This is a genomic window from Pseudomonas cannabina (genome assembly GCF_900100365.1).
Lineage (GTDB): Bacteria > Pseudomonadota > Gammaproteobacteria > Pseudomonadales > Pseudomonadaceae > Aquipseudomonas > Aquipseudomonas cannabina.
Window position 1 is genome coordinate 2987716 of the sequence record NZ_FNKU01000001.1, and the last position, 55000, is coordinate 3042715.

The window sequence follows — 55000 nt, forward strand, 5'->3', positions numbered from 1 at the left end:
CTTTTCCATTGCGAGTTGATCGCGTAGTCGCGCACTTCCTGTGCTCGCAACCCCAGGCGACCGAGGAAAAAGCCCTGCCGATTACCCGCGCGCACTTCCTGAATCGCATCCAGCGTTTCGCTCAACGCCTGGGTGAAGCGCGATGCGCTGTCGTTCTCCAGCTTCTTCAGGTGCTTGACCCGCTTGCCGAGCTTCACAGTGAGTAGAATCACCAGCGGGTTGAACAGCATGATCAGCAGCGCCAGCTTCCAGTGCATCCACATCAGAATGCCCGCAGTGCCGGCCAGGGTCAGCGTGGCGACCAGCAGGCGGCTGAGGGTTTCGCCGACAAACTTGTCCAGTGTGTCGAGGTCGGTGACCAGATGGGTGGTCACCGTGCCGCTGCCCAGGCTTTCATATTCGCGCAGAGAAATGCGCTTGAGGCGCTCGATCAAGCGCAGCCGGATACGATAAACGATGTCCTTGGCCAGACCGGCGAATAACCTCGCCTGCAACACATTGAACACCAGCGCCCCGACACGCAGCAGCAGGGTCAGCACCAGCATCAGGCCGATGTAACCGACAGCCTTTTGCAGGCTGTCGGGCAGCAGGTGATCCATGACTTTCAGCGCCGCATCGCCGCGCCCCAGCAGCACTTCGTCGACCAGCAGCGGCAGCAGCAACGGAATCGGCACGCTGCACAGCGTCGCCAGAACCGCCACACCGTTGGCCAGCCACAGCGACTTTTTGTGGCGCAACGCCAGGCGCCGGATCTCGGCCCAGCTCAGTGCGTCGGTGCGACTGGACGAGGCCCCGTCAGACGAAGTTTCACTCACTGGCAGCACGCTCGATCCAGCGCCCCAACAAGGGCGAAAGGTCGCCAAGCGGCTGATAACCGTTGGTCAGCAGTGCCAGTTGACCGTTGCGCTCGGCGAGCAGGGTCGGGAACCCGGCGATGCCCAGGTCCTGCGCCCAGGTGAAGTCAGCCGCGGTCGCCGCCTGCTGCTCACGACTTTCAAACGCATCGGCAAAGGCCTGCCGCGACAGGCCGGTCTGTTCGGCCAGTTCGGCCAGCAGCGAAGGCAGCGTCACGTCCCGCCCCTGGGTGTAGAACGCCTGCTGAATCAGCCCGACCAGTGCCCAGGCCCGGTCCGGGTCGAGATAGCGTGCAGCAGTGACCGCCAGGCAGGCCGGCGTGGTGTCGTAGATGAAACCTTCAGGCAAGGCGCCCTCATGCTGGAAAGGCTGGCCGGTCGCCTCTTCAACGGCCCGCCAGTGCTCAAGAATGTAACGCCGCTTGGCGGGCTCCAGCGCCACCGTGCCGGAGCGCAATCCGCCCATCACCAGATGCAGCGGCACGCCCGCCGCCCGAGCCTGCTGCACCAGCGCATCGGCCACCGGAGCGAAGCCCCAGCACCAGGAACACATGGGGTCCATGACATAGATCAGGCGGGCGGACATGGCTCAGGCCTCGGATGGCAGACGATAGTTGCGCCCGATAGGGTGGGGCTGATTGCGAGCCTTGGCCAGTTCGATCTGCTTTTGCCGGTCGATGGCGCTGCGGCGGGTCTTCTCGCTCAGCGAGTCCCAGCAATACGGGCAACTGATACCTGGCGAATAGTGCTCGCTGGCGCGGTCTTCGGCACTGATCGGCGTGCGGCATGCGTGACACTGATCGTAATCACCTTCGGTCAGATCGTGACGCACTGTCACCCGGTTGTCGAACACGAAACACTCGCCCCGCCATTGGCTTTCCTGCTCAGGCACTTCTTCCAGGTACTTGAGAATCCCGCCCTTGAGGTGGTAAACCTCTTCGAAGCCCTCGCCAAGCATGTAGCTCGAGGCTTTCTCGCAACGAATGCCACCGGTGCAGAACATGGCGACTTTCTTGTGCACCGCCGGGTCGAAATGCGTCTTGATGTAGTCCGGGAATTCACGGAACGACGTGGTCTTGGGATCGATTGCGCCTTCGAAGGTGCCGATGGACACTTCGTAATCGTTACGCGTGTCGATCAACAGCACTTCAGGGTCGGTGATCAGGTCGTTCCAGTCTTTCGGCTCGACGTAGGTTCCCACGTTCTTGTTCGGGTCAACGCCCTCGACGCCCAGGGTCACGATCTCTTTCTTGAGCTTGACCTTGGTGCGGTAGAACGGCTGCTCGTCGCAGTAGGATTCCTTGTGATCGATGTCGACCAGACGCGGATCGTTCTTCAGCCAGGCCATCAGGCCATCGATGCCTTCGCGGCTGCCGGACACTGTACCGTTGATGCCTTCTTCGGCAATCAACAACGTGCCCTTGATGCCGTTGTCGACCATCGCCTGCAACAGCGGCTCGCGCAGGGCAACGTAATCGCTGAGGGTGACGAACTTGTATAGCGCAGCTACGACGATCGGCTGAGTCATCGGCTCTTGAGTCATGCATCTCTCCAGTGGCGACCCTCGCAAAGGGCCTACCGGGCAAAAATTCCGAACAAAAAAAACGCACCGGCCAGGCGGCGCGGTGCGGATTCTAGCAAAAACCGACAGGGTACAGGCGAGTCAGCGAAGCAAATAATGCTCCTGCAAAAGGGGCAGGATCACCACCTGTGCCCGTCAGTGGCCACCGGCACAGGTGGGTGACGCCGGCGCTGCACCGGTCTTCGCCCACTCTTCCGGGGTGTAGGTGTGCAGTGCCAGAGCATGAAATTCGCCCATCAGACCGCCCAGCGTGGCATAAACCTTCTGGTGCCGTTTGACCGAATTGAGGCCCTGAAACTGGTCACTGACCAGAATCGCCTTGTAGTGCGTCTGTTCGCCACGGCTGTGCATGTGGCTCTCGTCGAGCACTTGCAGATGGTGCGGTTGCAGCAACGCAAGTGCCGACTCGATTCGTTTTTGCATGGTCATGGTATGACTCGCCGATCAGGGCTTCTTGGCAGGGGCGGCAGCGGGTGCGGCGGCCTTGGCAGGTTCAAGCTCGGCGGTCATGTCAGCCAGCAGCTTGTTGACGACAGGCACGGCGCTTTCCAGTTTGCTCTGGGTCAGTTGAGCAGACTGTTGAGCCAGTTCAGGCATCTTAGTCATCACTTTCTTGCCCAGTGGCGACTGATAGAACGCAACCAGGTCCTTCAGCTCGCTTTCGGTGAAATTGGCGGTGTAGAGCTTGACCATTTCAGGCTTGAGCTTGTTCCAGCCAATGGCTTGGTCCAGAGCAGTGTTGGCCTTGGCCTGATAGGTTTCAAGCAGAGCCTTTTTCGATGCAGGCGCCTTGGTTTCAGCGAAACGCTGAGCGAACATCTGCTGAACCTGCGCATAGACCGGAGCGCCCAGGCGATCGGCGTTGGCGAGTTTCAGGAACGTTTCGGCGCTCGCGTTGTGACTGGCGGTGTCGGCGAAGACCTGACCGCTGGCACAGACCAGGGCTACCGCGGTACAGATGGCACGAAGACGGGTCATCGAGTTTCCTTATCTAGCAAACGAGGCTTTACCCCAGGGCCGACCATTCTGCGCTTATGTGGGCTTTTGGCTCAACCCCCGGTTCACCGAGCGGTTAAAAAGCACTGTTCGGGAACCCTGCCTGCTTATGGCTACCTAACCTGCAACGTACTTAAAGGAGTAAGACCTGTGAGCCGCACCGAAACCGACAGCATCGGCCCGATCGAAGTCCCCGAAGACGCTTATTGGGGGGCTCAGACCCAACGCTCACTGATCAACTTTGCGATTGGCGATCAGCGCATGCCGCTGCCCGTGCTGCACGCGCTGACCCTGATCAAGAAGGCTGCCGCGCGGGTCAACAACCGTAACGGCGACCTGCCTGCCGATATCGCCCGCCTGATCGAACAGGCTGCCGACGAGGTGCTCGACGGCCAGCACGACGCGCAGTTCCCGCTGGTCGTCTGGCAGACCGGTAGCGGCACGCAGAGCAACATGAACGTCAACGAAGTGATCGCCGGTCGCGCCAACGAACTTGCGGGTCAAGGCCGTGGCGGCAAGTCGCCGGTCCACCCCAACGACCACGTCAATCGCTCGCAAAGCTCCAACGACTGCTTCCCGACCGCCATGCACATCGCCACCGCTCAGGCAGTCAAGAACAGCCTGCTGCCAGCGATTGCCGAACTGTCCAACGGGCTGGCCGAACAGGCCGCCCGGCACATGAAACTGGTCAAGACCGGGCGCACGCACATGATGGACGCGACGCCGATCACCTTTGGCCAAGAGCTTTCAGGCTTCGTTGCCCAACTCGATTACGCAGAAAAAGCCATTCGTGCCGCCCTGCCCGCCGTCTATGAGCTGGCGCAAGGCGGTACCGCTGTCGGCACCGGGCTAAACTCGCCGAAAGGTTTTGCCGAGGCCATCGCGGCAGAACTGGCTGCGTTGTCAGGGCTGCCTTTCGTCACGGCGCCCAACAAATTCGCCGCGCTGGCCGGACATGAGCCGCTTGCGGCACTCTCCGGCGCACTGAAAACCCTGGCCGGGACGCTGATGAAGATCGCCAATGACCTGCGCCTGTTGGGCTCCGGTCCGCGTGCAGGGCTGGCAGAAGTCCGCTTGCCAGCCAACGAGCCGGGCAGTTCGATCATGCCTGGCAAGGTCAACCCGACCCAATGCGAAGCGCTGTCGATGCTCGCCTGTCAGGTCATGGGTAACGACGTGACCATCGGCTTTGCGGCCAGTCAGGGTCATCTACAGTTGAACGTGTACAAGCCGGTAATCATTCACAACATTCTGCAATCGATCCGCCTGCTGGCCGACGGCTGCAGCAATTTCAACGAACACTGCATCGCCGGCATGGAGCCGGATGCGGAAAAAATGGCCGAGCACCTGGAACGCGGCCTGATGCTGGTGACCGCGCTCAATCCGCACATCGGCTATGACAAGTCCGCGCAGATTGCCAAAAAGGCGTACACCGAAGGCCTGACGTTGCGCGAAGCCTCGCTGGCGCTGGGCTACCTCACCGATGAGGAGTTCGACGCCTGGGTCCGGCCGGAAAAAATGCTCGAGGCAGGCAGCAATGGCTGATGCCAAAAGCGGCGCCACGCCACTGGAAGGCAATGGCAAACGAATCCTGATGGTGTACGGCACGCCGAAAGCCATCAGTTTTTGTCACGCCCTGGGTGACGCCTACGCACAGGCGGCGCGAGGCGAAGGCCATGTGGTGCGGATCATCAAACTGGGCGAACTGGATTTCGACCCGATTCTGCACCACGGCTACGACCAGACGCAGACCCTGGAAGCCGACCTGCTCGACGCCCAGCGTCAGATTCACTGGGCGGAGCATCTGGTGTTCGTCTATCCAGTCTGGTGGGGCGGTCTGCCTGCCCTGCTGACAGGCTTCTTCGACCGGGTGCTGATGCCCGGTTTTGCGTTCAAGACTCACGGCCGCAAGCATGCATCCAATGAGCTGCTCAAGGGCCGCACCGCGGAATTGCTGGTTGCCATGGACACGCCCGTCCGCTACTTCCACTGGATATACGGCGCACCTGCGCACCGCCAGATGGTCCGCACCATTCTCGGGTTATGCGGGATCAAGACCAAACGCCTGACCGAGTTCGCTCCGGTGCACAGTGCTACCGAGCAACAGCGTCAGGAGTGGATCCTGCAAGCACAGAGGCTGGGCAAACGCTGACGCTCATTCAGCGTTGAACGCAAGCCGTCAGGCTTGGGCCAGCCTCGCCTTGCGCGCCCGCAGCCCGGCAATCAGCGAAGGCCCGAGCGCGGTCAGTGCCGACCCCATAACTACCAGCAGTGCCCCACCATAACCCAGTACATTCAGCTCTTCGGCCTGCACATAATCCGGCCACAACCAGGCGGCGCACGCGACAGCTGCCAGCGTGACCAGCGGCGTCAAGGCGAGCGTGGCACTGACCCTCGATGCTTCCCAGTGCGCCAGAGCCTCGGCGAACGCGCCATAAGCAACCAACGTATTCAGGCAGCAGGCCAGCAGCAGCCAGCCTTGCAACGGGCTCAGCGCCAAGGCCTCGGCAGGGTGCGCCCACGGCGTGAGCAGCAAGGCGCAGAACAGGTAGATCACCATCATGACCTGCAGCGAATTCCATACGGTCAGCAACTGTTTCTGGCTCAACCCGTAAAACGTCCAGATGGTCGACGCCAGCAGCACAACCAACACCCCGAGGGTGTAATCACCCAGCGAGGTGAACAGTTCGACCAGCCGCTGGTTGAAAAACAACCCGAAGCCGATCAACAGCACCAGCAAGCCGATACCCTGCCCCACGCTGAAGCGTTCCTTGAACAGAAAGATGCTGCCGATCAACAGAAAAATCGGCCCGACCTGGACCAGCAATTGCGTGGTGCCAGGGCTCAGCAGGCGCAAGCCGATCAGGCACAACACGTAATTCCCGACCAGCCCGAACACCGCCAGCAGCACCAGTATTTTGCCCTTGCGACCCAGCACCTTGAAGCTGGGCAGACGCTTGACCGAGGCCAGCCAGACGAATAACAACGCGCCGGAGACCAGCAGCCGGAACCAGGTAACAGTCACCGGATCCATCGCCTGCAAAACCTGCTTGAGCTTGATGGGCAGAATGCCCCAGAGCAGCGCAGTCAGCAGCGACAGACACAGCCCATAGGCCCGGCGACCAGAAGAAATATGCATCGGAAATCCCGTGAGAGGTGGAACGACAGCATCATTCTAGGTGCAGTGCAGGAAAACGACAGGGACAGCCGGGCGCGGTTAATGCCGCAAATTGTGTTATCGCCGCTCAACCGCCGTGATTACGTTGATACGTTTCGCTGCCCATCGCTTGAATCTGGCCCTCGATCAAAGCATCGAAGGGCTTCAGCAGGGCCTCATAGGAGGCAGGTGCTTCCAGCGCTTGCAAGGCATGCACGATCGCCTCCAGCGTCGACAACGCATCCGGGCCCGGCGCTTTACGCAGCCGATAGCGCGTCGCGGGCACGTCACGCAGGCTGACGCGCGGCAATGCCGCCAGCAACGGGTTGAGGTGCAGCATTTTTCGCACTTTGCGCCAGGTGCCATCCGGCACGACCAGCAGCATCGGCAGCGAATCACCGGCATAAGGCGTCAGTGTTTCGGCAGTTTCGCCTGGAAACAGCAGCCGCGCCCGGTAGCCGGGCGGGTTCAACAGCGTGTGCAGATCGTCGAATACCTCGCCAGTGCGCAACGCTGCATTGACCAGCCCCAACGCGGCCAGCCGCGCGGTGTTCAGCGCGTGATTGACCTCACCGGGATGTTGCAGGATCAACACGCGGGTGCGACTACCCAACTGCGGGATCAATGCGCACAGACAATAGGCAGTCGGGCGCAGACAGCGTTCACAACGGGCACGGGACATCGATTCTCTCTCGGGCAGCCCTGCGGCAAGGGTCAACAGCGCAGATCCGCATCAGCGGCAGGGATGGCGAGCGGCTCGTGCAGCCCACCGCCTGTCGAACAATCGCGCAGTTTAAACAACTTCACTCACTTGCGCCCCCGCAATCCCGGGTCGTGCCGCCTATTTGAACTAATCTGAACGGTCCAAGCTGGTGACGTGATGTACGCCTGCCTAATCCTGAAGATCACTATCAGGAGTACTCATGAATCGCGCGGCAATTAAACAGAGTGTGTTTGACACGCTGGGCATCATCCTGGTGGACAAATCCGAAATTCGCGAAGATGCCACGTTTGAGGACTTGGTTCTGGATAACGAAGACATCAAGGAGCTGCTCGATACACTGGGAAAAAAGTTCGGTTTCACGTTCCCTGACTTCATAACGACGCAAACCACCGCACTGACCATGGTGGTGGACATGATTCTGTTGCTGGGACGGGAATCGGGACGAGAGACGCCATCGAACGAGGGCAAGAAAAGTCGGACAAGAACAAAGCCGAGGCATCGGCATTGAGTCAATATCTACTGCCGGGACGCCCTTTACGCCCCGCTGCGATACTTGAGGTGACTAAGCATGCGCCCCGGTGGACCGGGTGAAGCGAAACGTTTAGCGGCGTGGGCGACGACGGTTATCGTCGGCACGAACCGGAATGGGCTGCAGTTTAGGTCTTTCGATAAGACCCAGCGCAACGCCCAGATCATGAAGCCACTCTTGCAACTTGCTATTCATAAAGCCCCCTTGAGGGAAAAACCCGGCAGTCAATCTTTACTCATTACTCACTAATAGATCATAGAAGCAAATGAACCGTTAGCCGAGTGACACGGAAAACAATTTTCCGATGCCGCCAATGTGACATTTGTGCAGGGCCGCTTCTAGTCTTTACGACGGACGGCCTGTTACCGGACATTACACCAACGCCTCGAAGGCGTCACTCCGGCTGGCGAATCAGCCCTTCTCCATCGGTCATCGCTCTTTCCAGCAAGTCCGCAGGCAGGCTCTTGCTGGCACGCGCACCCAGCAACTTGAGCTGTTCGCTGCGACTGATCAGATTGCCGCGCCCCTCGGTCAGCTTGTTACGCGCCGCCGAATAAGCTTTGTCCAGTTGCTGCAGGCGGTTACCCACCTCGTCCAGATCCTGAATGAACAGCACGAACTTGTCGTACAGCCAGCCTGCGCGCTCGGCGATTTCCCGGGCGTTCTGACTCTGTCGCTCCTGCTTCCAGAGGCTGTCGATGACGCGCAAGGTCGCCAGCAACGTGGTCGGGCTGACGATCACGATATTGCGGTCGAACGCCTCCTGAAACAGATTGGGTTCAGCCTGCAATGCCGCCGAAAAAGCGGCTTCGATGGGCACGAACAGCAAGACGAAATCCAGGCTGTACAGCCCTTCAAGACGCTTGTAATCCTTGCCGGAGAGACCTTTGACGTGATTGCGCAGCGACAACACGTGCTGCTTCAGCGCCGCCTGACCAATCACGTCATCGTCGGCCGACAAGTATTGCTGGTAAGCGGTCAGGCTGACCTTGGCATCGACGACCACCTGCTTGTCGCCCGGCAACATGATCAACACGTCTGGCTGAAAGCGCTCGCCGTCCGGTCCCTTGAGGTTGACCTGGGTCTGATATTCACGCCCTTTTTCCAACCCGGCATGCTCGAGCACCCGCTCCAGAATCAGCTCACCCCAATTGCCCTGAGTTTTCTGCCCTTTGAGCGCACGGGTCAGGTTGGTAGCCTCATCGCTCAGACGCAGGTTCAACTGCTGCAGACGCTCGAGTTCCTTGGCCAGCGAAAAACGCTCGCGCGCCTCGTTCTGATAGCTTTCTTCGACGCGCTTTTCGAACGACTGGATGCGCTCCTTGAGCGGCGTGAGCAATTGCCCCAATTGTTGCTGGCTGGTCTCGGCGAAACGTTGTTCCCGCTCGTCGAAAATCTTGCCTGCCAGTTCCGCAAACTGCGCACGCAATTCGTCCCGGGAGCCCTGCAAATCGTTCAGGCGTTGCTGATGGCTGTCCTGCTGCTCCCGCAACTCGGCGCTCAGCACGGCACATTGGGCATCCAGGCGACGCAGCTCGGCTTCTCTTCCGGCACGCTCGACCGTCCAGCTCTGGGCCATTTCGCGGGCATTGTAGCTTTCATCGCGCAGCAATTCGACTTCACGGCGCAGCGCGGCAAGATCAGCCTGCTTGGCGGAGTTGGCCTGCCCCAGATCGCTGACCTCATCACGGCAGGCATCCAGTTGCGCGTTAAGGCCTTCCTGAGCCATCTGCGCCATGCTCAGACGCTCGTCCAGCAAAGCGCTCTCGGCCTGACGCGACGCGAGGCGCCGCTGCATGTGCCAAAGCAGTGCCAACAATGGCAATCCTGCTGCGGCAAGCCCCAGTAACAGGCTGTTGAGGTCCAGTGCCATTAAAGACTCCATGCAGGCTGAATCGTCGCCAGCGGCAGTGTGATGAAAGCGTGGATAGTGCAGTAGAAACGGCCTCTCAGGCGAGGCGAGATCACAGGCGGGGGCAAATCGGGGGGTAGGATTCTACGCACTTTCGCTGCCACGCACAGCCCCCATTTTGGGGACATTTGATTCGGGACAATCCACAGAAGCTGTGGATAACTCAGTGGACAACCCCCCTTTAACCTCCGCAAACGTAGACGGGATGGGGCCTGCACTCAAACTGACGATTTTTTCACCAGCTAAAAAAAAACGATGTTTTTCATTGACTTAATAATTCACCATCATAAATCAAACCCTTAGCCACGCTTGTGACAGTGATGTGGCAGCTTGTGCAGCTAATGTGCACAATTCACCGCCATGGCCTTTTCCAGTCATTTCACACACGTACGCAAAAAGGCTCAATTGCGGCGAATTCTCAATGAATACGCGGCCCACAGCCCTGTTTTTGCGACAGGAAATTCCATTCTGCATTCGCCTGTTTCATACTCCGCGCCAGCCGTGGAAGCCGCCAGGGCGAAAAATTGCGCTTGTTGCAGTAAAAGGCCTGCCTGAAGGCTTTATCGCCAGTCACTATCGATTCAGTAAAGGGATCCATGAAGGAGATATCGAAGTTCTTCTTGCTGCTGATGGCCGTCTGCGTCATCGCCCTCGCAACCAGCATCGTTCTGCCCCCACCGGACGGCGGCGTTTTTGCCTATACCGTGCTGTTGTCTGCCATCGCTCTGATGCTGATCATCAGCAGCGGCCTGAGCAAAGGGCGTATCAACGAGTCCGGTGACATCATGCGCGCCATCAGAGATCGACACCCGCTGCGCCTGACCATCGCCGCCTACGTGCTCGGATGCTCGATGGTCGCGTCTGCAACGGTGCTTATCTACCGACTGGCCGGGCACTGGTAAATTTATTTCGACCGCCTCTTGCAATGATCGAACAGCGCAGATAGTATCGCCGCTGTTAGTACCAAGCTGAAAATCAATTCCGGTCGACACGTCCCCCGACAGACACTCCTCCATGCGACGAGAATGTTGGCAACAAGGGATCGACCACCTCGATGGTTTCCAGGCATGAACCTTTAGCACTCATTCGCCACATTAGACGACAGTGCAGAAACGGCGCTCATGGCCTGCTTCAACCAGCCTGCAATTGATCAGGATCTTCACCCGGAGCGTAGAACCTTTGCTCCTGTTGTGCTGCCTGCCCTCCTAAGTACCTACCGGTCAGCCAGAGCGCCATACGATAAAAGTGCGCTTAAACTGCCTGTCTTTGTTCCAGTCAGGTTCTCCGCCCAGCCAGGCTTTTATATCAAATGTCGGCCCGCGTTTACTGGAATCTTTATTTATGCACGGTATTGTTCCGTGTTGTTTCAGGAAACACCTTGATTATGAATACTCAAAGTCAACACGCTATTCACACGCTTACCCATGCGTTTGCCCCGATGAACTGCCTGATCATGGCCGCTCGCAAAGGCTGCTTCAGTTTCACCATTGTCAACGAACACGGCATCGCTCGTCACAGCGAACGCCTGTACCCCGATCAATATGCAAGCGCAGAGCCGCTGCAGGCCGTGATCGAGCGTACTCGTCAGGCGCTCGTTGCCTGACAGCGGTGATGTTCTGAGCGAACGCGTCTGAAAAGCCCCGCCCTGCAAGGCGGGGCTTTTTATTGTGCGTCCTTTAAGGAAGGTCTGAAAAAGCCTTTTCTTCAAAAGTCGAAGCCAGTAAATACAGGCGCTCCAGCCCGGTTCCTCTCCAAAAAAATGGGCTTTTTCAGAGGATACTTAATGATTGGATCGGCAGACGCATATACACCAGAGCTTCGCCAAAAATAAAATCCCTACTGCCCTATCACGATTGTCCTACAAGAATAGCTCTAAATCGGGCTCCTCAGCCTATAGCGCGCCGTCGAAAATGTTGGTAATTTTCCAGCGGTGAACAACAAGGAGTTCTAATAATGAAAATAATGACAAAAACACTTAACCGGACAACGCTTGGGCTCGCTCTGGGTCTCGCGTCTTCTCAACTGCTCGCTGCCGGCTTCGCCCTCAACGAACAAAGTATCAGCGGCATGGGCACCGGTTTCGCAGGTCGCTCCTCTTCAGCCGATGATGCCAGCACTGTGTTTGGCAACCCAGCCGGCATGTCCCGTCTCAAACGCGAACAAATCAGCGTAGGCGCCGCAGCGGTGATCGCCAAGACCGACATCGACAACGGTCGTGGCACTTTCGGCGGCAGCAACGACGGTGACATGGTTCCCGTGGTTGGCGTGCCGATGGGCTACTACGTAAAACCTATCGACGATCATTGGGCATTCGGCCTGGGCGTGTACGTACCGTTCGGCCTGGTCACTGATTATGAAAAAGGCTTCGCAGGTCGCTACTGGGGTGACAAGAGTCACGTCCAGGTGGTCACCTTCCAGCCGACTGTCAGCTACGCCTTCAATGACAAGGTTTCCATCGGATTCGGCCCGACCATCAACCGCATCGCTGGCGAGCTGACCTCGGCCACGCTGAACGCCCGAAGCCCTGGCCGCAATGACGGCAAGGTGAAGATCGAAGGCGATGACACCGCTATCGGCTTCAATGCGGGCATTCTGGTGCAGGCGACTGACACCACGCGCCTGGGCCTGACCTACCATTCCAAGGTCGATTACAAGCTTGACGGCAAGACCAAGATCGAGGGGTCGGGCTTTGGCGGTTTCTCCGGTCAGAAATACGACGCTTCGCTGGACATCTCGACACCTGAGTCGGTTGACCTCTCCGTCACCCAGAAAATCGATGAAAACTGGACCGTCTACGCAGGCAGTACCTGGACTCGCTGGAGTCGCCTGCAAGACATAACCGTCAACAACGACGGCGTCCCTGCCCTGTTGGGCGGTTCGAATGGCGCTATCGGCACTATCACCGAAGAACAGAACTGGCATAACACCTGGGCTCACGCCATCGGTGCTTCGTACAAGGTCAATAAAGAGTGGACCCTGCGTACCGGCTTCTCGGTCGATCAGTCGCCAACCAACAATAACAACCGTTCTCCACGCATCCCGACTGGCGATCGCAAGATCATCAGCTTCGGCGCTGGCTGGAGCCCGAGTGACGAGCTGACCATCGATGTGGCGTACTCGTACCTGCGTGAAGATGAAACCAAGATCCGCGACAGCAGCCCGACCAAACAGTCGTACAGTGCCGACTACCGCAACACGGCGCACGGCCTGGGTACTTCGGTTACCTATCGTTTCTGATAGGCAATTGCCAAGCTGAAAAAAAGCCCGCGACCGGTAATGGTTGCGGGCTTTTTGTTGCGCGCCTGGTGTACTCAGGCCTGCATTGCTTGACTATCGTGCCGACGCTCCGCGCTGCATGCAGTTCTGGACGCTCTGCGTCCTCTTTGTGGCGCTGCGCGTCACACAGCGGTTCTGCGAGGTCAGCTGGATATATTTACGGCCCGACTTCGCCCTGACACTGGTCCGAGGGTCGCACTCTGTGTCGTCAGCGCCAACGCGATAAAAAGCACCGCTAAGGGCAGGACATGACACCGTATTCATACCCCCACTCCCTAAGGCTTCGACGCAATCGCTTTTTCAATCGCTGCAATCAGCTCAGGATCGTCCGGTTTGGTAATGCTGGAAAAATTGGCCACTACTTTGCCTTGGCGATCCACGACGTATTTGTAGAAGTTCCAGCGTGGCGCGCTGCTTTGTTCGGCCAGCACTTTGAACAGGTGGGTGGCATCGTCACCGCGCACGGGCTGTGGCTCGGTCATAGTGAAGGTCACGCCGTAGTTGACGTAGCAAACCTTGGCGGTTTCTTCACCGTCTTTGGCTTCTTGTTTGAAGTCGTTGGACGGCACGCCGAGCACTTCGAGCCCCTGCCCTTTGTAGCGCTGGCTCAGTTCTTCAAGCCCTTTGAACTGCGGGGCGAAGCCACAGAAGCTGGCGGTATTGACCACCACCAGCGGCTTGCCGGCGAAGCGTTTGCACAGGTCGATGTTTTCCTTGGCGCGCAGCTTCGGCAGTTCGCCTTGCAGCAACGGCGGGCAGTCGGCGGCCATTGCCGCGCCGCTCATGGCCAGCAGCAGAAGAGGGATCGAAACAAAGCGAATTTTCATCATGGCGTCCCTGAAGAGTGTTGTCGTCTGCCGACACGCTACCCCAAGCCATGCCGTCTGCCTAGCAGGCACCCAGGCCCAATTGCAGTGCCGCCAACCCGACCTGTTGCCAGCCCCACCAGACCAACCCCAACAACACCGCACCCGCCAGCACGGCAGACAGTAATGGCCAGCGCCCGCTCATGCCAGACCGCCCTGCGCCTGCAACCTGGCCACCGGGCGTTCGCGCACCGGCCAGTTAAGCGCTGCAGCGAGCAGGCTCAGCAGCACCGACACCTGCCAGATCAGGTCGTAGCTGCCGGTTCGGTCGTACACCAGACCACCCAGCCAGCCACCCAGAAATGCGCCCAACTGATGGAACAGGAAAACGATACCGCCCAGCATTGACAGGTTACGCACGCCGAACAGCGTCGCCACCGTGCCGTTGGTCAAAGGCACGGTGGACAGCCACAGCAAACCCATCGCCACGCCGAACAAGTAGGCGCTGGCCTGACTGAGCGGGACCGAAATAAATAATATGATTACCACCGCGCGCAGCAGATAGAGCGCTGTCAGCAACCTTGGTTTGGACATGCGTCCGCCAAGCCAGCCAGCGGTGTAAGTGCCGAAGATATTGAACAGCCCGATCAGTGCCAGCACGGTGGTGCCTACTTTGGCCGGCAAGTGCTCGTCCACCAGATAAGCAGGCAGATGCACGCCGATGAACACCACCTGAAAGCCGCAGACAAAAAAGCCCAGCGCCAGCAGCCAGAACCCCGAATGCCCACAGGCCTCACGCAGCGCTTCACCGAGGGTCAATTCGACACCGGTCGATACGCTCGGCGTGTCCTTGAGCATACCCACCAGCGGCAGAATCAGCGCGACCATCACGCCCAGCACCAGCGAAGCACCCGCCCAGCCCAGCCAACTGATCAGTCCCAGTGTGCCGGGCAGCATGGCGAACTGGCCGAACGAACCTGCCGCGCTGGCAATCCCCATGCCCATGCTACGCTTCTCGGCAGGCAGCGCTCGGCCCACGACGCCGAGGATGACCGAGAACGAGGTGCCGGACAGGCCGATGCCGATCAACAATCCCGCACTCAACGAAAGACTCAGGGGCGAATCCGCCATGCTCATGCACAGCAGCCCCACGGCATACAGGATACCGCCGACAAACACGACTTTCGCCGCGCCAAAGCGGTCCGCCAGCGCGCCGGCAAATGGCTGTGCCAGCCCCCACATCAGGTTTTGCAAGGCGATAGCGAACGCGAAGACTTCACGCCCCCAGCCAAAGTCCGCGCTCATTGGCGATAGAAACAGCCCAAAACCGTGGCGTGTGCCCAGCGATAACGCCAGAATCAACGCGCTGCCCAACAGAATCCAGCCGCTGGTACGCCAGATCGATGTCATGGTTGAGCTCCCTGCACGTTGTGTTACATGATTTTACCTGCGAATCGCGAAGCTACGCGCTGCCGATAAAAGCTGTCAACCACGCATTGGCAGCGTGTCAGCGCAAGGCCAGCGTCAACAGCACCGCCAGTTCCAACAGCTCAAGCAGCGCCCCGGCTGTGTCACCCGTGCTCCCGCCCAGACGGCGCATCATCAGGTACCGCAACCAGAAGAAACACACCACGCAGACCAGCAGCGCCGCGACCCCTGACCCACCAGCCAACAGCACGCAGGCCACCGCACTGGCCAATAGCACCTTGCGCCCGGGGCTGCGCGGCAAATGATCGGCAAGCGCTTGCCCCAACCCGCCAGCACGCACATAGGGCGTGCCCAGAAACAAAGCGAGCATCGCGCTGCGCCCGATCAGCGGTGCCAGCAGTAATCCGATGCTGTGGTTGCTTTCGATCAGCGCCAAGATGGCGGCAAATTTGAGCAGCAGCACCAGCACCAGCGTGACCACCGCGATAGGCCCGCTGCGCGGGTCTTTCATGATGGTCAGTGTGCGTTCGCGATCACCGAAACCGCCCAGCCAGGCGTCGGCGCTGTCCGCCAGACCATCCAGATGCAGACCACCACTGAGCAGCACCCATAAACTGAGCAGCAGCGCCGCATGCAGCATCGGCGGCGAACCGTCGAGCACTGCGTTGAAACCCAGCAACAGCATGCCGAACACCACGCCCACCAGCGGATAGAACAGCAGCGAACGCCCCAGTTCTTCGGGGCGCGGCATGCCGGGCAGGCGGATCGGCAGGCTACTGAGAAATTGCAGGGCGATCCAGAACGGCAACATGAATGTCAGGCCTCTGTGAGGACGCCGCCCGCGGCGACTTGAATCGACAGCAGCGCGCCGTGACCGACCAGCACTTGCAGCAGTTGCTCGCGTGGCAGGCCGCGCGCCTGTGCCAGTAACAGACGCATGACACCGCCGTGACTGACCAGCAGAATGCGCTCACCGGCATACGCCTGATGCAAGCGCTGCACGGCACTCAGCACCCGCGCCGAAAAATCAGCCACCGGCTCGCCATTGGGCGGCGTGAAGGTATACGGATCAGCCCAGAACAGGCCCAGACCTTCAGCATCGGTGTCCATCAGTTGCGCAGGGCTGTGGCCTTCCCAGTCACCGAAATGCAGTTCCTGTAAACCCGGCTCCAGCTGTAGCGGCAATGACAAGCGCTGCGCCAACTCCTCGGAAAACCGTGCGCAACGCTGCAAAGGAGAGCTGACAATCCGGTCCCAGGGGCCAGCGTCAATAACAGCCGAACGCATCTGCTGCCAGCCGAGGTCGGTCAGCGCATCGTCGAGGCTGCCGCGCAGGCCACCGCCCAGCTCGGTTTCACCATGGCGCAGCAGGTCCAGACGCAAGGTCATGCCGGACGATCCGCCACAGCCGCTTCGGCAAATGTCGCCATGCCGTTGTGCAGTTCACAGGCCAGACGTACCAACGGCACCGCCAGCGCTGCACCACTGCCCTCGCCCAGACGCAAGCCGAGGTCCAGCAATGGTTCGGCTTGCAGGGTCTCCAGCAAATGCCGATGGCCCGGCTCGGCGCCGCGATGGCCAAACAGCAACCAGTTGCGGCAGGACGGGTTGAGACGCACCGCCACCAGTGCGGCCACGCTACAGATAAAGCCGTCGACCAGCGCCACGATACCTTCCTGCGCGCACGCCAGATAAGCGCCGGTCAGCGCGGCAATTTCGAAGCCGCCGAGACAGAACAGGCTTTGCAACGGATCGCCAGACTGTTCGGCGTGCAAGGCCAATGCGCGTTCGATGACCTGAGTCTTGCGCGCAACACCCTCGGCGTTCAGCCCGGTGCCCGGACCAACCAGCAGCGGCGCGGCGCATTCCAGTAGCGAACAGGCTACCGCGCTGGCTGCCGTGGTATTGCCAATGCCCATCTCGCCACCAATGAACAACTCGGTGCCGACCGCCTTGGCCCGTAATACGCTGTCACGTCCGGCCTGCAGCGCAGCCATGCCCTGCTCGGCCGTCATGGCCGGCCCGTGGGCAAAATTGGCAGTGCCAGCGCCAAGACGCAGATGACGCACCCCCGGCAAATCCATCGGCGACACCGTACCCAGATCCACCACATCCAGTTGCGCAGAAAGCTGACGCGCCAGCACGCTGATTGCCGCGCCGCCGTTGACGAAGTTGTGCAGCATCTGGCCAGTGACTTCCTGCGGATACGCCGACACACCCTCAGCGACGACGCCATGGTCACCGGCAAAGATCGCGATCCACAGCGTGTCGGCAGCCGGACGCTCACGCCCTTGCAGCCCGGCAAGCTGCACCGCCAGCCGCTCCAGTTGCGCCAGCGAGCCGGCTGGCTTGGTCAGTTGCTGTTGACGCGCCAGTGCAGCTTCGCGCATCGGCACATCAATGGCCTGTGCGGGCGTGAGCCACCAGGAATTACTCATAGCGCGGTTCCTTTCAAAGTCAGGGGCAGGCCTGCAACGGTCAACACGACACGCTGGCAACGCTCGGCCAGCGCCTGATGCAACAGACCGGCTTCGTCGACATAACGGCGGGTCAGCTCACCGAGCGGCACAACGCCAAGCCCGGTCTCGTTGCTGACAAAAATGATTTCACCCGGCAACCCGGCCAGGCAGTCGAGCAGCGCTTCACGCTCTCGAGCCAGACGCTCGGCGTCGCCAAGCATCAGCAGATTGGTCAGCCACAGGGTCAGGCAATCCACCAGCAGGCAACGGTCAGGCGCGGCGTTTTCGCGCAGCACCCGCGCCAGTTCGACAGGTTCTTCGACCAGTCCCCAACGCTCGGGACGACGGGCGCGATGGCTGGCAACCCGCTGATTCATTTCGCCGTCGAGGGGCTGACTGGTGGCGATGTAAATCACCTTCAGCGCCGAGTCGGTTGCCAGCTTCTCCGCCAGCCGACTCTTGCCGGAACGTGCCCCACCCAGGATCAGTTGCAGCATTCAGTTTGCTTCCAGGCCGCACAGTTCGCGGAGCAACGTGCCGTCCAGGTGTTTTTCTACCAGGTCCGCCAGCCGCTCGATGTCGCGCTCGCGCAACGCGTGATAATCCACCGACTGTACGTTTTCCAGCCCCGCCCAGCGCAACAGTGCGCTGCACGCAGCAGGTGCTTCGAACAGGCCGTGCAGGTACGTGCCGAGAATCTGGCCGTCTGCACTCTGCGCGCCGTCACAACGACCATCATCCAGTTGAACGGCAGCGTGCTCGAGCGCTGCGCCCGTGGTCACGCCGGCATGAATTTCATAGCCGCTGACTTCTGCGTCTTCCAGCGTCAGGCGGCCGCGCACGTTGCGCAATTGTTTTTCGCTTTCCAGCACGGTGCTCATCGCTAGCAGGCCAAGCCCGGCGCTGGAACCCGCCGCGCCTTCCAGTCCCAGCGGGTCGTGTAATTGCTCGCCAAGCATTTGCAGGCCGCCGCAGATGCCCAGCAATTTGCCGCCGTAGCGCAGGTGCCGGTCGATGGCCGTGTCCCAGCCATTGGCGCGCAGGTAATTCAGGTCGCTGCGCACGCTTTTCGAGCCGGGCAGGATAATCAGGTCAGCCGCCGGAATCGCCTGGCCTGGGCCAATGAATTGCAGGTTGACCTGCGCATGCAGGCGCAGCGGGTCGAAATCGGTGTGATTGCTGATGCGCGGCAGCACCGGCACGACCACATTCAGCACCTGCTCGACCTTGTCGGTCTGGCGCTGATCGAGACCGTCCTCGGCCTCCAGGTGCAGGTCCATCACGTAGGGCAGCACGCCGACCACCGGTTTGCCGGTGCGTGCTTCCAGCCAGTCCAGCCCCGGTTGCAGCAAGGCAATGTCACCACGAAAGCGGTTGATGATGAAGCCTTTGACGCGCGCCTGCTCGCTGGGCGACAGCAGCTCCAGCGTGCCGACCAGATGGGCAAAAACCCCTCCGCGATTGATGTCGGCAATCAACAGTACCGGGCAGTCGACCGCCTCGGCGAAGCCCATGTTGGCGATATCGTTGGCGCGCAGATTGATCTCGGCGGGCGAGCCGGCGCCTTCAACCATGATCACCGGGTAGCTTTCGCCCAGCCGTTGGTGCGACTCCAGCACCGCCTGCATGGCGATCTCTTTATAGCCGTGATAAGCCACTGCATTCATGGTGGTGACGGCGCGACCGTGAATGATGACCTGCGCGCCGGTGTCGCTGTTGGGTTTGAGCAGCACCGGGTTCATGTCGGTGTGCGGCTCAAGAAAGCACGCCTGCGCCTGCACCGCCTGCGCGCGGCCGATCTCGCCGCCGTCTGCTGTCACGGCACTGTTGAGCGCCATGTTCTGCGGCTTGAAGGGCACAACGCTCACGCCCTGCCGGGTCAGCCAGCGGCACAATGCCGTCACCAGCGTGCTTTTTCCGGCATCCGAGGTGGTGCCTTGTACCATCAGCGTAGCCATGGGTATTCCTTGCGGTATTCAAGCAGAACAGTGTGCAGACGCCGCCAGTCAGCCTCGTTGCCGGGCAGGCCGAAGCGCAGGCTGGCGGATTCCGGCGTGGCACCCGCGAACAGGCGCAACAATAAGCCACGTCGGGCACAGAACTCGTAGAGCGACGGGGCTTCGGCAGTCACCCGCCATTGAAACAGTGCACAGCCGCCGTCCGGCGCCAGATGGTATTGGGTGAGCAATGCCACTAACCGATCACGCGCCTGATCACTGCGCTCGATCTGCCGGGCCTGCCCTTGCCGATCACTCAGGCAGGCCTGACCGATGATGCGGGTCGGCCCGCTGACAGACCAGGGGCCTATTTCCTGCGCCAGGGATTTGAGCAGTACCGGTTCAGCCAGCACAAAACCCAGCCGGACCCCGGCCAGGCCAAAAAACTTGCCGAACGAGCGCAGCACGATCAGCCCGATACGCCAGGTTTCGGCCGCCACGCTCAGGCCCGGCGTGTTGTCCATGAACGCTTCGTCGACCACCAGCCAGCCACCCCGCTCAGCCAGCCGCGCGTGCCACGCCAGCAAGCGCTCGGCACTGAGGTGCAGGCCGGTCGGGTTGTTGGGGTTGACCACCACCAGAACGTCGAGGCTGTCGAGAAAATCATCGACTTCTTGCTCACCCACCTCGCGAACCACATAACCGCCTTTGCGCCAGGCATGTGCATGCTCGGCATAACACGGTGACAGGACGCCCACTCGCCCTCCGCGACGCACCCGGGGCAATGCCTGAATCGCCGCCTGCGAACCGGACACCGGCAATAATCGGGGCACACCGTAATAGGCGCAGGCCGCGGCTTCCAGACCGTCGTCGGTTTCAGGCAGTCGCGCCCAGGCGCGCAGCGGAATCTCCGGAATCGGCCACGGCCAGGGTGCGATGCCGGTGGACAGGTCGAGCCAGTCGGCCTGATTGATACCGTAATGCTGCGCCGCCGCGCGCAGCCGCCCGCCGTGCTCAAGCATAGAATTCAGCCGCCACGCAGATCACCAGCAGCCACAACCAGACACCGCGCTGCACCAATTGCCAGCCGCGCTCGATCGAGTCCGCATCGGCCGGAACGCCTTCGCCCAGTTGCGGACGTTGATGCAACTCGCCGTGATAGATCGCCGCGCCCCCCAGTTCGACACCCAGCGCGCCCGCGCCAGCCGCCATTACCGGGCCTGCATTCGGGCTGTCCCAGGTCGGGCCCTGAGTGCGCCAGCAGCGCCACGCCAGTCGGGTTTTGCCCAATAGCGCGTAGGTCAGTGCCACCAGGCGTGCGGGAATGTAGTTGAGCAGGTCATCGATTTTTGCCGCGGCCCAGCCGAAACGCTCGAAACGCTCGTTGCGATAGCCCCACATGGCGTCCAGCGTGTTGCTCAGCCGATACAGCACCACGCCGGGCGCACCGGCCACGACAAACCAGAACAGCGCAGCGAACACCGCGTCGCTGCCGTTCTCCAGCACCGACTCGGTGGCGGCGCGGGCGACCTCGGTGGCGTCCAGTTCGCTGGTCTGGCGGCTGACCAGATAACCGACCCGCTGCCGCGCTTCGACCAGATCATCGCTGCGCAACGCCTGCGCTACTGGCTGGACGTGTTCACCCAGGCTGCGCATGCCCAACGCACAGTAAAGCGCCAGAATCTCGAACAGCCAGCCGATATAAGGCAACCAGCTGAGCAACGTGGCCAGCAGCGTCAACGGCACCACGGTAATGAACCACGCCGTCACGCCATGACTGCGCCAGCCACGGCCGCCACTGTTGAAACGTTGTTCGACACGGCTGGCAAACCCGCCAAACCCCACCAGCGGATGGAAGCGTTTCGGCTCACCGAGCAACGCATCCAGCGCTACCCCGGCGACGCTCAACAGCGCCACACTCATTGACTGACTCCCCATTGATTCTCGTACAGCAGTTCATGCAGCGGACGCGCTTGCGCCCAGCCTTCCATGACCAACATGGGCGCCGGGTAAAACTCCTTGACCGGCCCCAGGCAAATGATCGCCAGCGGCTTGGCGCCGTCGGGCATGCCCAGCAATCCAGCCAGCGCTTCAGGGTCGAACAGCGATACCCAGCCCATGCCCAGCCCTTCGGCACGCGAGGCCAGCCACAGGTTCTGGATCGCGCAGGACAGCGAGGCCATGTCCATTTCCGGCAAGGTGCGACGGCCGAAGATGTGCTGCTCTCGCCCTTCCATCAGCGCGGCGACCAGCACTTGCGCGCAGTCATTGATGCCTTCGACTTTCAGCTTCATGAACTCGTCAGTACGCTCGCCCAGCGCTTCGGCGGTGCGAATGCGCTCTTCTTCTACCTGCGCCTGCATCTTGCGGCGCAACACAGGATCGCTGATGCGGATGAACCGCCACGGCTGCATCAGGCCAACGCTGGGCGCTTGATGCGCGGCTTCCAGCAAACGGGCCAGCAGCTCGGGCGCCACCGTACCGCCGATGAAGTGCCGCATGTCGCGGCGCTCGGCAATGGCTCGGTACACTGCTGCCCGCTCTTCAGGGCTGAACGCTGGCTCGGTCATGGTTTGAACAGCGCCGCGATCGCCTGCGGGCAGGACGGGAAATAGAAATGCACGTAGGAAGCGGTCAGGCGTCCGAGGCGATACACCGCCTCCGCGCCGCGCCCGCCATTGGGGCTGACGCCACGGGCAATCGGTTGCAGCTCGGTGCTGGTCAGCGAATGGTGATAGGTGTGCCCGTGCAGCGTGCCTTCGGGCAGTTCGACCGCTTGCAGCGCCAGCGCTGCCAGACGCTTCTGCATCACCGCTTCACCGGCCAGCAACCCGACCAGCTCGGCGCGTACGCCGTCCACGTCGGTCAGGGCATTGAGCAGGTAAAGCATGCCGCCGCACTCGGCGAGGATCGGTTTGCTGGCGATATGGTGCGCCCTGATCGAGGCCTGCATCGTCAGGTTGGCCGCCAGCGCGACGTGATGCAGCTCCGGGTAGCCGCCCGGCAGGTACAGGCTGTCGGCTTCAGGAAGCTCGCTGTCATGGATCGGCGAGAAAAAGCTCAGCTCGGCCCCCATGTTGCGCAACAGCTCGAGGCTCGCGCCATAGAGAAAAGCGAAGGCTTCGTCACGCGCTACGGCAATGCGCACGCCACGGAGCAGCGGCTCGACCTGAACCGGGTCGGGTGCCGTGAACGTCACGGCAGGCGGCAATGTCACTTCACAGGTGCTGGTCAGCGCCGCGGCAGCCATGTCCAGACGCAGGTCGAGGTCATTCAGCTCGCTGGCCTGTACCAGCCCGAGATGGCGGCTGGGCAACTCGAAACCGACTTCCCGTGACAACGCGCCGTACCAGCGCAGGCCCTCGGTCAGGCTGTTTTCCAGCAGTTGCGCGTGGCGTACCGTGCCGACGCGGTTGGCCAGGACCCCGGCGAACGGCAAGTCCGGCTGATAGCGCGCCAGCCCCAGCGCCAAAGCGCCAAAGGTTTGCGCCATGGCCGTGCCGTCGATCACGCCGAGCACCGGCACGCCGAAGTGCCGCGCGAGATCGGCACTGGACGGTGTGCCGTCGAACAGGCCCATGACGCCTTCGATCAGGATCAGATCCGCTTCGTCGGCCGCTTCCCAAAGCAGGCGCCGACTTTCATCAGCGCCAACCATCCACATGTCCAGTTGGTAAACCGGCGCGCCGCTGGCCCGCTCGAGAATCATCGGATCGAGAAAATCCGGCCCGCACTTGAACACCCGAACCTTGCGGCCCTGATTGCGATGCAGGCGTGCCAGTGCGGCAGTCACCGTGGTTTTGCCTTGCCCGGAGGCTGGCGCGGCGATCAATACCGCCGGACAGTGGCGCGGGGCTCTCATTGGCGGGCTCTCATTGCAGTGCTCTCATGACGAATGACTCACAGCTCGATACCTTTTTGCGCGCGGATACCGGACTGGAACGCATGCTTGACCACGCCGATCTCTGAAACAGTGTCGGCCAGGTCGATCAGTTCAGGCTTGGCACCACGGCCGGTGACCAACACGTGTTGCATCGGCGGACGTGCCTGCAAGTCGGTCAACACCTGTTCCAGGTCGAGGTAGCCATGCTTGAGGGCGATGTTCAATTCGTCGAGCACCACCAGACCGATGCTCGGGTCGCGGAGCATTTCCTGCGACACGGTCCAGGCGGCTTCGGCGGCGGCGATGTCGCGCTGGCGGTCCTGGGTCTCCCAGGTGAAGCCCTCGCCCATCACGTGATAACGCACTTGCTCGGGGAAGCGCCGAAAGAACATTTCTTCCCCGGTGCTGTTGCGGCCTTTGATGAACTGCACCACACCGCACTGCATGTCGTGACCCATGGCCCTGGCGAGCATGCCGAAAGCGGAGCTGCTCTTGCCTTTGCCGTTGCCGGTCAAGACCAGCAGCAGGCCGCACTCGTTGGGCGAACTGGCAATGCGCTCGTCCATCACGGCCTTTTTGCGCTGCATGCGCGCCAGATGACGTTCGTCGCGTTCGGGGGATTCGTTCATGTCGGCTCTCCGCTCGGGGCAGGCGAAAGCACACGGAAGGACAGCACTGGACAGCACGGCAACGGCCTGCACAGAACATCACCCTCTGTGATGCCATTGACTGATTCAGGCCGGTCTCCGGGCTCATGAGCGGGTTACCCCGGCTGTGCGCCTTCCCGTGTCGAAACACAGTGGCACGATGCACAGCCTTGACTCATTTACCGTTGCGGGGGCAGCGCCGGGATCGGATCGGTCGATCCACACCGGCTTCCCTGTTTCACTCTGCCAATCGAGGATTGCAGAGCACCTGAAACAAGCCGCGAAGGGTAGAGGGTTGGGCCGGGAGCGTCAATCGACAGCGCAGGCGTTATGGAACGCGATTGAACCTCGGCGGATCAGCACGCCTCTATCAGTTACAGGACTACGCCTTTGTTTATGGAGATCCAACATGTTCAAACTCAGACCCCACTACGCAGTGCTGCTTCTGGTTGCCGGCGGCCTTGCAGCCTGTGGCGAGTCGTCCAGACTGCAAGTCTCGGACGGAACAGGCCCCTCGCCCCACCTGCCGGAGCCCAACAAGACGTTGATCCCGACCGTCAATATCGCGCCTGCCATCGGCTGGGAAAAAGGCGCCAGACCGGTGGCCGCACCTGGCACCCAAGTGGCTGCCTTCGCTGAAGGCCTGGACCATCCGCGCTGGCTGTACGTGCTGCCCAACGGCGATGTGCTGGTGGCGGAAACCAACTCGCCCGCCAAGCCGGATGACTCCAAGGGCATTCGCGGCTGGGTCATGGAAAAAGTCATGGGCCGAGCGGGCGCTGGCGTACCAAGCGCCAACCGCATTACGTTGCTGCGCGATGTCGACAAGGACGGCGTCGCGGAAACCCGCACCGTGTTCCTGCAGAACCTCAATTCGCCGTTCGGCATGACCCTGGTGGGCAACAAGCTGTATGTCGCTGATACCGACCGCCTGATCAGCTTCCCGTATGAAGCGGGCCAGACGTCGATCAGCGCACAGCCCACCAAAGTGGTCGACCTGCCGGGCGGCACGCTCAATCACCACTGGACCAAGAACGTCATCGCCAGCAAGGACGGCAGCAAGCTGTACGTGACCGTCGGCTCGAACAGCAACGTGGCCGAGAACGGCATGGACAAGGAAGAAGGTCGCGCAGCGATCTGGGAAGTGGACGCCGCCACCGGCAAGCACCGCATCTTCGCGTCGGGCCTGCGCAACCCCAACGGCATGGATTGGGAGCCAAAAACCGGCAAGCTGTGGACGGCCGTCAACGAACGCGACGAGATCGGTAGCGATCTGGTGCCTGACTACGTAACGTCGGTGCAGGATGGCGCTTTCTATGGCTGGCCTTACAGCTATTACGGCCAGCATGTCGACCAGCGTGTGACACCGCAAAACCCGGAACTGGTCGCCAAGGCAATCGCCCCGGATTATGCCGTCGGCCCGCACACGGCCTCACTGGGCCTGGTGTTCGCGGATGGCAAAACATTGGCCGCGCTGTTCAACGAAGGTCTGTTCGTCGGCCAGCACGGCTCATGGAACCGCAAACCGCACAGCGGCTATAAAGTGGTGTTCATCCCGTTCAGCGGTGGCAAACCCAACGGTGCGCCCGTCGACGTGCTGACCGGCTTTCTCAACAAAGACGAAAAAACCATGGGCCGCCCGGTCGGTGTGGTCAACGATCAGCATGGCGGCTTGCTGGTGGCGGATGACGTCGGCAACAAGATCTGGCGCGTGACATCGGCCAAGGCTGCGCAATAACGCCTCAGCGCTCTTCGGTCACACAAGTCTTGATTATCGTGCCTGCGCTCTGCGTAGGCATGCCGTTCTGGACGCTCTGCGTCCGACCTTGAGTGTGCGTCACACAGCGGTTCTGCGATATCAGTGCTGTTTGCTTACGGCTCAAGTCACCTTTTCGCCCCTCGGCGACCTACTTTGATGGGGCCAAAGTAGGCAAAACCCCTTGCTCCGTTTCCGGCCCGACTTCGTCGGGTTCCTTCGCCCTGACACTGATCCGGGGGCAGCTGCAATGGGCCATCCTTGGCCCGGTGCAGCTTGCTCGGCGTCCTGCCTCGCATCCCCCGGATCAGTGTCAGGGCTCAGCCGTCACTTACGTCGCACTCTGCGTCGTCAGTGCCATTGCGATAAAAAAGCGCTTTCTTTCAACTATCGTGCGACGCTCTGCGTCGGCATGCCGTACTGGACGCTCCGCGTCCGATCTTGAGCAGGACCAAGCTGGTCAGCGGGGGCGCTAAGGCCGAATCTGCGCCAGGCTCGCAGGCTGGATCACGCGCTTGGCGTTGAGGTAGGCGCGCTGCCAGTAAGGCTTGTCGAGGCTGTCGAGCTTGACCGTGCCACCGGTGGCCGGCGCATGCACAAAGCGGCCTTCGCCGACATAGATTCCCGCGTGAGACACCTGCGAACCACCCGAGGTGGCGAAGAACACCAGATCACCTGACTGCAACTGCTCACGACGAATATTCGGTGCGCCCATCACGATCATTTCGCGGGTAGAACGGGGCAGGGAAATGCCCGCCGCATCACGATAGACGTAACCTATAAGACCGCTGCAATCAAAACCCGAGTCAGGCGTGTTGCCGCCCCAGCGGTAAGGCGTGCCGACCAGGCCCAGCGCACGGAAAAGTACGTCTTCGGCAGCCGGCGAGAGAATCTGCGGGGGAGCGGTTACCACCGGACGCTGAACGATCCGGGGCGCATGGGGCGGTGGCGGCGCGCTGGCACAAGCACCCAACAGTGCGACAACAGAGATGACCATCAGGCGTAACGCAATCGACATAACCACAACAACCTGATCTGGATGCGGCTTACGCTGCCGAGAAGCTCAAAAACGCAGAAAGACCCGAAGGTCTTGGTCTGCGCGTTCTATTGGGTTATTTACGCTGCTTTAGCGCGGTCTTGACTGTAGTCGATGTCATCGCCGTTGTCTGCGTGGCAACCGGTGTAGATTTTACAGCGACTGTGCCCGGCACCATCGCCAAAGGCCGTTTGGCCTCGATGAAGGTCCTGCTCCAGTAGGCGTCATCGAGGCTGTCGATGCGCACCCCGCCACTGCGGCGACTGCTGGAGTGAATGAACTGCTGGTTACCGGCGTAAATTGCCGCGTGGCTTACCACGCTGCTCTTGCCACGAGTGCTGAAGAACAGCAGATCGCCAGGCTTGAGGTTGTTGCGTGAAACCAGCGGAGCGTCGACGTTGATCATTTCGCGCGTGGAGCGCGGCAGGCTCATGCCGGCCTCTTCACGGAACAGGTAACGATGAAACCGCTGCAATCGAAGCCTGACGACGTGGACGTGCCGCCGAACTTGTAGCGAGTACCGATCAGTGACTTGCCACGTTCGAGGATGCTGTCGGCCAGAACCGGCAGTTTGTAGGATTTGTTATCAGCGAACTGGGCCAGCTCATCTTCAGTGGCCATCTCGTCCTGCAGAGCTGCGGCATCGGCGCGGCGGGCTGCGGACTGTGCGGTGACCGTGTTCTGATAACGCGGAACCGGCTGGGCCTGTTCTTGCTGTGCAACCGGCATATTGGCCGAGCAACCGAACAGAAAGGTGACGAGTGCGAGGGGCACGAGGGGTGCGAAGCGAACAACTTGCATGGGCACAACCGTGGCTGACTGTTAAACTGTTAAACTGTTAAACTGTTAAACTGTTAAACTGTTAAACTGTTAAACTGTTAAACTGTTAAACTGTTAAACTGTTAAACTGTTAAACTGTTAAACTGTTAAACTGTTAAACTGTTAAACTGTTAAACTGTTAAACTGTTAAACTGTTAAACTGTTAAACTGTTAAACTGTTAAACTGTTAAACTGTTAAACTGTTAAACTGTTAAACTGTTAAACTGTTAAACTGTTAAACTGTTAAACTGTTAAACTGTTAAACTGTTAAACTGTTAAACTGTTAAACTGTTAAACTGTTAAACTGTTAAACTGTTAAACTGTTAAACTGTTAAACTGTTAAACTGTTAAACTGTTAAACTGTTAAACTGTTAAACTGTTAAACTGTTAAACTGTTAAACTGTTAAACTGTTAAACTGTTAAACTGTTAAACTGTTAAGAAGTCGAGACTATGCCCGCAATGAAAGCGATTTGCAAATTCAATCGAACTAGATGTGACTTATGAGATCGGCCATGACATGTGCCGCGCGGCACTGCAGAAAAACGTCCATCTGCGCACTGTGGTCAGTTGGCTGCGGGTTGATTTCTGCGGTGAACCCCCCGGAAACGCGGGTGCGAATGACCGGTTCATGGATATAAGGGAAGCTGGCGGTGGTGCCGATACTCAGCACTGCGTCATAGCCTATAGCCAGCTGTTCATACAGTGTTTCCAGGGCCCTTTCAGGAAGCATTTCCTGAAAAAGAACGACGGGCGATCGCAAAACGCCACTACATACCCGGCATAACGGCGGCAATGGACGCTGCAAGTGCTCGCTGAGCTGCGGATCTTGCGCACCACAGGACTGGCAGAACAGCGGCGCAAGTTGCCCGTGGATCTCGATCAGACGCTCGGGCGGACTGCCCGCCGCGCGATGATAGCCATCGACATTCTGGGTCAGCACCCAGCACTCGGGTTTGAGGCGTTGCAACTGGGCAATTGCGTAGTGCGCAACGTTCGGCTCGCCGCCCAGGCAGGCCTTGCCCAGCTCGGCAATGTATTTCCAGCACAGCTCAGGATCGCGGCGCAGCATCGGCCCGGACAGAGCAACTTCGATAGGCAGCCCGTCATCGGTCTTGCCATTATAGAGCCCGCCCACGCCGCGATAGGTGGGTAACCCGGAGTCTGCGGACAGGCCTGCCCCGGTAATCACCAGAATCCGCTGTGCATGACGTAACGCTGCGGCGGTTTGCAGAACCAGCGCCTGATCTACCACCCAAGCGTCTCTTTAAGGAAGGGAATGGTCAGCTTGCGTTTTTCCTGGAGCGAGGCTTGATCGAGGCGCTCTAGCAGTTCGAACAACGCGCTCATGCTGCGCGTACCGCGCGTCAGGATGAAATGGCCTACATCATCGGTCAGGTGCAGGCCACGCCGTGAAGCACGCAATTGCAGCGCACGCAGCTTGTCCTCGTCGGACAGCCCGCGCATCTGGAACACCAGCGCCATGGTCAGTCGGGATTTGAGGTCAGGCAGTTTGACCGGCAGTTCGCGGGGCGACTTGGACGCTGCGATCAGCAGGCGACGGCCGCTGTCACGCAGGCGGTTGAAAAGGTGAAACAGGGCCTCTTCCCAGTCCGGCTTGCCGACCACGGCCTGAAGGTCGTCGAGACAGACCAGCTCGTACTGCTCCAGGTGGTCGAACAGCTCGATACCTTCATCGATGACTTCGGCCAGCGGCAGGTAAACCGCCGGTTCGCCCATCTGCTCGAAACGCAGGCAAGCAGCCTGCAGCAGGTGCGTGCGCCCTACTCCGTCCTTGCCCCACAGGTAAATGAGGCTTTCCGTCCATCCGGCGTCGGCTTCGCACAGCCGCTCGACATAGCCGAGTGCAGCGGCGTTGGCGCCTGGATAGTAATTGACGAAAGTGGCGTCATCACGCAGACGCACACTCAGGGGCAGCTGAATCGGTTTCATGCTGACTAACGGCTCATGCAAACCGTCAAGGGCCTCTGTGTAAAGTGCACGAAGTTTATACCCGTGAGGCGGGTCGCACAATGCGACAGACCTCAAGCAAAATCAAAGGTTTGCGTCAGGACAGGTAAAGCGCGGACGGAGCAAGCCGGTTTGGCGCAGTGCATGCGCCCTTCCGGCGGACCTCCACACGGGGCTGTGCAGAGGCCTTTTGACGTGAAGCAACCGCTTGAATGGTTACAACTCAGGATCTTCCGCACCGGCGTAGATTTCCGAGTCTTTGTAGACGTCGTGCATATGGCGCACCAGCACCATGATCACCGCTGCCACCGGCAGGGCCAGCAGAATGCCGGTGAAACCGAACAGCTCACCACCGGCCAGGATCGCAAAGATCACCGCCACCGGGTGCAGACCGATGCGGTCGCCCACCAGCAGCGGCGTCAGCACCATGCCTTCAAGGGCCTGGCCGATCATGAACACCGCGACAATGCCCATCATCGGGTACAGATCACCGCCGAACTGGAACAAGCCGGCCACCAGCGCCGAACCAATGCCGATCACAAAGCCCATATAAGGCACGATGGCCGCCAGACCGGCGATCACCCCGATCAACAACCCCAGCTCCAGGCCGACCAGCATCAGACCGGCTGCGTAGATCACTCCAAGACCGACCATGACCAGCAACTGCCCGCGAATGAACGCGCCCAGCACCTCATGGCATTCGCCTGCGAGTTTGACGATCTGCCCTTCACGCTGACGCGGCAGCAGCCCGCGGATCTTGCCGGTCATGATGTCCCAGTCACGCAACAGGTAGAAACACACCACCGGGATCAGAACCAGATTGGTCAGCCAGCCGATCAGCGCCAGGCTCGACGCCGTGGCCTGAGACAGGACGACAGAAACGATGTCCCCGGCCTGCCCCATGTGCTCGGAAATAGCGGCCTTGATCTTATCGAATTTCCAGAAGCCGTCCGCCAGACCGAACTTGGCCTGCACCCACGGCAGGGCCGAGTGCTGCAACCAGTCGAGAATCTGCGGTGCCAACTCGTACAGACGGAACAGCTGCTTGGCGAGCATGGGCACCAGCACCAGCAGCAAGGCCATCAATATCAGGGTGAACAGGCCGAACACCGCCACCACACTCAGGGTTCTGGACAACCCGGCACGCTCCAAACGATCGACCAGCGGATCGCCCATGTACGCCAGCAGCAACGCCACCAGAAAAGGAGTGAGGATCGTGTGCAGCAGCACCACGAAAGCGACCAGCAAGGCCAGCCCGCCAATCCAGAACCAACGCCGCGTATCAGTCATCAACATCCCTCAACCCAATGAAAAAGCATTCTTGCCGGGTTACCAGCGGAAATACAGTTGTGGCGCTGCGGCCGGAACAATCATCGGTGCCGGTGCCGGTGCCGGTGCCGGTGCCGAGGCATCGACAGGCGCGACGGCTGGCGCAGTTGCAGCCGTTGCTTCAGCGGCAGGCACTTCCTGCAATCTGGCCAGCGCCATCTGCGAGCGTAGCTGATCGGCGCTGCCACTGACGTCGAAGACCACCCGATCACCCTGTACAGAGCTCAGACGCACGCCGAACGGTTCGAGTAACTGCAGCAACTGCGCATATCGCTCCAGCGTCATGCCTTGCACCTGCACCAGCATGCCGGTCGAAGCACCCGGCTTGGCGACGAAGCGCGGCGCCAGGCGCTCGCTGACTGACAGCAGTACTGCATCGGCCAGCGCTTCGGAGGTTGCCCCGGTCGCGGCGCCCTGCTCACGCTGGTCGCCCAGCCACAGGCGCCATTTACCCTGCCACTGGCCGGCGTCTTCTCTGGCGTGCACGGCGAGAATCGCGTCAGCGCCGTAGCGTTCGGACGCCGTCTTGAGCGGCGCAGGATCAGTGCCTTCAAGGGTCTTGGCGTTACCAATGCTTTGTTCGCTCAGGTCCGCCAGCGGCAGGCGCAAGGGCAGACCACGATGCTGCGCAGCACGTCGCAAGGGTTCGGCGGCTGCCTGACCGTCGCCGACCAGATTGACGCCTTCGACCGAGTCATTTAGCCACCAGCCGAGAATCGACGGACGATTGCTGCCCCAGATCGACAGCCCGGCGTCGCGCAACGCACGCTCGGTGGTCGCCGGATCGAAGTCCACCAGCAGGGTTTCCGGCGGACCGGCCTCATAGCCATACTGGCTGATGATTTGCTGCGGGTCTTTGCGCAACGCGGCAATCGCCGAACCCTGCGCAGCCTTGGCATCGCCGGTCAGGCGCAGCACCAGCGTTTCGACGGCGGCCTGGGTCGCGCGGGTGCGCTCATCGGGCGACTGGCCGCTGACGGGCTCGCGCACCTGGTAAAGATTGCTCACCGTTTCGGCAAGACCGGGAAGGCTGACCAGGGACAGACAGCCGACGAGAAGGATTCTGGAAAAACGCATGGACAGTTCCCGAACGGAAAAAATAAAAAGAAGCAGCTTCAGGAGGTGCACAGACTGGGACAGCCGTGAGCCGCCAATCATTCAATTTCGGCATAAAGTACACCTTAACCGTCTGGAATCGCACTGATCGTGCACCTCAGGTCAGGTTTATTTAGCCCGACGCCGTCCTGTTGTCGGCGCAAGGATGGCCCCTGAGGAGCAAGCCTGATAAAATCGCGCGCCTTCGCAGACCGGCAATCGCCAAGGCCCAACCTTAACATCGCCTTACAGCGCGGTGCTGAACGGGTCCTAACGCAGCGGTCGATACCTCCGAATCCCCCCTAAAGGCCTGGATTTTCTATGAGCAAGCAACCTTCCCTGAGCTATAAAGACGCCGGTGTAGACATCGACGCCGGTGAAGCATTGGTCGAACGCATCAAGAGCGTCGCCAAGCGCACCAAGCGTCCGGAAGTCATGGGCGGCCTGGGAGGCTTCGGCGCCCTCTGCGAAATCCCGGCTGGCTACAAGCAACCGGTGCTGGTCTCAGGCACCGACGGTGTTGGCACCAAGCTGCGTCTGGCCCTGAACCTGAACAAGCACGACAGCATCGGCATCGACCTGGTCGCCATGTGCGTCAACGATCTGGTGGTGTGTGGCGCAGAGCCGCTGTTCTTCCTCGATTACTACGCCACCGGCAAGCTCAACGTCGACACCGCCACTCAGGTAGTTACCGGTATCGGCGCTGGCTGCGAACTGGCGGGCTGCTCGCTGGTGGGCGGCGAAACCGCTGAAATGCCGGGCATGTACGAAGGCGAAGACTACGACCTGGCAGGCTTCTGCGTCGGTGTTGTAGAGAAAGCCGAAATCATCGACGGTTCGAAAGTGGCTGCCGGTGATGCCCTGCTCGCCCTGCCATCGTCCGGCCCGCACTCCAACGGCTACTCGCTGATCCGCAAGATCATCGAAGTCGCGGGTGCCGACATCGAAAACATCCAGCTGGACGGCAAGCCGTTGACCGAGCTGCTGATGGCGCCGACGCGTATCTACGTCAAGCCGTTGCTCAAGCTAATCAAGGACACCGGCGCGGTCAAGGCCATGGCGCACATCACCGGCGGCGGCCTGCTGGACAACATCCCTCGCGTACTGCCGCAAGGCGCTCAGGCGGTGGTGGATGTGGCGAGCTGGCAGCGTCCGGCGGTGTTCGACTGGTTGCAGCAGCAGGGCAACGTCGACGAAAACGAAATGCACCGCGTGCTCAACTGCGGCGTCGGCATGGTCATTTGTGTCGCTCAGGAGCACGTCGAAACAGCTCTGAACGTTCTGCGTGAAGCCGGCGAGCAGCCATGGGTGATCGGCCAAATCGCGACCGCCGCCGAAGGTGCCGCACAGGTCGAGCTGAAAAACCTCAAGGCGCATTGATGCCAGCTATCTGCGATGTCGTGGTGCTGCTGTCCGGCACCGGCGGCAACCTGCAAGCGATGATCGACAGTTTCCAGGACGCGGCCAGCTCCGTCCGCATTCGCGCGGTGATTTCCAACCGCGAAGATGCCTTCGGTCTGCAACGCGCCCGGGACGCAGGCATCGATGCCTGCGTACTGGATCACACCGCCTACGAGGGCCGCGAGGCATTCGATGCGGCGCTGATCGAACTGATCGATACGTTCCAGCCGCAACTGGTGGTACTGGCCGGGTTCATGCGCATCCTCAGCGCCGGGTTCGTGCGCCACTATCAGGGTCGCCTGCTCAATATCCACCCTTCCCTGCTGCCGCGTTACAAAGGCTTGCACACCCACAAGCGGGTGCTGGAAGCCGGTGACGCCGAACACGGTTGCAGCGTGCATTTCGTCACCGAGGAACTCGATGGCGGCCCACTGGTCGTACAGGCAGTTATTTCGGTACAGTTGCACGACACGCCCGCAGCGCTCGCGCAACGGGTCCATGTCCAGGAGCATCATATTTATCCGCTGGCAATTCGCTGGTTCGCAGAAGGCCGATTGAGGCTTGGCGAACAAGGCGCTTTACTGGATGGCCAGCTACTCCCGGCCAGTGGCCACTTGATTCGAATCTAGGAGATATTATGCGTCGCGCTCTGCTCTTCGCTTTCGCTCTGCTCGCACTGCCTGCTGTACAGGCGGCAGACCTTCAACCTTTCTCCGCCAGCTACACCGCCGACTGGAAACAGCTGCCCATGAGCGGCACCGCTGAACGCAGCCTGGAAGCCGGGGCCAATGGCACCTGGACGCTGAATTTCAAAGCCTCGATGATGATCGCCAGCCTGACTGAAGTCAGCACGCTGAAAGTCGACAAGGATGCGCTGCTGCCTCAGACCTACAGCTTCGAGCGTAGTGGTCTGGGCAAGTCCAAGAAGGTCGATCTGGTGTTCGACTGGAACACCAAGTTCGTCACCGGGACCGACCGTGGCGATGCGATCAAGCTGCCGCTCAACCGTGGCATTCTCGACAAGTCCACTTACCAGCTGGCGTTGCAGCATGACGTAGCTGCGGGCAAGAAAAGCATGAGCTACCAGGTCGTCGACGGTGACGAGGTGGATACTTATGACTTCCGCGTGCTGGGCTCTGAAAAAGTGGAAACCAAGACCGGCCAGGTCGACGCCATCAAGGTCGAGCGCGTCCGCGACCCGACGCAAAGCAAGCGCACTACCGTGCTGTGGTTCGCCAAAGACTGGGATTACCTGCTGGTCCGCCTGCAACAGGTCGAAACCGACGGCAAGGAATACAACATCGTGCTGCTCGACGGCACCGTCAACGGCAAGGCCGTCAAAGGCAGCTGATTGCCCTGACAGCCTCCGTGGTACAAGAGCCCCGCTTTTCAGCGGGGCTTTTTATTGGCTGCGAGAATATGCCTACGCAGCGTCGCACGAAGTTTAAGTTATCGTTCCCTACGCTCCAGCGTGGGAATGCCGTTCTCGACGCTCCGCGTCGCAAAGAGGACGCAGAGCGTCCGGAACGGCATGACGACGCAGAGCGTCGCACGATAGTTGGGATTATCGTTCCCTACGCTCACAGCACATGAAAAATCCTTCACTTTGCCACCACGCCGCTGCAAGCCTCGCCATGCAAGGGCTGCAAGCGTTCGATCATTTTCTGAGCAACCGGGAACCTGAACAGGCTATTTACTTAGGTAGCTAACAACCTCTATAAAAGAGGCCTGCGACACATCGCCGCAGTATCCAGAGGCCTAACCATTCAGGCCATCAAAGTCAGGAGCTAACTACTATGACTGTCAGAGTTACTGAACGCGACGACGCCCACCTCTCCCACGAAGCTGTAGCCGACGGTATTCAGATCTGGGACGTGCATCAACAGGACCAGCTCGTCGGCATGTTCCATGTCAAATCCGATGCCCTTCGGTACAAGGAAGAGCTGGAAGCGCAGGAAAGCCAGGGCAACCACTGAGTACTGTCCCTGAACCAGAAACCCCCAGAACAAGAAACGACAAAACCCGCTGAATGCGGGTTTTGTCTTGTTGAACGGTTCAATGGGTCAGCGGATCACCACATCAGATCGTCAGGCACCTGATAGGCCGCATACGGATCATCAGCATCCGGCGCCTCGGTCGGGGTGTTGAGCAATACAACGCGGCGCGGATCGCGTTCCTGGATCTTCAGTGCCGCCTCACGCGGGATGATTTCGTAGCCGCCGCCGTGATGCACGATCGCCAGCGAGCCGCTGCTGAGCTTGTTGCGCACCATGGCGTTGACCGAGATCCGCTTGACCTTCTTGTCGTCAACGAAGTTGTAGTAATCCTCGGTGATCAGCTTGGGCAGACGCGACACTTCGATCAGTTGCTTGACCTGCGCGGCACGGGCTTTCTGCTCGACCTTTTCCTGCTGCTGACGATTGAGCTCCTGATCACGCTTGGCTTTTTCAGCCTGAGCCTCCTGAGCCGCACGTTTTTGCGAGTCGTCGGCCTGAGCCTGGCCCTTGTGCACCAGACGCTGCTCTTTCTGCTTTTCTTTGCCGACCTGCTTGGCCTGCTTTTGGTTGACCAGACCTGCCTTGAGCAACTGGTCGCGAAGGGAAAGGCTCATTGTCTACTCACTTATGCCGTTACCGCACCCTCAGCCGCAGCCGGGCGTGCTCTTTTCCTGACGTTTGGCTTCGCCCCACAACGCGTCCATGTCTTCGAGCGAGCACTCTTCGATAGGACGCTGGAGGTGGCGCAATGCCTGTTCAATGAATCGAAAGCGTCTGTCGAACTTGTTATTGGCCGAGCGTAACGCAGTTTCCGGATCAACTTTAAGATGCCGGGCCAGATTGACGACACTGAACAGCAAATCGCCGACTTCCTCAGCGATGCCCTCGGCGTCATTGTCGACCATGGCCTCAAGAATTTCATCGAGTTCTTCACGCACCTTGTCGATCACCGGCAACGCTGCAGGCCAGTCGAAGCCAACCTGGGAAGCACGCTTCTGCAGTTTGCTGGCCCGGCTCAGCGCAGGCAAGGCAGCCGGCACGTCGTCCAGCAGCGACAACTGTTCGGGCGCGCCGGACTTCTCGGCACGCTCTTGAGCCTTGATTTCGTCCCAACGCCGATTGACCTGCTCATCGGTCAGACGCGGCGTCTCCGGCGGCGCATACAGCTCGCCGGTCGGGAACACATGCGGATGGCGACGCAGCAACTTGCGGGTAATCCCGTCCACCACGCCGTCAAACTCGAAGCGCCCTTCCTCTTTGGCCAACTGGGCGTAAAAAACCACCTGAAACAACAGGTCGCCCAACTCACCCTGCAGTTGATCAAGATCGCCCTGCTCGATGGCATCCGCCACTTCATAGGCTTCTTCCAGCGTATGCGGCACGATGCTGGCATACGTCTGCTTCAAATCCCACGGGCAACCGAACTGCGGATCACGCAGCCGGGCCATGAGATGAAGCAGGTCTTCTACTGTGTACATGGGGCTTCCTTCGGTCGCAGCAGGTAGCTTCAAGCTTCAAGCTGCAAGCTGCAAGCTGCAAGCTGCAAGTCAAAGCGGGTTGCGGTGGCTTCTTGCTTGCAGCTTGCCGCTAGAAACTTGCAGCTGACCCTCTCAAGGCGTCCTGTTCCGGCGCGTTTCGATAATGTTCGGCAACTGCGATATCCGCCCCAGCAACCGCCCCAGCGCGTCTAGCCCCGGAATCTCGATGGTCAGGGACATCAGCGCGGTGTTGTCTTCCTTGTTCGAGCGGGTGTTGACCGCCAGTACGTTGATGCGCTCGTTGAGCAGCACCTGGGTGACGTCGCGCAGCAGGCCGGACCGGTCGTAGGCGCGGATGATGATGTCCACCGGATAGGTGAGCACCGGCACCGGGCCCCAGCTGACCTGGATGATCCGTTCGGGTTCGCGGCCGCCCAGTTGCAGCACCGAGGCGCAATCCTGGCGGTGGATGCTGACGCCACGGCCCTGAGTGATGTAACCGACAATCGCGTCACCCGGCAGCGGCTGGCAGCAGCCGGCCATTTGTGTCATCAGGTTGCCGACGCCCTGAATCTGGATATCACCGCGCTTGCCCGGCTTGTAGCCGGTGGCCTTGCGCGGGATCAGTTCCAGTTGTTCGTTGACCCGATCCGGCTCGACCTGCTGCTGAGCCAGGTTGACCAGTTGCGCCAGACGCAGATCGCCCGCGCCCAGGGCCGCGAACATGTCGTCGGCCGTCTTGTGGTTGGCTTTATCCGCCAGCTTGTCGAAATCGACCTGTGGCAGCGCAAGCCGCGCCAGTTCGCGCTCGATCAGGGTTCGACCGGCAGCAACGTTCTGGTCGCGCGCCTGCAACTTGAACCAGTGAACGATCTTGGCCCGCGCCCGCGAGGTGGTGATGTAACCCAGGTTCGAGTTCAGCCAGTCGCGGCTCGGCGTGCCGTGCTTGCTGGTGATGATCTCGACCTGCTCACCGGTTTGCAGGCTGTAGTTGAGCGGCACGATGCGGCCATTGATCTTCGCGCCACGGCAGTTATGGCCGATCTCGGTATGCACCCGATAGGCGAAGTCCAGCGGCGTCGCGCCTTTTGGCAGGTCGATGGCGTGGCCGTCGGGAGTGAAAACGTACACCCGGTCCGGCTCGATATCGACCCGCAGTTGATCGGCCAGACCACCGATATCGCCCAGCTCTTCATGCCATTCAAGAACCTGACGCAGCCAAGAAATCTTCTCTTCGTAATGATTGGAACCGGATTTGACGTCGGTGCCTTTGTAACGCCAGTGCGCGCAAACACCCAGTTCAGCCTCTTCGTGCATGGCGTGGGTGCGGATCTGCACTTCCAGCACCTTGCCTTCCGGCCCGATGACGGCAGTATGCAGCGAGCGATAGCCGTTTTCCTTGGGGTTGGCGATGTAGTCGTCGAACTCCTTGGGAATATGCCGCCACAAGGTATGCACGATGCCCAGCGCGGTGTAGCAATCGCGCATTTCCGGGACCAGCACGCGCAACGCACGCACGTCGTAGATCTGACTGAATGCCAGACCTTTGCGCTGCATTTTGCGCCAGATGGAATAGATGTGTTTGGCTCGGCCGCTGATGTCAGCGGTGACACCGGTGGCTTGCAGTTCGTTGTCGAGCTGCGACATGACCTCGCTGATGAAACGCTCGCGATCCAGCCTGCGCTCGTGCAACAGTTTGGCGATCTGCTTGTACTGGTCCGGCTCCAGGTAGCGGAAAGACAGGTCTTCCAGCTCCCATTTGATGTGGCCGATGCCCAGGCGGTGGGCCAGCGGCGCATAGATGTCGAAGACTTCCCGCGCCACCCGGTTACGCTTCTCGTCGTCGGCGTTCTTCACCGCACGAATCGCGCAGGTGCGCTCGGCCAGCTTGATCAACGCCACGCGCACGTCGTCGACCATCGCCACCAGCATCTTGCGCAGGTTTTCGACTTGCGCCTGGCTGCCCAGTACCAACGATTGTCGCGGGCTGAGGCTGGCACTGATCGCGGCCATGCGCAGCACGCCGTCGATCAGTTTGGCCACGGTCGAGCCGAAACGCTGCTCGACTTCCGGCAACGGAATGACGCCTTCACGCACACCGCGGTAAATCACCGCAGCGACCAGCGAATCCTGATCCAGCTTGAGGTCAGCGAGGATCTCGGCGATTTCCAGACCGGTCTGGAAACTGGAGGTGTCGTCTGCCCAGTGATTCTTGTGGGCCTTGTCGTTCTGCTCGGCTTGCCGGGCAAATTCACAGGCCTTTTTCATGACTTCCCGGTCCAGGACCAGGTCGACGCTGACAATATGATCGAGCCATGCGTCGAGATTGATACTGCCGTCTGTGTTTATCGGCTGGTTCGCTCTCACCTGTACCATGCTGCTTACCTTCCCTACGGCGCGATGAATAGCGCCATCAGTCGCCAGCCTTCTGAGCGAATGCCCCTTGCCGGGCAAGCAAGGACCGGCATTCGCGGGCCAGTCGGATTGAATGAGATTCCCTGTCAGCAGCCAGACTCTATCCAGTGAAAGCTGCTCACTTACTCATTTCGAATAAAGCCATCGCCTCGACATGCGCCGTTTGTGGAAACATATCGAGAATTCCGGCACGTTTTAATCGGTAGCCCTGTTTAACCAGTTCGACCGTGTCACGAGCCAAAGTTGCCGGGTTGCATGAAACATAAAGCAACCGTTGAGCGCCTGTTTTTCTGATCTGGCGCACCACTTCAAAGGCTCCGTCACGCGGTGGGTCCAAGAGTACCGCAGAAAACCCCTCTGCCGCCCAGTCGGCGTGTGTCAGCGGCTGGGAAAGATCCGCCTGAAAAAACCGCACATTGTGCAGATCATTACTCATTGCGTTTACCGCTGCACGTTCGACCATGGTCGCAACGCCTTCCACCGCCACCACCTCTTTTGCCAGACTCGCCAGCGGCAGGGCGAAGTTGCCCAGGCCGCAAAACAGGTCCATCACTCGTTCATCAGCCGCAGGTGCCAGCCAGTGCAGCGCCTGCTCGATCATCGCGGTATTGACCGCCGCGTTGACCTGAATGAAATCCCCCGGTCGCCATGCCAGTTGCAGGTTCCACGGTTCAAGCCGGTAACCCAGCGTATCGCCAGGGCTGGCCGGTTGTGGCTCACCTTCGCCGTGCAGCCAGAGCTGCGCGTCATGCGTTGAACAGAAGGCCTGCAAGGTTGCCAGGTCGGCATCGGCCAACGGCGCGGTATGGCGCAACAACACGGCGCTCGACGAGCCGCTGAACAATTCGACATGCCCCAGCACTTGCGGCTTGCTGAAACTTTTCAGCATCGTCGGCAACTGACGCATGATCGGTTGCAAGGCCTGTACCAGCACCGGACACTCATCGATGCTGACGATATCCTGACTGGCGGCGGCGCGGAATCCAACATCCAGCCGTTTGGCCTTGGCGTCCCAGCGCACCGCGACCCGCGCACGTCGGCGATAGGCCAGTTCGGCCCCGCTCAACGGCGCGGCCCACTCATCAGGCGTGACGCTCGCCACCCGCAACAATTGTTCGGCGAGCATGCGCTGTTTCAGGGCAAGCTGTTCTTCATGGGGCACGTGCTGAACACTGCACCCGCCACAACGCCCGAAATAATCGCAGGCCGGTGCGCGACGCATGTCGCTGGCGTTAAAGACACGTTCAGTGCGCGCCTCGACCACCTTGCCGCGCGCATTGAGCACCCGCGCTTCGACTTCCTCACCGGCCAGACTGCCAGCGACGAACCAGGTCTTGCCGTCCAGAAAAGCAATGCCGCGCCCGTCATCGGACAGCCGCTCGATGCTCAACCGCTGCTTTTTACCGGCAGGAATCTGCACGCTTTTGACGCCGCCGGTCGGCTGAAAGCGCAAACCTCTTTCATGCTTGGCCATCAGTTGGGCAAATCGTAAACGCCGGTCGACAGGTAGCGGTCGCCTCGGTCACAGATGATCGCCACAATCACGGCGTTTTCGACTTCCTGGGAAATGCGCAGCGCCCCGGCCACCGAACCACCGGAAGACACACCGCAGAAGATGCCTTCTTCACGGGCCAGGCGGCGCATGGTTTCTTCGGCTTCGGTCTGGCCCATGTCCATGATCCGGTCGACGCGATCTGACTGGTAGATTCTCGGCAGGTATTCAGTCGGCCAGCGGCGGATGCCTGGGATCGAAGCGCCTTCCATCGGTTGCAGACCGACAATCTGGACGTCGGGATTCTGCTCTTTCAGGTAGCGCGAGGTGCCCATGATGGTGCCGGTGGTGCCCATCGAACTGACGAAATGGGTGACGGTGCCGGCCGTCTGCTGCCAGATTTCCGGACCAGTGGACGTGTAATGCGCCTCGGGATTGTCGCCATTGGCAAATTGATCGAGCACTTTTCCACGTCCTTCGGCCTGCATGCGCTCGGCCAGATCACGAGCGCCCTCCATGCCTTCTTCCTTACTGACCAGAATCAGCTCGGCGCCGTAGGCCGTCATTGCTGCCTTGCGCTCGGCACTGGAGTTGTCCGGCATGATCAGAATCATGCGGTAACCCTTGATCGCGGCAGCCATGGCCAACGCGATGCCGGTGTTGCCAGACGTGGCCTCGATCAGCGTGTCACCCTGCTGAATCTGGCCGCGCAGCTCGGCACGGGTGATCATCGACATCGCCGGGCGGTCTTTTACCGAACCAGCCGGGTTGTTACCTTCGAGTTTCAACAGGAGGGTATTGCTGGTACTGCCCGCCATGCGTTGTAGGCGCACAAGCGGGGTGTTGCCGACGCAATCGGCAATGGTTGGATACTGCAGGGTCATGGCGTATTCGCGATCCGGTCTGCGGGGGCGCCTATCATAACGGCAAACGCCCAAAGCCCATATCACGCAAAGTGCGGTCGTTATTCCCAAAAGACATAACGAGCTGTTTTGTTACCGCGGCCACAGCCCGGCAAAAGAGTTAAGTGCCCATGACGGCGCTAAATAGCTAAACTCATTGCCTCGTGCCGATACAGCCAGGCAGCCGATGCCTGTTATCGACGGATTGATACCTGTTGCTGGAGAGAAAGCGTGCTGACCAAGCTGGGTATAAAAGGCCGTGTGCTGCTACTGACGATTCTGCCTGCCAGCCTGATGGCCGCGATGCTCGGTGGCTATTTCACCTGGATGCAGTTGAGCGAACTGCAAAGCCAGTTGCTGCAGCGCGGCGAGATGATCGCGCAGGACCTCGCGCCGTTGTCGGCCAATGCTCTGGGCCGCAAGGATAACGTGCTGTTGAGTCGCATCGCCTCGCAGACGCTGGAACAGAACGACGTGCGTGCCGTGACGTTTCTGGATGTCGATCGCACGCCGCTGGCCCACGCCGGGCCGACCATGATCAGCCCGGTGCCCATCGGCAACAGCTCGCAACTGCTCAGCTCGACCGGGGTCGATGCCACCCGTTATCTGCTGCCGGTGTTTGGCCATCAGCGCCACCTGACCAGCCCGATCATTCCCGCCGAGGCCGACACGCTGCTGGGCTGGGTGGATCTGGAGATTTCCCACAATGGCACTTTGCTGCGCGGCTACAGAAGCCTGTTTGCCAGCCTGCTGCTGATCTTCACCGGGCTGGCCTTTACCGCCATCGTTGCCGTGCGTCTGAGCCGCACGATCAACGGGCCGATGAGCCTGATCAAGCAGGCGGTTTCGCAACTCAAGGACGGCAACCTCGAAACCCGCCTGCCACCGCTGGGCAGCCGCGAGCTGGACGAACTGGCCTCTGGCATCAACCGCATGGCGGCCACGTTGCAGAATGCGCAGGAAGAACTGCAACTGAGCATCGACCAGGCCACCGAGGACGTCCGGCAGAATCTGGAAACCATCGAAATCCAGAACATCGAACTGGACCTGGCGCGCAAAGAAGCGCTGGAAGCCAGCCGCATCAAGTCTGAATTCCTCGCCAACATGAGCCATGAAATCCGCACCCCGCTCAACGGCATTCTGGGCTTCACGCATTTACTGCAAAAAAGCGAGCTGACGCCGCGCCAGTTCGACTATCTGGCAACCATCGAAAAGTCCGCCGACAACCTGCTGAGCATCATCAACGAGATTCTCGACTTTTCGAAGATCGAAGCCGGCAAGCTGGTGCTCGACAATATTCCGTTCAACCTGCGCGATCTGTTGCAGGACACGCTGACCATCCTCGCCCCCGCCGCCCACGCCAAACAGCTGGAACTGGTCAGTCTGGTGTATCGCGACACGCCGCTGGCACTGTCCGGCGACCCGCTGCGCCTGCGGCAGATTCTGACCAACCTGGTCAGCAACGCGATCAAGTTCACCCGCGAAGGCACTATCGTCGCCCGCGCCATGCTCGAAGACGAAACCGAAGAACACGCGCAGCTGCGCATCAGCGTGCAGGACACCGGCATCGGCCTGTCCAGTCAGGACGTGCGGGCGTTGTTTCAAGCCTTCAGCCAGGCCGACAATTCGCTGTCGCGCCAGCCGGGCGGCACCGGTCTGGGCCTGGTGATTTCCAAGCGTCTGATCGAGCAGATGGGCGGCGAGATCGGTGTCGACAGCACGCCGGGCGTGGGTTCGGAGTTCTGGATCAGCCTGAAACTGCCCAAGGCCCGCGAAGACAAGGAAGAGTCGCTCAATATTCCACTGGAAGGTCTGCGTGCTGCGGTGCTCGAGCATCACGACCTGGCGCGTCAGGCGCTGGAGCACCAACTGGAAGATTGCGGCCTGCACACCGTGGTGTTCAATAATCTGGAAAACCTGCTCAACGGCGTCACGGCGGTGCACGAATCGCCGTTGGCGATCGATCTGGCGGTGCTGGGCGTGACCGCGCTGGAAATCTCGCCAGAACGGTTGCGCCAGCACATCTGGGACCTGGAAAACCTCAACTGCAAGGTCATGGTGCTGTGCCCGACCACGGAACATGCGGTGTTTCAATTGGCGGTGCATGACGTTTACACCCAGTTGCAGGCCAAGCCCGCCTGTACTCGCAAGCTGCAAAAGGCCCTGTCGGAGTTGATCGCGCCCAGAGCGGTGCGGGCCGACATCAGCCTGCCGTTGTCCAGCCGTGCGCCGCGTGTGCTGTGCGTGGACGACAACCCGGCGAACCTGTTGCTGGTGCAGACGCTGCTCGAAGACATGGGCGCCGAAGTGATGGCGGTCGAAGGCGGTTATGCGGCGGTCAACGCTGTGCGTCAGGAGGCGTTCGATCTGGTGCTGATGGACGTACAGATGCCTGGCATGGACGGGCGGCAGGCCACCGAAGCGATTCGCGCCTGGGAAGCCGAACGCAACCAGACTTCGCTGCCCATCGTCGCACTGACCGCGCACGCCATGGCCAACGAAAAACGCTCGTTGCTGCAAAGCGGCATGGACGACTACCTGACCAAACCGATCAGCGAACGGCAATTGGGGCAGGTGGTACTCAAATGGACCGGGCTGGCGCTGCGCACTCCGGCACCGGAGCGCCAGCATGAAGCGACGGTGACTCACGTCGGGCCGCTGGTGCTCGATCACGAAGAGGGGCTGCGTCTGGCTGCGGGCAAGCCAGACCTGGCGGCCGACATGCTGGCCATGCTCTTGGCATCGCTGGACGCCGACCGCGAGGCCATTCGCACGGCGCGTGCCAGCAACGACGTACAGGCCCTGATCGAGCGCGTCCATCGCTTGCACGGCGCAACGCGCTACTGTGGCGTGCCGCAACTGCGCACGGCCTGCCAGCGCGCCGAAACACTTCTGAAACAGGACGCCCCGCACACTGATGACGCACTGGACGATCTGGACAAAGCCATTATTCGTCTGGGGGCGGAGGCGCGGGTGTCTGCGTGACCTGACGCTCGGAAGCCTCTGCGCTCTGGACTGCGTCATAAAGAGGACCCGGAGCGTCCAGAACGGCGCACCAACGCAATGGCACGGTAGTCGCAGCCATGCGCCAGGAACGATCAGCACGGAGCATGGTAGGATGCGCGCAATTTTGGAGGACCCATGGTCGAACACGATTTCCGCTACAGCATGCTCAACCCGCAACATACCCTGACTGAATGCCGCACCCTGGCCCCCGGTCGCTATCAGGTCACCGGCAACGGCGGCTCGATTCACGATCATGACCAGTTGCTGGTGACCATAAAAGGCAGCAAAAGCCTGCACATGCGCCTGACGGTCGAAAAGGTCCGCCACCTGATCAATCCGCCCGGTCAATGGATCGCAGTCGCCAAAGGTCCGGTGTTCGACGAACTGGCGATCCATCAGTGGCAGGTGCATTGCGACAGCTGCAACGCCGAACTGAATTTCGAGTTCATGGTCGAGAGCAAGCTGGGCGTCAAGGCACAGAAACCGGCCGCTACTGCACGCATCGCGGAGCTGGGCTGGAAAACCGAAGGCGAAAAGCACATCTGCAAGAAGTGTCAGGAGAAGGCCGCATGAGACAGCTCGCGCTTCTTGGCCTGATCGGCGGCGCGCTGCTGGTCGGATGCACCGCAGACCCGCTGCCGATTCGGCAGGATAAAAGCTACGTCATGGAATGGATCGGCGAACGTCCGCTGATCGACAACAGTCACCTGACCATGACCCTGGGTGCCGATGGCCGCGCATACGGCAATGCGGGCTGCAACCACTGGTTCGCGCCCTACACCCTGAACGACCACACCATCAGCTTCGGCGCAGTAGGCAAAACCCGCAAAATGTGCGCGCCGGCGCTGATGGAACAGGAACAACGCTTCATCAAAGCCATCAGCAGCGTACAACGCTGGGACATCTCACCCATCGAACAACTGCGCCTGTGGCCCGCTGAAGGCAAAGCGCTGCGCTTCTGGCTGGAAGATAGCTGATATCACTATCGTGCGACGCTCTGCGTCGCATGCCGTTCTGGACGCTCCGATTTACTGGGCTGTACCGGCCTCTTCGCGAGCAAGCTCGCTCCCACAGGAGCAGTGTGTGCTTCAACTATCGTGCGACGCTCCGCGTCCTCGCTGCGACGCAGAGCCTGGTTAACTGATCTGATCAGCCCTCCCCGCGCAGCGCCTTGAGCTTCTGGATCACGGTCGCGGCGGATTGCTCGCCGAGCAATTGTTCGCGCATCTTGCCTTTGTCGTCGATGATGTAGGTCACCGGCAGCGCCTCGGAAGGCGGCAGGCTGTACTGTTCGGCCGGATCTTGGGCCAGTACGGTGAACTTGATGCCCAGCGCGTTGGCGGCATTTTTCAGTTCGTCACCTTGCAGATTGTCAAAGTTGACGCCCAATACTGTGACCTTCTTGTCCTTGAGCTGCTCGAACAGTGCATTGAATTCCGGCACCTCGGTCCGGCACGGGCCACACCATTCAGCCCAATAGTTGACCACCAGCCAATGGCCCTTTATCCGCTCGCTGGCGACCTTCTGACCGTTCTGGTCGGTGCCCAGGTCCACGCCACAGCCGCTGAGCAGCAAACTGCCGAGAAGTATCACCGCTGCTGTCAATCGCATTGCCATTAATTTCCTTCCTCGCCTGTTCAACCTGCATTACCGATGACCAGGCTTTCTTATACCCATGTTACGACTATTGACCATCCGATATGTCGAACAGTGTCATCGCTGGGTAGAATACGCCCCACCCCATACAAGATGCGACCTGCAAATGACCGATCTGACGCTGTATCACAACCCGCGCTGCACCAAATCCCGCGGCGCGCTGGAACTGCTTCAGGCTCGTGGCCTGAGCCCGGACGTCGTTCTGTATCTGGAAACCCCACCCGACGCAGCCACCTTGCGTTATCTGCTCGGCAAACTGGGCTTCGGCGCACGGCAACTGCTGCGCACCGGTGAAGACGACTACAAGCAACTCAATCTGGCCGACCCGAGCCTCAGCGACGAGCAACTGATTGCCGCCATGGCTGCCCACCCCAAACTGATCGAGCGGCCGATTCTGGTCGTCGGCGACAAGGCCGTTATTGGCCGTCCACCCGAGAACATTCTGGAGCTGCTGCCGTGAGCACACCTTATATTCTGGTCCTGTATTACACCCGCAACGGCTCGACCGGCGAAATGGCCCGACAGATTGCGCGCGGTGTAGAACTGGGCGGCATGGAAGCACGGCTGCGCACCGTACCCGCCATTTCCGCCGACTGCGAAGCGACTGCGCCGGAAATTCCGGAAAGCGGCGCGCTGTATGCCAGCCTCGACGACCTGAAAAACTGCTCGGGCCTCGCGCTGGGCAGCCCGACCCGCTTCGGCAACATGGCCGCGCCGCTGAAATACTTTCTCGACGGCACCAGTAACCTGTGGCTGACCGGCGCGCTGGTCGGCAAGCCTGCGGGCGTGTTCACCTCCACCGCCAGCCTGCACGGCGGTCAGGAAACCACACTGATGTCGATGCTGCTGCCATTGCTGCACCACGGCATGCTGCTCATGGGCCTGCCCTACAGCGAATCGGCGCTGCTCGAAACCACCGGCGGCGGCACGCCGTATGGCGCCAGTCACCATGCCGGTGCCGACGGCAAACGCGCGCTGGACCGCCACGAAACCGAGTTGTGCCGCGCACTCGGCCAGCGCCTGGCGAAAACCGCACTGCAACTGGACGCACCACGCGGCTGACCGGTTCGCCAGAAGCGCCACCACCCGCTTTCGCTAAAATCGCAAACTTGCAGCTCAAGGGTCGGTCTGAGCCCTTGACCTGCCTGTTGAATCTTCTGGAGAACCGATGCACGACTACAAATGGCTGAACGAGTATTGCCTGAATCGATTCGGCTCTGCCAAAGCTCTGGAAGCTCATCTGCCCTCCCCCAAAACGCCGAAACAACTGCAGGCCATCAGCGCCGACCGTTACCTGTCGACCATGGCGCTGCGGGTGTTTCGTGCCGGTCTGAAACACAGTCTGGTGGATTCCAAATGGCCCGCTTTTGAAGAAGTGTTCTTCCGCTTCGACCCGGAGAAAGTCGTGCTGATGGGCGCCGACCATCTGGAGCGGCTGATGCAGGACGCGCGCATCATTCGTCACTTGGGCAAGCTCAAGAGCGTGCCACGCAATGCGCAGCTGATTCTGGACATCGAACAGGAGCATGGCAGCTTTGGCACATTCATCGCCGAGTGGCCGGTCGATAACATTACCGGCCTGTGGCAGTACCTGGCCAAGCACGGTAATCAGATGGGTGGCCTGTCATCGCCGCGCTTTTTGCGCATGGTCGGCAAGGACACCTTCATTCCGACCTGGGATGTAGTCGCCGCCCTGAATGCGCAGGATATCGTCGACCGCGTGCCGACCAGCAAACGCGATCAGGCCATCGTGCAAGACGTGTTCAATCAGTGGCATGCCGAAAGTGGCAGACCGATGTGCCAGTTGTCAGCAATGCTGTCGTTTACGGTCAACCACTGATCGGGCTCAGATATTCACCACATTGACGAACCGTGACGTCGCGGTTTCGTCGATGCGCAGGTTACTGAAGTCGAACAGCTTGCGATCGGCCAGTTGCGAAGGCTGAACATTCTGCAGCGCGCGGAAGATGCTTTCGGTGCGGCCTGGCGTCTTGCGCTCCCAGTCCAGCAGCATGTCCTTGACCACCTGGCGTTGCAGATTTTCCTGCGAGCCGCAGAGATTGCAGGGAATGATCGGAAACTGCTTGAGGTCCGAATAGGCCTGAATGTCTTTCTCGTGGCAGTAGGCTAACGGACGAATCACCACATTGCGACCGTCATCGGCACGCAGCTTGGGCGGCATGGCTTTCAACGAGCCGTTGAAGAACATGTTCAGGAAGAACGTCTCGACGATGTCATCACGGTGATGCCCCAACGCCATCTTGGTGGCACCGATTTCGTCGGCGAAGGTGTACAGCGTGCCGCGACGCAGGCGCGAACACAGCGAGCACGTGGTCTTGCCTTCGGGGATCAGCTCTTTGACCACCGAATACGTGTCCTTCTCGACGATGTGGTACTCGACACCCAGTTCTTTCAGGTAGGCAGGCAGCACATGCTCGGGAAAGCCCGGCTGCTTCTGGTCCATGTTGACGGCAACGATATCGAACCTGATCGGCGCGACTTTCTGCAAGTGCAGCAACACGTCGAGCAGGGTGTAACTGTCTTTGCCACCGGACAGGCAAACCATCACCTTGTCGCCGTCTTCGATCATGTTGAAGTCAGCCACCGCTTCGCCGGCCAGTCGACGCAGACGTTTCTGCAGTTTGTTCTGATTGACTGAAAGGGTGCCCATTTGTTGGAGGTATCCGCCGGTGACTTGAGAAAAGGCGGTTATTTTACGCATAACCGATACGGGGTTAAACAGACTGCGCGCATGCCGTTCAAACTGGCAACAGCACTGACTCGAAAACGACCACCGGGCGGCTGGCATGTTCAGCCGCGCGTGACCTTGCGGCATACTGGGCGCATTGGAGAGCCATAACGCATGCCCGAACAACTCAATGCCCGCGTCGAAACCTGTTATCAGCAAGCCGAAGCCTTCTTCAAACGCACGTTCAAACGGCCGGTGGTCAGTTTTCAGTTGCGTGGCCAGAAGGCCGGCGTCGCGCACTTGCACGAAAACCTGCTGCGCTTCAATCCGCAGCTCTATAAAGAGAACGCCGAAGACTTCCTGCGCCAGACCGTGCCGCACGAAGTCGCGCACCTGATTGCCCATCAACTGTTCGGTGGCAGTATTCAGCCGCATGGCGAAGAGTGGCAGCTGATCATGCGCGGCGTCTACGAGCTACCGCCCAATCGCTGCCATACCTACGCCGTTCAGCACCGCAGCGTGACGCGTTACATTTATCGCTGCCCATGCCCGGACAGCGATTTCCCGTTCACCTCCCAGCGCCACAGCATGGTTCGCAAAGGACGGCGTTACCTGTGCCGCCGTTGCCGCGAGCCGCTGGTGTTCAGTGGCGAGACCCGCATGGAGTAACCCGGGCAAAATCCAGGCATAAAAAAACCCATCCGAAGATGGGTTTTTTCATGGCCTGAGGTTATCAGACGGTCTTGGTGGTATTCACCGCAGCGGCTGGGGTCGGGCCTTCGGCAACGCCGAGGTCGTCTTCAGGACGGGTTTCCAGAATGGCGCTGCCACCGGAAGCCAGCTCGGATTGCAGCTTGTCGGTGTCCAGCTCGCCAACCCACTTGGCAACCACCACTGTGGCAACAGCGTTACCCACCAGGTTGGTCAGGGCGCGGGCTTCGGACATGAAGCGGTCGATGCCCAGAATCAGCGCCAGACCGGCAACCGGCAGGTGGCCAACAGCCGACAGGGTTGCAGCCAGTACGATAAAGCCGCTACCGGTCACGCCAGCAGCACCTTTGGACGACAGCAACAGCACCAGCAGCAGGGTGATCTGGTGGCTGATGTCCATATGAGTGTTGGTCGCCTGAGCGATGAACACCGCAGCCATGGTCACGTAGATCGACGTACCGTCCAGGTTGAACGAGTAGCCGGTCGGGATAACCAGACCTACGACGGACTTCTTGGCACCCAGACGTTCCATCTTGATCAGCATGCGTGGCAGGGCCGATTCCGACGAGGACGTACCCAGTACGATCAACAGCTCTTCGCGGATATAGCGAATCAGTTTGAAGATGCTGAAGCCGTGAGCGCGGGCGATTGCGCCCAGTATGAACACGATGAACAGAACGCAGGTGACGTAGAAGCAGATCATCAACTGACCCAACTGCACCAGCGAGCTGACGCCGTAGGCGCCGATGGTGAAGGCCATGGCACCGAATGCACCGATAGGCGCCAGTTTCATGATCATGTTGATGATGTTGAACATCACGTGGGCGAAACGATCGATGAAGTCCAGAACCGGTTTGCCGTATGAACCCAGGCGATGCAGGGCGAAGCCGAAGATCACCGAGAACATCAGCACTTGCAGGATGTCACCGTTGGCAAACGCGCCGACGATGGTGTTGGGAATGACGTTGAGGATAAAGCCGACGATGCTCTGATCCTGACCGGCAGTGACGTAGGCCGCGATCTTCGAGGCGTCGAGCGTGCTGACGTCGATGTTCATGCCGACACCCGGCTGAACCACGTTGACCACGATCAGACCGATCAGCAGGGCGATAGTCGACACGATCTCGAAATACAGCAGCGCGTAGCCGCCTGTCTTGCCCACCGATTTCATGTTCTGCATACCGGCGATACCGCTGACGACGGTACAGAAGATGATCGGGGCAATAACCATCTTGATAAGTTTGATGAACCCGTCACCCAGCGGCTTCAGTGCCTTGCCGGTGTCCGGGTAGAAGTGACCGATCAGGATACCGATGACAATCGCAACGATTACCTGAAAATAGAGGGATTTGTAGATGGGCTGACGAGTCGTCATTGCAGTTTTCCTCAAGGGCGTCGTCGGCATCTTCACCTGATGCACGCGAGCCTATAAAGCGCTAACCCTCCTGCACTGGAGGGATTTGTTTTGTCGAGCTGCACAGGGCAGGCCTCTACCCTCTGAATAGCAATACGCGTGCCATGGAGTCAGATTGATATCAAGTCCGCGCTGTGCAAGGCCTGGACGGGTAACGGTAGCCGGGATTCGACGGTAGAGGTGGCGGTTTTCCGCCGTATCGAGGAAAAAACAGAGGTTGAGTGGCGGTTATCCGCCTTTTGAGGGTCGTGAGGAACATGGTTTTGGAAACTCGGCGTCCGATCTACAGTACGCAGTGCGGCGCAGATATGTGACGCAGAGCGTCACGAAAGGCATTCCTACGCTGGAGCATAGGAACGATAACCTCAACTATCGTGCGACGCTCTGCGTCGGTATGCCGTTCTGGACGCTTCAATTTACTAGGCTGTACCGGCCTCTTCGCGAGCAAGCTCGCTCCCACAGGAGCTGCGTGTGCTTCAACTATCGTGCGACGCTCTGCGTCGGTATGCCGTTCTGGACGCTTCAATTTACTGGGCTGTACCGGCCTCTTCGCGAGCAAGCTCGCTCCCACAGGAGCTGTGTGTGCTTCAACTATCGTGCGACGCTCTGCGTCGGCATGCCGTTCTGGACGCTCCGCGTCCGATCTTGGGTGTGCGTGCGGCGTAGATGTGTGACGCGGAGTGTCACGAAAGGCATAACCACTGGAGCGTGAGGAATGAGAATCCTGCTCTCGTGCCAATGCCTTTAACCGCCGTCACTGCGCCAGAAAATGAATCCTGAACGCTGCGCCGCCCAGTGGCGAATCGTCCAGTGTCAGTTGTGCGCCGTAGCTCTCGATGATGTCCTTGACCACCGCCAGACCGATCCCTTGCCCGGGGTTCTGGCGATCCAGCCGTTCACCACGTTCCAGAATGCGCGCACGCTGGCTGTGCGGAACGCCAGGGCCGTCGTCTTCGATACACAGCTCGTCGCCCGTTGCGGACTGACTGAAACTTACCCGCACTTCGCTCAGGCACAACCGATAGGCGTTTTCCAGCAAGTTGCCGAGCATTTCCAGCAACGCGCCCTCCTCCATATGCACCTGGCACTGTTCCGGCAGGTCTAGCGTGGCGTTGACCTGTTTGTCGCGGTACACCTTGTCCAGCGTATTGCACAAGCTTTCAACCACTGGCCGCAGCATGACGTGATGGCGCACCAGACCGCTTTTGCGCAAGCTGGCGCGTTGCAGTTGATAGCCGATCTGCTGGCTCATGCGCTCGATCTGCGATTGCAGCACCCACGCCTGTTCCATGTCCTCGGGGCGTTTGGCGATGTTTTCGCTGACGCCTTGCAACACTGCCAACGGCGTTTTCAGGCTATGGGCCAAATCATCCAGCGAATCACGGTAGCGAATCCGCTGTTCACGCTCACTGCGCAGCAGCCGGTTGAGCGAGTCGGTCAGGCGCAGCAGTTCGCTGGGATGTTCTTCGCTCAGGCTGTCGCGCATGCCCGATTCCACCTGATCCAGCTCCTGACTCAAGCCGCGCAACGCACGCAGCCCCCAGGTCAGGCCCATCCACAGGAGGCCGAGCAGCACCAGCAAGGCTGCGCCAAACCCCAGATAAAGTTTACGCCGCAAACCGTCGATGGTTTCCTGATAGCCGCGCAACGGTTGCACGGCAACGATGCTGAACGCGGCATTGCGGCCACCCAGCAGGCGGATTTCAACGTCGTAGACGAAATACTCGTCGCCGTTGATTTCCTTGATTTTGGTGAACTCGCTGCCCTGCCCGTCATAGTGCGGGTGATAGTCGATGTTTTCGCCTTCGGTGGACAGCGAACGCCAGACCATTTGCCCCTGGCGGTTATAGATGTAGCCCAGCAGGCGGCTGCCGGGCAGGTTGAACTGTTCGCCCGGCAACACCGACGGCATCAACAGATGACCGTCTTCGACGCGTGCGGCCGAAATCATGGTGGTGACATCGGACGCCAGCCGTTGCTCGATCGCTCCGCGCAGCGCCAGGCTGAAGGCACCCTGCAAGGCAGGCAACATCAGCAGCATGAAGATCACCGCCAAGGTGGCGGCGCCCAACATCAAGCGCAGGCGAAGCGAACGAATCACGTACAGCGCTCATTGAACAGATAGCCCATGCCACGCACGGTTTCGATGGGTTTGAAAGCCACGCTGCTGTCCAGCTTGCGGCGCAGACGGCCGACCAGCACTTCGATCACGTTCGGATCACGCTCGTCGTCATCGGGGTACAACTGTTCCATCAGGCGCTCTTTGGGCACCACTTGCTGGTGATGGAGCATCAGGTACTCGAGAATGCGGTACTCGTAAGCGGTCAGCGCCAGCGGCTGTTCGGCCAATGCGGCGTGCTTGCGATTGAGGTCGAGCAACAGCGGGCCAGCGGTGATGGTCGACTGAATGAAGCCGCTGGAGCGCCGCAACAAGGCGTTAAGCCGCGCCTCCAGCTCTTCGAACTGGAAGGGTTTGACCACGTAGTCGTCAGCCCCGGCAGCCAGCCCTTCGACCTTGTCCTGCCAGTTGCCGCGTGCGGTCAGGATCAGAATCGGAAACGCCTTGCCCAGCGTGCGCAACTGACGAATCAGGTCCAGCCCGCCGATGCCCGGCAAGCCCAGGTCGATCACCGCCAGATCGTGATTGAATTGCGCGACCTGATACAACGCCTCTTCAGCGTTGGCCACCGCTTCGACCACATGCCCCGCTTCGGTCAGGCGGGTCCGCAGGTGATGGCGCAGCAGCGCTTCATCCTCAACTACCAACAACTTCATGCAGCTCTCCCAGGCACACTTGCAGCCTCAAGACAAAGAATGAAACGACATCGTCGCATCAGTACTCAACAGGCGGGCGCTGACGGGCACATGCTGTGTCACATCATAGCTGCCCAGCAGGATTTCGCGGCTGACAGGCAGGCCATTGTGGGTCCCCGTCAGACTGCCGTAAACCGGCGGAGAATAAAGCGTCCCCGCCGCCACACTGGATTGCCCCTGTCCATCGAGCGCGTGACCCCAGCCGTGCGTGTCGTCGAGCTTCTCGCTGGTCTTGGCGAACTCGATACGCGCCACGTCAAGTTTGCCGTCGCCAGCCTGTGCCGCCGCACTGCCACCCAGGAAAGCCAGGGCCAGGAAAAACTTGTTGAGATTCACCATATCGACTCCTTTTGCGCTCGGGGACGCCGTCAAGGTACGGTTCAACAGTAATCGTGCCAGGCTGAACCCCGACTGAACACTGCATGAACCGGCGCTGAACGGTCGAGCGCGCCACATGTGGCAGAATCCGCTATCTTTTGACATCCATGCTGCACCCCACCCAAGAAGGAGCTGAACATGCGTTTGTGGATTGCAATGATCATGATGGGCCTGACCGGGCTCGCCCAGGCGGCGATCAAGACCGAGCAGATTGATTACAAAAGTGCCGACGGTACAAAACTGGTAGGTTACTACGCCTACGACGACGCGGTAAAAGGCCCGCGACCCGGTGTGCTGGTGGTTCACGAATGGTGGGGGCTGAACGACTACGCCAAGCGCCGCGCCCGTGATCTGGCGGCCCTCGGTTACAGCGCCATGGCTATCGACATGTATGGCGAAGGCAAGAACACCGAGCACCCGAAGGACGCGATGGCCTTCATGCAGGCCGCCCTC

The 55000-nt window shown here is 60.2% G+C and carries 57 protein-coding genes, 1 pseudogene and 1 riboswitch (2 of these 59 running past the window's edge); of the genes and pseudogenes, 19 read left to right on the forward strand and 39 right to left on the reverse strand.

Annotation, left to right across the window (positions count from 1 at the left end; translation table 11 throughout):
* The 5 genes from BLT55_RS14040 to BLT55_RS14060 all read right to left on the reverse strand — a co-directional run.
* Positions 1 to 815: the 5' portion of an ABC transporter ATP-binding protein gene (locus BLT55_RS14040; protein ID WP_055000934.1), read on the reverse strand. It extends 1003 nt beyond the left edge of the window; 815 of the gene's 1818 nt are visible here — the first part of the coding sequence; it begins with the start codon at positions 813 to 815; its stop codon lies beyond the left edge, outside the window.
* On the reverse strand, positions 808 to 1440 hold the full coding sequence (locus BLT55_RS14045; protein WP_055000924.1) for a DsbA family protein: 633 nt from the start codon (positions 1438 to 1440) through the stop codon (positions 808 to 810). The genes BLT55_RS14040 and BLT55_RS14045 overlap by 8 nt, the downstream gene beginning before the upstream one ends.
* Positions 1441 to 1443: 3 nt before the next feature.
* Complete coding sequence (gene trhO, locus BLT55_RS14050) at positions 1444 to 2382, reverse strand: oxygen-dependent tRNA uridine(34) hydroxylase TrhO (protein WP_055000933.1); 939 nt, start codon at positions 2380 to 2382, stop codon at positions 1444 to 1446.
* Positions 2383 to 2571: 189 nt separating this feature from the next.
* On the reverse strand, positions 2572 to 2865 hold the full coding sequence (locus BLT55_RS14055) for a BolA family protein (protein WP_007251460.1): 294 nt from the start codon (positions 2863 to 2865) through the stop codon (positions 2572 to 2574).
* A gap of 15 nt (positions 2866 to 2880) precedes the next feature.
* Complete coding sequence (locus tag BLT55_RS14060; protein WP_007251461.1) at positions 2881 to 3414, reverse strand: DUF2059 domain-containing protein; 534 nt, start codon at positions 3412 to 3414, stop codon at positions 2881 to 2883.
* A gap of 168 nt (positions 3415 to 3582) precedes the next feature.
* Between BLT55_RS14060 and BLT55_RS14065 the strand changes: the two genes are divergently transcribed.
* Together BLT55_RS14065 and BLT55_RS14070 are read left to right on the forward strand one after the other, a co-directional pair.
* Complete coding sequence (locus BLT55_RS14065; protein ID WP_007251462.1) at positions 3583 to 4977, forward strand: class II fumarate hydratase; 1395 nt, start codon at positions 3583 to 3585, stop codon at positions 4975 to 4977.
* A complete protein-coding gene (locus BLT55_RS14070) occupies positions 4970 to 5584 on the forward strand; it encodes an NAD(P)H-dependent oxidoreductase (protein ID WP_055000923.1) in 615 nt (204 codons plus the stop codon). The genes BLT55_RS14065 and BLT55_RS14070 overlap by 8 nt, the downstream gene beginning before the upstream one ends.
* Before the next feature lie 27 nt (positions 5585 to 5611).
* Here the strand turns inward: BLT55_RS14070 and BLT55_RS14075 are convergent, their stop codons facing one another.
* On the reverse strand, positions 5612 to 6571 hold the full coding sequence (locus BLT55_RS14075; protein WP_055000922.1) for a DMT family transporter: 960 nt from the start codon (positions 6569 to 6571) through the stop codon (positions 5612 to 5614).
* A gap of 106 nt (positions 6572 to 6677) precedes the next feature.
* A complete protein-coding gene (locus tag BLT55_RS14080; RefSeq protein WP_055000921.1) occupies positions 6678 to 7271 on the reverse strand; it encodes a tRNA-uridine aminocarboxypropyltransferase in 594 nt (197 codons plus the stop codon).
* A 241-nt stretch (positions 7272 to 7512) separates the two neighbouring features.
* Here BLT55_RS14080 and BLT55_RS14085 point away from each other — a divergent pair, with 241 nt between their 5' ends.
* Positions 7513 to 7821: an acyl carrier protein gene (locus tag BLT55_RS14085; RefSeq protein ID WP_055000920.1), complete on the forward strand. Its 309-nt coding sequence runs from the start codon at positions 7513 to 7515 to the stop codon at positions 7819 to 7821.
* A 93-nt stretch (positions 7822 to 7914) separates the two neighbouring features.
* Here the strand turns inward: BLT55_RS14085 and BLT55_RS34515 are convergent, their stop codons facing one another.
* Complete coding sequence (locus BLT55_RS34515; protein WP_104442737.1) at positions 7915 to 8037, reverse strand: PA1414 family protein; 123 nt, start codon at positions 8035 to 8037, stop codon at positions 7915 to 7917.
* A gap of 199 nt (positions 8038 to 8236) precedes the next feature.
* Positions 8237 to 9601 carry a DNA recombination protein RmuC gene (locus BLT55_RS14090; protein WP_167359977.1) on the reverse strand — a complete coding sequence of 455 codons (1365 nt, stop codon included), beginning with the start codon at positions 9599 to 9601 and terminating at the stop codon, positions 8237 to 8239.
* A 749-nt stretch (positions 9602 to 10350) separates the two neighbouring features.
* Here BLT55_RS14090 and BLT55_RS14095 point away from each other — a divergent pair.
* From BLT55_RS14095 to BLT55_RS14105, 3 genes are all read left to right on the forward strand, one after another.
* A complete protein-coding gene (locus tag BLT55_RS14095; protein WP_055000918.1) occupies positions 10351 to 10656 on the forward strand; it encodes a hypothetical protein in 306 nt (101 codons plus the stop codon).
* Between the two features lie 482 nt (positions 10657 to 11138).
* Positions 11139 to 11357 carry a hypothetical protein gene (locus BLT55_RS14100; RefSeq protein WP_055000917.1) on the forward strand — a complete coding sequence of 73 codons (219 nt, stop codon included), beginning with the start codon at positions 11139 to 11141 and terminating at the stop codon, positions 11355 to 11357.
* A 350-nt stretch (positions 11358 to 11707) separates the two neighbouring features.
* Positions 11708 to 12991: an OmpP1/FadL family transporter gene (locus BLT55_RS14105; protein ID WP_074800560.1), complete on the forward strand. Its 1284-nt coding sequence runs from the start codon at positions 11708 to 11710 to the stop codon at positions 12989 to 12991.
* 314 nt (positions 12992 to 13305) lie between these two features.
* Here the strand turns inward: BLT55_RS14105 and BLT55_RS14110 are convergent, their stop codons facing one another.
* The 13 genes from BLT55_RS14110 to cobO all read right to left on the reverse strand — a co-directional run bounded on the left by BLT55_RS14110 (position 13306) and on the right by cobO (position 24172).
* Positions 13306 to 13857 carry a glutathione peroxidase gene (locus BLT55_RS14110; protein ID WP_055001000.1) on the reverse strand — a complete coding sequence of 184 codons (552 nt, stop codon included), beginning with the start codon at positions 13855 to 13857 and terminating at the stop codon, positions 13306 to 13308.
* 61 nt (positions 13858 to 13918) lie between these two features.
* On the reverse strand, positions 13919 to 14041 hold the full coding sequence (locus tag BLT55_RS34415) for a hypothetical protein (protein ID WP_007251474.1): 123 nt from the start codon (positions 14039 to 14041) through the stop codon (positions 13919 to 13921).
* Positions 14038 to 15246: an MFS transporter gene (locus BLT55_RS14115; RefSeq protein WP_055000990.1), complete on the reverse strand. Its 1209-nt coding sequence runs from the start codon at positions 15244 to 15246 to the stop codon at positions 14038 to 14040. The genes BLT55_RS34415 and BLT55_RS14115 overlap by 4 nt, the downstream gene beginning before the upstream one ends.
* A 97-nt stretch (positions 15247 to 15343) precedes the next feature.
* Positions 15344 to 16075 (reverse strand): adenosylcobinamide-GDP ribazoletransferase, encoded by a 732-nt coding sequence (locus tag BLT55_RS14120; protein WP_055000991.1) that lies wholly within the window; start codon positions 16073 to 16075, stop codon positions 15344 to 15346.
* A 5-nt stretch (positions 16076 to 16080) separates the two neighbouring features.
* Positions 16081 to 16653 carry an alpha-ribazole phosphatase family protein gene (gene cobC, locus BLT55_RS14125; protein WP_055000992.1) on the reverse strand — a complete coding sequence of 191 codons (573 nt, stop codon included), beginning with the start codon at positions 16651 to 16653 and terminating at the stop codon, positions 16081 to 16083.
* Complete coding sequence (cobT, locus tag BLT55_RS14130) at positions 16650 to 17702, reverse strand: nicotinate-nucleotide--dimethylbenzimidazole phosphoribosyltransferase (protein ID WP_007251477.1); 1053 nt, start codon at positions 17700 to 17702, stop codon at positions 16650 to 16652. The genes cobC and cobT overlap by 4 nt, the downstream gene beginning before the upstream one ends.
* On the reverse strand, positions 17699 to 18220 hold the full coding sequence (gene cobU / locus BLT55_RS14135; RefSeq protein WP_055000993.1) for a bifunctional adenosylcobinamide kinase/adenosylcobinamide-phosphate guanylyltransferase: 522 nt from the start codon (positions 18218 to 18220) through the stop codon (positions 17699 to 17701). The genes cobT and cobU overlap by 4 nt, the downstream gene beginning before the upstream one ends.
* Entirely contained in the window at positions 18221 to 19681 is a 1461-nt protein-coding gene (locus tag BLT55_RS14140; protein ID WP_055000994.1) for a cobyric acid synthase, read from the reverse strand.
* Complete coding sequence (cobD, locus tag BLT55_RS14145; protein WP_055000995.1) at positions 19669 to 20682, reverse strand: threonine-phosphate decarboxylase CobD; 1014 nt, start codon at positions 20680 to 20682, stop codon at positions 19669 to 19671. The genes BLT55_RS14140 and cobD overlap by 13 nt, the downstream gene beginning before the upstream one ends.
* A complete protein-coding gene (gene cbiB / locus BLT55_RS14150) occupies positions 20675 to 21583 on the reverse strand; it encodes an adenosylcobinamide-phosphate synthase CbiB (RefSeq protein ID WP_054085472.1) in 909 nt (302 codons plus the stop codon). The genes cobD and cbiB overlap by 8 nt, the downstream gene beginning before the upstream one ends.
* A complete protein-coding gene (bluB, locus tag BLT55_RS14155; protein WP_055000996.1) occupies positions 21580 to 22230 on the reverse strand; it encodes a 5,6-dimethylbenzimidazole synthase in 651 nt (216 codons plus the stop codon). Before bluB ends, cbiB begins: the two co-directional genes overlap by 4 nt.
* A complete protein-coding gene (locus tag BLT55_RS14160; RefSeq protein WP_055000997.1) occupies positions 22227 to 23522 on the reverse strand; it encodes a cobyrinic acid a,c-diamide synthase CobB in 1296 nt (431 codons plus the stop codon). The genes bluB and BLT55_RS14160 overlap by 4 nt, the downstream gene beginning before the upstream one ends.
* Positions 23523 to 23560: 38 nt before the next feature.
* Positions 23561 to 24172 (reverse strand): cob(I)yrinic acid a,c-diamide adenosyltransferase, encoded by a 612-nt coding sequence (cobO, locus tag BLT55_RS14165; protein WP_055000998.1) that lies wholly within the window; start codon positions 24170 to 24172, stop codon positions 23561 to 23563.
* A gap of 91 nt (positions 24173 to 24263) precedes the next feature.
* Positions 24264 to 24477, reverse strand: a riboswitch (cobalamin riboswitch).
* 122 nt (positions 24478 to 24599) lie between these two features.
* On the opposite strand from cobO, the gene BLT55_RS14170 reads away from it, so the two are divergent.
* Positions 24600 to 25928 carry a PQQ-dependent sugar dehydrogenase gene (locus tag BLT55_RS14170; RefSeq protein WP_054999434.1) on the forward strand — a complete coding sequence of 443 codons (1329 nt, stop codon included), beginning with the start codon at positions 24600 to 24602 and terminating at the stop codon, positions 25926 to 25928.
* 490 nt (positions 25929 to 26418) lie between these two features.
* Here BLT55_RS14170 and BLT55_RS14180 read toward each other — a convergent pair whose 3' ends face one another.
* The 6 genes and pseudogenes from BLT55_RS14180 to BLT55_RS14205 all read right to left on the reverse strand — a co-directional run bounded on the left by BLT55_RS14180 (position 26419) and on the right by BLT55_RS14205 (position 32176).
* Entirely contained in the window at positions 26419 to 26964 is a 546-nt protein-coding gene (locus tag BLT55_RS14180; RefSeq protein WP_007251485.1) for a C40 family peptidase, read from the reverse strand.
* A 94-nt stretch (positions 26965 to 27058) separates the two neighbouring features.
* A pseudogene (locus BLT55_RS14185) lies at positions 27059 to 27783 on the reverse strand (C40 family peptidase).
* Between the two features lie 506 nt (positions 27784 to 28289).
* On the reverse strand, positions 28290 to 29054 hold the full coding sequence (locus BLT55_RS14190) for an NAD-dependent deacylase (protein WP_055001396.1): 765 nt from the start codon (positions 29052 to 29054) through the stop codon (positions 28290 to 28292).
* A complete protein-coding gene (gene hda, locus BLT55_RS14195) occupies positions 29048 to 29752 on the reverse strand; it encodes a DnaA regulatory inactivator Hda (RefSeq protein WP_007251488.1) in 705 nt (234 codons plus the stop codon). The genes BLT55_RS14190 and hda overlap by 7 nt, the downstream gene beginning before the upstream one ends.
* A 234-nt stretch (positions 29753 to 29986) precedes the next feature.
* Positions 29987 to 31060, reverse strand: coding sequence for an AI-2E family transporter (locus tag BLT55_RS14200; protein ID WP_054079653.1), 1074 nt, complete (start codon positions 31058 to 31060; stop codon positions 29987 to 29989).
* Between the two features lie 39 nt (positions 31061 to 31099).
* Positions 31100 to 32176 (reverse strand): DUF2066 domain-containing protein, encoded by a 1077-nt coding sequence (locus BLT55_RS14205; protein ID WP_055001424.1) that lies wholly within the window; start codon positions 32174 to 32176, stop codon positions 31100 to 31102.
* Positions 32177 to 32515: 339 nt separating this feature from the next.
* Here BLT55_RS14205 and purM point away from each other — a divergent pair, with 339 nt between their 5' ends.
* The 4 genes from purM to BLT55_RS14230 all read left to right on the forward strand — a co-directional run bounded on the left by purM (position 32516) and on the right by BLT55_RS14230 (position 35571).
* Positions 32516 to 33574 carry a phosphoribosylformylglycinamidine cyclo-ligase gene (gene purM, locus BLT55_RS14215; protein WP_055001397.1) on the forward strand — a complete coding sequence of 353 codons (1059 nt, stop codon included), beginning with the start codon at positions 32516 to 32518 and terminating at the stop codon, positions 33572 to 33574.
* The gene (gene purN, locus BLT55_RS14220; protein WP_055001398.1) at positions 33574 to 34224 is read left to right on the forward strand and encodes a phosphoribosylglycinamide formyltransferase; all 651 of its coding nucleotides are present in this window, start codon (positions 33574 to 33576) and stop codon (positions 34222 to 34224) included. The genes purM and purN overlap by 1 nt, the downstream gene beginning before the upstream one ends.
* An 8-nt stretch (positions 34225 to 34232) precedes the next feature.
* Positions 34233 to 34946: a DUF3108 domain-containing protein gene (locus BLT55_RS14225; RefSeq protein WP_024646802.1), complete on the forward strand. Its 714-nt coding sequence runs from the start codon at positions 34233 to 34235 to the stop codon at positions 34944 to 34946.
* Positions 34947 to 35391: 445 nt separating this feature from the next.
* Complete coding sequence (locus tag BLT55_RS14230; RefSeq protein ID WP_007251494.1) at positions 35392 to 35571, forward strand: hypothetical protein; 180 nt, start codon at positions 35392 to 35394, stop codon at positions 35569 to 35571.
* A 95-nt stretch (positions 35572 to 35666) separates the two neighbouring features.
* Here BLT55_RS14230 and BLT55_RS14235 read toward each other — a convergent pair whose 3' ends face one another.
* From BLT55_RS14235 to cysM, 5 genes are all read right to left on the reverse strand, one after another.
* A complete protein-coding gene (locus BLT55_RS14235; RefSeq protein WP_055001399.1) occupies positions 35667 to 36206 on the reverse strand; it encodes a DUF2058 domain-containing protein in 540 nt (179 codons plus the stop codon).
* Positions 36207 to 36236: 30 nt separating this feature from the next.
* Positions 36237 to 37070 carry a nucleoside triphosphate pyrophosphohydrolase gene (mazG, locus tag BLT55_RS14240; RefSeq protein ID WP_007251496.1) on the reverse strand — a complete coding sequence of 278 codons (834 nt, stop codon included), beginning with the start codon at positions 37068 to 37070 and terminating at the stop codon, positions 36237 to 36239.
* Positions 37071 to 37202: 132 nt separating this feature from the next.
* A complete protein-coding gene (gene relA, locus BLT55_RS14245) occupies positions 37203 to 39446 on the reverse strand; it encodes a GTP diphosphokinase (protein ID WP_055001400.1) in 2244 nt (747 codons plus the stop codon).
* A 157-nt stretch (positions 39447 to 39603) separates the two neighbouring features.
* The gene (gene rlmD / locus BLT55_RS14250) at positions 39604 to 40959 is read right to left on the reverse strand and encodes a 23S rRNA (uracil(1939)-C(5))-methyltransferase RlmD (protein WP_055001401.1); all 1356 of its coding nucleotides are present in this window, start codon (positions 40957 to 40959) and stop codon (positions 39604 to 39606) included.
* A complete protein-coding gene (cysM, locus tag BLT55_RS14255; RefSeq protein WP_055001402.1) occupies positions 40959 to 41861 on the reverse strand; it encodes a cysteine synthase CysM in 903 nt (300 codons plus the stop codon). Before cysM ends, rlmD begins: the two co-directional genes overlap by 1 nt.
* Positions 41862 to 42110: 249 nt before the next feature.
* Here cysM and BLT55_RS14260 point away from each other — a divergent pair, with 249 nt between their 5' ends.
* The 3 genes from BLT55_RS14260 (at position 42111) to BLT55_RS14270 (ending at position 45862) form a co-directional block, all read left to right on the forward strand.
* A complete protein-coding gene (locus BLT55_RS14260) occupies positions 42111 to 44864 on the forward strand; it encodes a response regulator (protein WP_055001403.1) in 2754 nt (917 codons plus the stop codon).
* A 156-nt stretch (positions 44865 to 45020) separates the two neighbouring features.
* Positions 45021 to 45458, forward strand: a complete 438-nt coding sequence (locus BLT55_RS14265) for a hypothetical protein (RefSeq protein WP_007251502.1) — start codon at positions 45021 to 45023, stop codon at positions 45456 to 45458.
* The gene (locus BLT55_RS14270) at positions 45455 to 45862 is read left to right on the forward strand and encodes an META domain-containing protein (protein WP_055001404.1); all 408 of its coding nucleotides are present in this window, start codon (positions 45455 to 45457) and stop codon (positions 45860 to 45862) included. The genes BLT55_RS14265 and BLT55_RS14270 overlap by 4 nt, the downstream gene beginning before the upstream one ends.
* Positions 45863 to 46034: 172 nt before the next feature.
* Here BLT55_RS14270 and BLT55_RS14275 read toward each other — a convergent pair whose 3' ends face one another.
* The gene (locus BLT55_RS14275; RefSeq protein WP_055001405.1) at positions 46035 to 46502 is read right to left on the reverse strand and encodes a TlpA disulfide reductase family protein; all 468 of its coding nucleotides are present in this window, start codon (positions 46500 to 46502) and stop codon (positions 46035 to 46037) included.
* Between the two features lie 145 nt (positions 46503 to 46647).
* Here BLT55_RS14275 and arsC point away from each other — a divergent pair, with 145 nt between their 5' ends.
* The 3 genes from arsC (at position 46648) to BLT55_RS14290 (ending at position 48381) form a co-directional block, all read left to right on the forward strand.
* Positions 46648 to 47001, forward strand: coding sequence for an arsenate reductase (glutaredoxin) (gene arsC, locus BLT55_RS14280; RefSeq protein WP_055001406.1), 354 nt, complete (start codon positions 46648 to 46650; stop codon positions 46999 to 47001).
* Positions 46998 to 47603: an NAD(P)H:quinone oxidoreductase gene (gene wrbA / locus BLT55_RS14285; RefSeq protein ID WP_054079633.1), complete on the forward strand. Its 606-nt coding sequence runs from the start codon at positions 46998 to 47000 to the stop codon at positions 47601 to 47603. Before arsC ends, wrbA begins: the two co-directional genes overlap by 4 nt.
* Before the next feature lie 106 nt (positions 47604 to 47709).
* Positions 47710 to 48381: a DNA-3-methyladenine glycosylase I gene (locus BLT55_RS14290; protein ID WP_055001407.1), complete on the forward strand. Its 672-nt coding sequence runs from the start codon at positions 47710 to 47712 to the stop codon at positions 48379 to 48381.
* Between the two features lie 6 nt (positions 48382 to 48387).
* Here the strand turns inward: BLT55_RS14290 and ttcA are convergent, their stop codons facing one another.
* On the reverse strand, positions 48388 to 49212 hold the full coding sequence (ttcA, locus tag BLT55_RS14295) for a tRNA 2-thiocytidine(32) synthetase TtcA (protein ID WP_055001408.1): 825 nt from the start codon (positions 49210 to 49212) through the stop codon (positions 48388 to 48390).
* 192 nt (positions 49213 to 49404) lie between these two features.
* On the opposite strand from ttcA, the gene BLT55_RS14300 reads away from it, so the two are divergent.
* Complete coding sequence (locus BLT55_RS14300; RefSeq protein WP_055001409.1) at positions 49405 to 49899, forward strand: SprT family zinc-dependent metalloprotease; 495 nt, start codon at positions 49405 to 49407, stop codon at positions 49897 to 49899.
* Positions 49900 to 49963: 64 nt separating this feature from the next.
* Here BLT55_RS14300 and BLT55_RS14305 read toward each other — a convergent pair whose 3' ends face one another.
* The 4 genes from BLT55_RS14305 to BLT55_RS14320 all read right to left on the reverse strand — a co-directional run bounded on the left by BLT55_RS14305 (position 49964) and on the right by BLT55_RS14320 (position 54508).
* Positions 49964 to 51316, reverse strand: a complete 1353-nt coding sequence (locus BLT55_RS14305; protein ID WP_055001410.1) for a dicarboxylate/amino acid:cation symporter — start codon at positions 51314 to 51316, stop codon at positions 49964 to 49966.
* A 793-nt stretch (positions 51317 to 52109) separates the two neighbouring features.
* Entirely contained in the window at positions 52110 to 53456 is a 1347-nt protein-coding gene (locus tag BLT55_RS14310) for an ATP-binding protein (protein WP_054079632.1), read from the reverse strand.
* A complete protein-coding gene (locus BLT55_RS14315; RefSeq protein WP_003407750.1) occupies positions 53453 to 54130 on the reverse strand; it encodes a response regulator in 678 nt (225 codons plus the stop codon). The genes BLT55_RS14310 and BLT55_RS14315 overlap by 4 nt, the downstream gene beginning before the upstream one ends.
* A gap of 27 nt (positions 54131 to 54157) precedes the next feature.
* Positions 54158 to 54508, reverse strand: coding sequence for a hypothetical protein (locus tag BLT55_RS14320; protein WP_055001411.1), 351 nt, complete (start codon positions 54506 to 54508; stop codon positions 54158 to 54160).
* Positions 54509 to 54685: 177 nt separating this feature from the next.
* On the opposite strand from BLT55_RS14320, the gene BLT55_RS14325 reads away from it, so the two are divergent.
* Positions 54686 to 55000, forward strand: the start of a protein-coding gene (locus BLT55_RS14325; RefSeq protein WP_055001412.1) for a dienelactone hydrolase family protein. Its footprint extends 474 nt past the window's final position; 315 of the gene's 789 nt are visible here — the first part of the coding sequence; the start codon lies at positions 54686 to 54688; its stop codon lies off the right edge, out of view.

What these genes read in the sequence shown, in the direction of transcription:
- BLT55_RS14060 (WP_007251461.1), bottom strand. Translation starts at nt 3,414, where the DNA reads ATGACCCGTCTTCGTGCCATCTGTACCGCGGTAGCCCTGGTCTGTGCC.
- BLT55_RS14115 (WP_055000990.1), bottom strand. Translation starts at nt 15,246, where the DNA reads ATGACATCGATCTGGCGTACCAGCGGCTGGATTCTGTTGGGCAGCGCG.
- BLT55_RS14225 (WP_024646802.1), top strand. Translation starts at nt 34,233, where the DNA reads ATGCGTCGCGCTCTGCTCTTCGCTTTCGCTCTGCTCGCACTGCCTGCT.
- BLT55_RS14170 (WP_054999434.1), top strand. Translation starts at nt 24,600, where the DNA reads ATGTTCAAACTCAGACCCCACTACGCAGTGCTGCTTCTGGTTGCCGGC.
- BLT55_RS14070 (WP_055000923.1), top strand. Translation starts at nt 4,970, where the DNA reads ATGGCTGATGCCAAAAGCGGCGCCACGCCACTGGAAGGCAATGGCAAA.
- BLT55_RS14290 (WP_055001407.1), top strand. Translation starts at nt 47,710, where the DNA reads ATGCACGACTACAAATGGCTGAACGAGTATTGCCTGAATCGATTCGGC.
- BLT55_RS14160 (WP_055000997.1), bottom strand. Translation starts at nt 23,522, where the DNA reads ATGAGAGCCCCGCGCCACTGTCCGGCGGTATTGATCGCCGCGCCAGCC.
- BLT55_RS14120 (WP_055000991.1), bottom strand. Translation starts at nt 16,075, where the DNA reads ATGTTGCCGTTCTGGATCGCCCTGCAATTTCTCAGTAGCCTGCCGATC.
- BLT55_RS14275 (WP_055001405.1), bottom strand. Translation starts at nt 46,502, where the DNA reads ATGGCAATGCGATTGACAGCAGCGGTGATACTTCTCGGCAGTTTGCTG.
- BLT55_RS14300 (WP_055001409.1), top strand. Translation starts at nt 49,405, where the DNA reads ATGCCCGAACAACTCAATGCCCGCGTCGAAACCTGTTATCAGCAAGCC.
- BLT55_RS14235 (WP_055001399.1), bottom strand. Translation starts at nt 36,206, where the DNA reads ATGAGCCTTTCCCTTCGCGACCAGTTGCTCAAGGCAGGTCTGGTCAAC.
- trhO (WP_055000933.1), bottom strand. Translation starts at nt 2,382, where the DNA reads ATGACTCAGCCGATCGTCGTAGCTGCGCTATACAAGTTCGTCACCCTC.
- BLT55_RS14100 (WP_055000917.1), top strand. Translation starts at nt 11,139, where the DNA reads ATGAATACTCAAAGTCAACACGCTATTCACACGCTTACCCATGCGTTT.
- ttcA (WP_055001408.1), bottom strand. Translation starts at nt 49,212, where the DNA reads ATGGGCACCCTTTCAGTCAATCAGAACAAACTGCAGAAACGTCTGCGT.
- cobD (WP_055000995.1), bottom strand. Translation starts at nt 20,682, where the DNA reads ATGCTTGAGCACGGCGGGCGGCTGCGCGCGGCGGCGCAGCATTACGGT.
- BLT55_RS14085 (WP_055000920.1), top strand. Translation starts at nt 7,513, where the DNA reads ATGAATCGCGCGGCAATTAAACAGAGTGTGTTTGACACGCTGGGCATC.
- bluB (WP_055000996.1), bottom strand. Translation starts at nt 22,230, where the DNA reads ATGACCGAGCCAGCGTTCAGCCCTGAAGAGCGGGCAGCAGTGTACCGA.
- cobC (WP_055000992.1), bottom strand. Translation starts at nt 16,653, where the DNA reads ATGACCTTGCGTCTGGACCTGCTGCGCCATGGTGAAACCGAGCTGGGC.
- arsC (WP_055001406.1), top strand. Translation starts at nt 46,648, where the DNA reads ATGACCGATCTGACGCTGTATCACAACCCGCGCTGCACCAAATCCCGC.
- cbiB (WP_054085472.1), bottom strand. Translation starts at nt 21,583, where the DNA reads ATGAGTGTGGCGCTGTTGAGCGTCGCCGGGGTAGCGCTGGATGCGTTG.
- BLT55_RS14110 (WP_055001000.1), bottom strand. Translation starts at nt 13,857, where the DNA reads ATGAAAATTCGCTTTGTTTCGATCCCTCTTCTGCTGCTGGCCATGAGC.
- cobU (WP_055000993.1), bottom strand. Translation starts at nt 18,220, where the DNA reads ATGCTGCAACTGATCCTGGGTGGGGCACGTTCCGGCAAGAGTCGGCTG.
- BLT55_RS14265 (WP_007251502.1), top strand. Translation starts at nt 45,021, where the DNA reads ATGGTCGAACACGATTTCCGCTACAGCATGCTCAACCCGCAACATACC.
- BLT55_RS14095 (WP_055000918.1), top strand. Translation starts at nt 10,351, where the DNA reads ATGAAGGAGATATCGAAGTTCTTCTTGCTGCTGATGGCCGTCTGCGTC.
- BLT55_RS14270 (WP_055001404.1), top strand. Translation starts at nt 45,455, where the DNA reads ATGAGACAGCTCGCGCTTCTTGGCCTGATCGGCGGCGCGCTGCTGGTC.
- BLT55_RS14200 (WP_054079653.1), bottom strand. Translation starts at nt 31,060, where the DNA reads ATGACTGATACGCGGCGTTGGTTCTGGATTGGCGGGCTGGCCTTGCTG.
- BLT55_RS14320 (WP_055001411.1), bottom strand. Translation starts at nt 54,508, where the DNA reads ATGGTGAATCTCAACAAGTTTTTCCTGGCCCTGGCTTTCCTGGGTGGC.
- hda (WP_007251488.1), bottom strand. Translation starts at nt 29,752, where the DNA reads ATGAAACCGATTCAGCTGCCCCTGAGTGTGCGTCTGCGTGATGACGCC.
- BLT55_RS14105 (WP_074800560.1), top strand. Translation starts at nt 11,708, where the DNA reads ATGAAAATAATGACAAAAACACTTAACCGGACAACGCTTGGGCTCGCT.
- BLT55_RS14205 (WP_055001424.1), bottom strand. Translation starts at nt 32,176, where the DNA reads ATGCGTTTTTCCAGAATCCTTCTCGTCGGCTGTCTGTCCCTGGTCAGC.
- purM (WP_055001397.1), top strand. Translation starts at nt 32,516, where the DNA reads ATGAGCAAGCAACCTTCCCTGAGCTATAAAGACGCCGGTGTAGACATC.
- BLT55_RS14180 (WP_007251485.1), bottom strand. Translation starts at nt 26,964, where the DNA reads ATGTCGATTGCGTTACGCCTGATGGTCATCTCTGTTGTCGCACTGTTG.
- cobT (WP_007251477.1), bottom strand. Translation starts at nt 17,702, where the DNA reads ATGAGTAATTCCTGGTGGCTCACGCCCGCACAGGCCATTGATGTGCCG.
- BLT55_RS14045 (WP_055000924.1), bottom strand. Translation starts at nt 1,440, where the DNA reads ATGTCCGCCCGCCTGATCTATGTCATGGACCCCATGTGTTCCTGGTGC.
- BLT55_RS14075 (WP_055000922.1), bottom strand. Translation starts at nt 6,571, where the DNA reads ATGCATATTTCTTCTGGTCGCCGGGCCTATGGGCTGTGTCTGTCGCTG.
- cobO (WP_055000998.1), bottom strand. Translation starts at nt 24,172, where the DNA reads ATGAACGAATCCCCCGAACGCGACGAACGTCATCTGGCGCGCATGCAG.
- cysM (WP_055001402.1), bottom strand. Translation starts at nt 41,861, where the DNA reads ATGACCCTGCAGTATCCAACCATTGCCGATTGCGTCGGCAACACCCCG.
- BLT55_RS14230 (WP_007251494.1), top strand. Translation starts at nt 35,392, where the DNA reads ATGACTGTCAGAGTTACTGAACGCGACGACGCCCACCTCTCCCACGAA.
- relA (WP_055001400.1), bottom strand. Translation starts at nt 39,446, where the DNA reads ATGGTACAGGTGAGAGCGAACCAGCCGATAAACACAGACGGCAGTATC.
- mazG (WP_007251496.1), bottom strand. Translation starts at nt 37,070, where the DNA reads ATGTACACAGTAGAAGACCTGCTTCATCTCATGGCCCGGCTGCGTGAT.
- BLT55_RS14305 (WP_055001410.1), bottom strand. Translation starts at nt 51,316, where the DNA reads ATGACGACTCGTCAGCCCATCTACAAATCCCTCTATTTTCAGGTAATC.
- rlmD (WP_055001401.1), bottom strand. Translation starts at nt 40,959, where the DNA reads ATGGCCAAGCATGAAAGAGGTTTGCGCTTTCAGCCGACCGGCGGCGTC.
- BLT55_RS14055 (WP_007251460.1), bottom strand. Translation starts at nt 2,865, where the DNA reads ATGACCATGCAAAAACGAATCGAGTCGGCACTTGCGTTGCTGCAACCG.
- BLT55_RS34415 (WP_007251474.1), bottom strand. Translation starts at nt 14,041, where the DNA reads ATGAGCGGGCGCTGGCCATTACTGTCTGCCGTGCTGGCGGGTGCGGTG.
- BLT55_RS34515 (WP_104442737.1), bottom strand. Translation starts at nt 8,037, where the DNA reads ATGAATAGCAAGTTGCAAGAGTGGCTTCATGATCTGGGCGTTGCGCTG.
- BLT55_RS14315 (WP_003407750.1), bottom strand. Translation starts at nt 54,130, where the DNA reads ATGAAGTTGTTGGTAGTTGAGGATGAAGCGCTGCTGCGCCATCACCTG.
- BLT55_RS14080 (WP_055000921.1), bottom strand. Translation starts at nt 7,271, where the DNA reads ATGTCCCGTGCCCGTTGTGAACGCTGTCTGCGCCCGACTGCCTATTGT.
- BLT55_RS14140 (WP_055000994.1), bottom strand. Translation starts at nt 19,681, where the DNA reads ATGGCTACGCTGATGGTACAAGGCACCACCTCGGATGCCGGAAAAAGC.
- purN (WP_055001398.1), top strand. Translation starts at nt 33,574, where the DNA reads ATGCCAGCTATCTGCGATGTCGTGGTGCTGCTGTCCGGCACCGGCGGC.